This is a genomic window from Massilia sp. IC2-477 (assembly GCF_020707265.1).
GTDB lineage: Bacteria > Pseudomonadota > Gammaproteobacteria > Burkholderiales > Burkholderiaceae_D > Telluria.
The window spans coordinates 1-57671 of the sequence record NZ_JAJFEQ010000015.1 but is presented as its reverse complement, the minus strand read 5'-3'; the positions used below and the strand labels follow the sequence as shown (position 1 = coordinate 57671).

Genomic DNA, 57671 nt, shown 5'->3' with positions numbered 1-57671 from the left:
ACGGACGCCAGCTGGCCGCTGAAGGAAGGCGACATCATCACCCACATCGGCGAATACCCGATCGACAACCAGGGCATGGTCAAGCTGGGCGCGAACCTGCGCGTGCGCTTCCAGTACCGCATCCAGCAGCTGGCGAAGAACGGCAAGGTGCCGATGACGGTCATCCGCGGCGGCAAACCGGTCAAGATCGAGGTGCCGACCAGCGGCCCGCGTCCGCTCCTGATCCCGGACCTGAACGGCGGCTACCCGTCCTACTTCGTGTACGGCCCGGTGGTGTTCACCCGCGCGACCAACGAGTTCCTGTCCTTCCTGGCCTCGAGCGCACCGATGGCCAACGTCTACGCCTTCAACGACAGCCCCCTGATGACGCAGCGCGGCGATTCGCCCGATGCGGCGCGCGAGGAACTGGTGGTGATCAGCGGCCCGTTCTTCCCGCACAAGCTGGTGACCGGCTACAGCAACCGCTTCGGCTCGGTGGTGGAATCGGTGAACGGCACCAGGATCCGCAGCCTGGCCCACCTGGTGACGGTGCTGCGCGACCTGAAGGATGAATTCGTGGTGTTCAAGTTCGACCAGCGCTTCGGCGAGAACCTGATCCTGCCGCGCAAGGCGGCGCTGGATGCGACCGAAGGGATCCTGTCGGATAACGGGATTCGAACGCAGGGGTCGGAGGATATGATGAAGGTGTGGGGCGGGAAGTAAGGCGTTTCGGTGTCTGCGTGGGCGGGAAACCCGCCCACCCTACGTAGGGGTAATCTGGTCCTGTGGACCAGATTACGGTCTCCTGCCCACGCGGGCAACCAGCTTCACATCAGCTCTTCTTCTCTTTCTTCACCGGCACAAACAGCAAATCCTGGAAGTCATAGCTGAAGTCCGTCTCCGTCGACACCGGCTTCATGCGCACCCGTTCGATGCTGCCGTCGTGGTCCAGCGAGAAGGTCACGTAGGCGTCGGCGTTGAAGTTGCGTTCCTTCCAGCGCACGATGAAGGTGTCGTGCTGGAAGTGCTCCATCTCCCCCGTCAGGTCCGGCGTCTTTGCAAACGACAGCACCAGCTTGTTGTTGACGCGCTTGATATTCGCCTTGCCGTACCAGACATCCTCATACTCTCCCTCATACGAGGCCAGCGGCAGCGAGGGCTTCGACGCCGCCGCGCGCGAAGCTGCCTCGCCCTTCACGCGGGCCGCTTCCTTGGCCTGGTTCTCGCGGTCGATGTCGGCGATGCGGCCGATCCAGTCGGTCGGCGCCGCACCCAGGTGCTGGTCCAGCAGACGGTACTGCAGCGCGTTGAGCGACGGGCCGCTTTCGGCGTTGGTGAAGATCGCGATGCCCAGCTTCGCTTCCGGCACCAGCAGCACGCGGGTATAGAAACCCTGTAGCGCGCCGCCGTGCATGGCGACCAGCTTGCCCTGGTAGTCGCGCAGCTGGAAGCCCAGGCCGTAGGCGTAGAAGTTCGGCCTGGTGGCCGCCAGCGGCGGGCGCGGCGTGCTGATGGTCATCGGGGTCTGCGCGGTCCACATCTCGCGCGCCTGCTTGTCCGACCACAGGCGCTTATCCCCGCCGATCTTGCCGTTATCGAGCAGCACCTGCATCCAGCGCGCGATGTCCTCGGCATTGGTGTTGATGCCGACCGCACCGACCGCGTTCGCCACCGGCATCGGTTTCACCGGCACTGCCTTGCCGTTGATCTTGCTGTGCGGCGCCGAGACGTTGGCGAACTGCTTGTTCTCGTCCAGGCTGGTGGTGGTGTTCGCCATGCCGACTGGCTTCAGGATCCACTCATGCATGGTCTCGCCCCAGCTTTTACCGGACTTGGCGGCGATGATCTTGCCGGCGACGATGTACAGCAGGTTGTCGTAGGCGTAAGCACTACGGAAGCTGGTAGCCGGCTTGATGTAGCGGAGGTTGTGGATGATCTCGTCGGTGCTGAAGTTGGTGGTCGGCCACCACATCAGGTCACCCGCGCCCAGTCCCAGGCCGCTACGGTGGACCAGCAGGTCGCGGATGGTCATCTCGGCCGTGACGTAGGCGTCGTACATGCGGAAATCCGGGAGGTGCTTGATCACCGGGTCATCCCAGGCCAGCTTGCCCTGGTCGACCAGCATGGCCAGGGCGGCGGCGGTGAAGGCCTTGGAGTTCGAGGCGATCTCGAAGATGGTCTTGCCGTCGACCGGCGCCGGCTCGCCGCGCTTGCGCACGCCGAAGCCTTCGGCGGCCAGGACCTTGCCGTCCTTGACCACGGCAATGGCGATGCCGGGCACGTCGAATTCTTTCATGACGCGTTCGACATCGGCTTTCAGGTTGTAGGCAGGCGCTTGGATTGCGCTAGCGGGCGCCGCTTCTTGTGCAAACACCGCGCCAGTGGCGGAAAACGCGATCAGGACCGCGGCTGCGATTCGGTTCATTGAAAACACTCTCTTCATCCCCTCGTTATTTGTTCATCTGTTTGTCGACGCTGCCCTGCGTCTCCGGGTGGTAGCGCTCGCGCGCGGCCTTGTAGACGCGCTCGGCCCAGGCGCGGTCCTCGCTATTTGCGCGCAGCGCGCCGTACAGCGGCACCACGAATTTCTGGCGACCCACGCTCATCAGGAAGGCTTCCAGGTTCGGACGGATCGCACGGTAACCGGCATGCACAGCGGCGCGGTAGAAGCGGAAGGCCACTTCATTGTTGCCAGTCTTGGCCAGGCCATAGGCCTTGTCCAGCTCTTCGAGTTTGGCGGCATTCGCCTTGTTGTCGATGTCGTTCAGGAACTTCATCCACTCGGCGGCGTTCCATTGCTTGGCTGGCAGTTGGGCGGTGGTGATCTCGCCCTTGAGCCAGCGTGCGGTGGTGTCGTTCAGCTTTGCCAGGCGGGTCGAGACGGCCTTCTTGGCGCTGGCCGGGATGCCGGGGCCGTACAGCCACTCGTCCAGCTCCGCGTCGCTCATGATCTTCGGATTCTTCGCGAGCAGATTGGTGCGCAGGTATTGCACGAACTGGTCGGTGGTCACGCTCTGGAAGGCGTGCTGGTCGAACCAACCGCGCAGGAAGGGGTCGAAGGCGGCGCGGCCGGCGCGCTGTTCCAGCGTGCGCAGGAACCAGGCGCCCTTCGGATAGGCCAGGCCTTCATCCGTATAGTTGGCGCTCGAGGTGTCCGGGTCGCGCGTCACCAGGGCCTGCTTGGCCTTCGGGATATCCTTGAGCGAATCCAGCGCCTCTTCCTGCTCCAGCTGCAGGTTCATGGTCGCCACTTCCTCGCCGTAGAGCTTCTCCAGGATACGGGTGGTGACGTAGGTGGTGAAGCCTTCGTTGAGCCACCAGTGCTTCCACGAGGCGTTGGTCACCAGGTTGCCCGACCAGCTGTGCGCCAGCTCGTGCGAGACCAGGTCGACCAGGCTGCGGTCGCCCGCGATCATGGTCGGGGTCAGGAAGGTCAGGCGCGGATTCTCCATGCCGCCGATCGGGAAGGACGGCGGCAGCACCAGCATGTCGTAACGTCCCCAGCGATACGGGCCGTACAGCGATTCGGCCGCAGCCACCATTTTCTCGGTATCGGCCAGCTCGTACTCGGCAGCCTTGATGCGCATCGGCTCGGCGTAGACGCCGGTGCGGCCGCCCAGGGTGCGCGCTTCCAATTCTCCGATGCCGATCGCGATCAGGTAGGACGGCACCGGCTGCGGCATGGTGAACTTCCAGCCGCCCTTGCCCGTCGCCTTCGGATCGTTATCGGCGCTCATCACGACGCGCATGCCTTCCGGCGCCTGGATGCGTGCGGTATAGGTGAAGCGCACCGCCGGGGTGTCCTGGACCGGCACGAAGGAGCGCGCGGCGATCGGCTGCGACTGGCTGAACATGAACGGGTACTTGCCCGACATGGTCTGCTTCGGGGTCAGCCACTGCAGCGCCGGCGCGGTCGGCGAAGTCTGGTAGTGGATGCGCACTTTGGCCGGCTGGCCGGGCAGCGCGATGTGCAGGGCCTGGCCTTTCTCGGCATCGAGCTTGTCGAGGGTGTACTTCACAGGAGCCCAGGCGCCTTTCGCATCCTGCGCCTCGATCTTGGAGATGTTCAGTTCGCGGGTGTCCAGGTCGAGCGTGGTCGCCTTCTTGTCGATCCAGTTCAGCGTCAGGTCGGCGTAGCCGGCCAGGGTCTTGCGGCTGAAGTCGGCCTTCAGGTCCAGGTGCAGGGCCGTAGTCTTGACCTGGTCGTACTTGGCGTAGCTGAGGGGATCGAGTGCGAACGCGTAGGCGCTCCACTGGCAGATAAAGGCGCAGGCAGTGGCGCGCAGCAGGGTGCTTGTCTTCATGGTCTCTCGTGGAAGGGTCGGCTGAGGGCGCAGGCAGGATAGCACTTTCAACCGTGCCGGAAAAGCGCAAGCGCCCGCCTGGAGCGCGCTGTAAGGACAGCTGCCTCTGCTATGATCCGGCTTTGCACCAGACGCACCGCCACTGCATGGACGCCTTCCTCGTCTCGACCGGCATCGTGGGACTTGCCGAGATCGGCGACAAGACCCAGCTGCTGGCTTTCCTGCTCGCCGCCCGTTTCCGCCGCCCGCTGCCGATCGTATTCGGTATTTTTGTCGCGACCATCGCCAACCACGCCTTTGCCGCCGCGGTGGGCGCCCTGGTGAGCGAACTATTGGGACCGAACACGATGCGCTGGGTGCTGGGCCTGTCCTTCCTCGGCATGGCTGCCTGGACCATGATCCCCGACGAGATCGACCCGAACGATACCCCGCTGGCGCGCTACGGCGTATTCCTCACCACCCTGCTCGCCTTCTTTGTCGCCGAGATGGGCGACAAGACCCAGGTCGCGACCGTGGCCCTGGCGGCGCGCTACGAATCGATGGCGGCGGTGGTCGCCGGCACCACCTTCGGCATGATGCTGGCGAACGTGCCGGCGGTGATCTTCGGCGAGCGCATCGCCAAGCGCGTGCCGCTGACGCTGGTGCACGGTCTGGCGGCCCTGATCTTCGCGGTGCTGGGTATCGCTACGCTGCTCGGCGCCGGTGAATCACTCGGCTTTTGACCTTGTAGGGTGGGCGGGTCCTCCCGCCCACGCGGCGATAGTTAGCCGCAAGATCATCCAACACGAAAAAGAAGCCGATAACAATCACCGCGTGGGCGGAATCCGCCCACCCTACTCCTGCGTCACCCACACCGGCGCCGACCACAACACGTTGCCGTCTTCCTGCGTCACCTTGGCATAGTAGAAGTGCTTGCCCGGCGCCGGCGTGAAGGTGCTCGTGGCCAGGTTCGAAACCTCCGTCACCGTGCCGTTCCGTCCCGGCACACCCTCCATGATCGACACCGCCGCCACCTTCTTGCCGGTGCTGGACGCGAAGTTCGCCACCAGCTTCAGCGGCCCGCGGTTGGTGAAGCGCTCTCCCATCAGCTTGCCGTTCGCGGTGAGCACCAGCTGCGAGCCCTTGTCCATGGTCGCGAACACGCGCCGCGCCTTGAGCGCCTCGACAAAACTGTCGCGCGTGAGCGCCGTCCCGTTGGGCAGCAGGATGCCGGTGCGGTTGGTATAGGACGCGCCCCAGTTGGCGCAGTGGTTGTCCTGGTTGGTGCTGAAGGCGACGTGGTAGCCCGCTTCCAGCAGGCGGTTGCAGGCCTGCTCGAAGTTACTGCGGCGTTTTTCGGTCTCGCTGTCATTGACGGAGAACGCGGTGCTGTTCATCACCTCGCACAGCGCCATCGCTTCGTCGCCGTCCGGGGTGTACCCGAGCGGCACGCCGTTGACGATGAACTGGCCGCTGTGCGAGGGATGGTTGAACTGCCCGACCCAGCCGCGCTGGCGCATCAGGGAGTACAGCGCGGCGTAGTCGTTGCGCGGGGTGCGCGTATCGGCCATCAGCTCGCCCAGGGCATTGCTTTCCCAGCCCAGCAGCTCGTCGCTGTTGAAGATGTTGATGTGGCCACCGTTGTTGATGACGCCCCACTCCATGCCGTACAGCGCCAGGAAGCCGGGCTTGGTGGCGTTGAAGGCGGCCGCGCTGGCCAGGCCGGCCTTGAACAGGTCCTTGGCCTTGGTCGGGTCGCCCTCCAGGTTGGTGCCGTCCGAGCCGTCATACATGTGGTTGTGTTCCGAAACGGCCAGGATGTCGAGGCCGCGCCCGCGGGCGTAGGCAAAGGCGGCTTCCGGGCCGTACTTTGCCTTGAGCGGGTCCTGCGCGCCCTTGCAGTCGTCGAGGGCGCCGCCGCCGTCGCTGTGGTTGCTCTGGCTGTGCAGGTTGGCGAGATAGACGGTATAGGGAAGCGAGGCGGCGGCCGGCGCCATCGGCACGCCGTCGCGCCGGGCGCGGCCATCGGGCAGCGGCGCGAAGCGCGGCATGCGCGCCGCCGGCTGAGAACCGACCGCGATCTGCCAGTCCTGCTCCACAGCGCCATGCCGGTCGTCGTGGTGGACGCCGCGCAGGATGGCGCGCATGCGTACCGTGTACAGGCCGGCTGGGGCCGGGGCGCCCTTGATGCGGCCGTTCCACACGACCTGTGCCGGGACGTCTTCGCCGGTGAAGGCGCTGCTGCCGCGCCAGACCTGGACAATGCGCTTTTCCGGGTTCAGCAGTTCCAGTTTCCAGTAGACGGTCGCCGGCTGTTCCAGTCCGGGATAGCTGAAGTTCAGGCTGAAGGTTCGGCGCGCGTCCGCCTGCTCGGCCCGGAAGGGCGCGTGCAGGGTGGCTTCGAATTCCTTGTGCTCAGCCGGGGCCGCGAAAGCGCCGCTGCAGCACAGGGCCAGCAGGAGCGCACGGAGGGAGGGGGGCAAGGTGATGGTTTTCATAATGCAATTTTTACAATTGCACCGAACTCCACCTTGCGCCGATTCGTCTCCGATATTGCAAATTTATCTAGAACAGTTGAGCAATTTCAACTGTTCGACAAACCCCTAGAAATGAAAGTCCGCCCGCACCATCGGCGTGCTGGCGCGCTGCCCTGCCCCGCCCGTCGTCCGACGCGAATTGCCGAACTTGTTGTTCCAGAACTGGTAGCCGACCCCGACCCGGATCTTCTTCGGCGCGTAGCCGAAGCGCGGTCCGATGTCGTACATCAGCGCCATGTCGAGGTTGGTCTCGGCGCTGGTCGGGTTGCCGGTTTCGTCCAGCCCCTTCTCGGCGATGAAGTTCAGGAAGCCTTCGAAGGACCAGCGCTCGTTCACCGGGATGCCCCAGCTGGCGCCGAACATCGGGTGGGTGTCGTAGGTGTAGCGCCCGCGCACGTTGGCGATCGGCGGGAAGGGGCCGCTCGGCGCGTTCGATTCACGCAGCCACAGGATGCTGGTGTTCAGGAAGCCCGGCACGTCCCACATCAGGGTCGGTCCCGCGACCAGCATGCGCTTGCGCGAGTTGTAGCCGACGTCGTCCTTGTGGTTGACGTCGAAGCCGAGCGTCAGCCCCACGCCCTTCACCTTGCCGAAGCGGATCTCCTGGCCGCGCAGCGCGCCGATGTCGAGCGTGTGGCGGTACAGCAGGTAGCCCTCGAGTGATCCGCTGTCGCTCCCCAGGTTGCGTGGGTCCGTGCTGTCGGACTTGAGCACGTCCAGGTTCAGGTAATTGCTGCCGTACTTGTAGCCGCTGGCGTGGGTGAAGGCCACGATGTGCTTCTTGATGTGCTCCGGGTTGAAGGGTTCTGCGAAGCGGGTGCCGTAGCGGTAGCTGATGGCATTGTCGCTCCAGTCCACCGCCATGGCCGGGTCAGCGCTGCACAGCAGGGCGGCGCAGGCGGCCGCGGTCAGTTTCTTGCTCATGTCGTTGTTCCTGGCTGATTGTTTCCATGGCCGGCGCGCGCATCGCCCGGCCTGCGTTCCACATACACGTCCACCTTGTGCTCGCGGCCGTCGTCGACCAGCTCGATCGTATTCGACGCCTGTGGCGCGCCGTCCAGCACCAGGGCCTCGCCCACCGTGGCGCGCAGCACCGTCACCTGCCAGTCCGTGCGGCCCATGCGGTAGCGGAAGCGCAGGCTGTCCCAGCCTTCGGGCAGCAGCGGCGCCAGCGCCATGCGGTCGACCGCGCGCTCCAGTCCGAGCAGGGCGTCGCCCAGCAGCACGTGCAGCCACCCGGCCGCCACGCCGTCCATCATGAAGCAAGGTGCGTCGGTACAGCGCACGCGTGCTTCGCCGGGCGCGGCCAGGGTGCGGACGCGTCCCCAGGCCGAGGTACCGGCGCCGTCCCCCGCCAGGGCCAGCGCCGCCCAGGCCGCCGTGCGCGCATCCGGCGGCGCGGCCTTGTCCAGCACATCCAGCGCGGAGGCGACCCGTCCGGACTCGGCGCCGGCGATGGCGGCCCAGGCCTGAGTGGCGGCGTCCGCTCCTTCGCCTTCGAGGGCGTAGGCGGCGCCGTCCCAGCCGTGCTCCTCGGCCTGGGCGCGCAGCGCCAGCGCGGCGCCGCGGCAGGTGGTGGCGAAGCCGAAGTCGGCGCGGCGGTCGGCCACCTCGGCGAAGCGCTGCAGGACGGTGGCCAGCATGAAGGCCAGCTGCAGGCTCTCGGGACGCTCCTCCAGGTCCTGCTCGTCCTCATGCATGCGGGCGCCCAGCAGAGGCAGGCCGCGCGGGCCGAAGCGCAGGCAGCCGCGCAGGCCGTGCACGCAGACCTGGTACAGGTCGTCGCGCGCCAGCCGGGTGCCGCTCGAGGGCTCGCCGCCGGCCGGCTCGCGCAGGATGCCGTAGTCGCCGGTCACGCTCACGTAGCGGTGCAGCGCAAAGGGGAGCCACAGGAAGTCTTCGACAGGGCTGCCTTCGGCGCCGATGTCGTCGCGTGCGGCGCGCAGCAGCGCCGCGCGCAGCGTCTCCGGGTTGCCGTGCACCGTGCCCAGGGCGCCTTGCAGCTGGGCGCCAGGCGCCCCGCCACGCGTGGCGGACAAGGCCGCATAGGGCAGCCAGCCGTTGGCGAACAGGTCGAACGCGGGGTCTGGCGTGGCGACGCGCAGGCTGCCGAGCAGTTCGTCCCAGTAGGCGTGCACCTGGCGCAGGGCCAGCGCCGCCGCCTTGGCGCCGCCGTGCTGCTGCGCCATGCGGCTGGCCGCCAGGCTGTCGGGGCCGGCCGCGCCCAGCAGGAACACGAGTTCGGTGTCGGCGCCCGGCTGCAACTCGACCGTGGTTTGCAAGGCCGCGCAGGGGTCGAGCGCGGCGCCCAGCGTACCGGCCAGTCCCTTGCGTTCCAATGCGGCCGGCCGCGCCGGGCCGCGGTGACGGCCGATGAACTCCTGCCGGTCGGCGGTGTAGGCCCGTTGCGGGGCGTCCAGGTGGAAGAAGCCGAGCGTATCGCCAAAGCCGGTGCCGAAGGCGTTCCGGGCCAATAGCGCGCCGCTGGCGACGTCGATGCCGGTGACGATCTGCAGGCCGGGAGCGGCATGCTGCTCGTCCAGCCACCATTGCACGTAGCCGGTCGCGGACAGGCGGCGCGGCGCGCTCGACAGGTTGCGCAGGCGCAGCACCATGTACTTGAGCGGCGCACCCGGCGCGACGAAGCAGCGCAGTTCCGAGTGGATGCCGTGAGCCTGGTGTTCGAACAGCGTGTAGCCGAAGCCGTGGCGGGTGCGGTAGGGTTCACTGGAAGGCATCGGCCAGGGCGTCGGCGACCAGGCGACGCCGCTGTCCTCGTCGCGCAGGTAGAAGGCTTCGCTCGCCGTCAGGCACCGCGCGCGCCGGCCGTACCAGGTGCTGCCGGTATCGCTTGCCCGCAGCATGGCGCCGAACACGCCGTTTGCGAGCGGATGCTCCCACGGGACGGAGAATGGCTGGTGCACCACGGCTTCGCGGCCGTCCTGCGTAAAGCCGCTCACGCCGTCGTCGTGCAGCAGCGAGGCTGCCGGCGTCAAGGCCGCGTCAAGCGTCCATGGCGCGGCGTCTTCGCGCGGCGTGAATGGCGGCGGCAGGGCCGGCAGCGCCGGCGCCGCGCGGCGCAGCTGCTCGGCCAGGCTGCCGCCCTCCTCTACCAGCAGCACCTGGGCGGCCGCGCGCAGCAGGATGCGGTCTTCCTGCGGAACTTCTTCCAGCAGGTGGACGTGGATGCCGTCCGGCTGTTCCAGCGCCAGCACCTGGCTGCGGATCTCGCGGTTCTCGCACAGCACCAGCACGTCCACGTCCAGGCCGCGCACGCGCCAGTAGACATGGGCCTGCAGGATCTCGGGCAGCAGGCGGCTGTCAAGGCCGGGCTGCAGCACCAGCAACGGACGGCCGGCGTCCACGCCGTACAGGCGCAGGGCGTCGCGGCTGCGCATGTTGCGTTCGATGATGCCGGGGTCGGCGCGCAGGCCGGGCACGGGCGCCAGCAGGCAGGCGGCCAGGCGGTTGTAGCGCTGGGCCTCGGCGTCGCCCAGGCCGGCGGCGCGCAAGGCCGCCTGGCCGTGCGTCCACGCCGCCTCGACCGCTTCGTCAACCGCCTGCGGATCGCCATAGCGCAGCGCCAGTTCGCGTGCGGCAGCCGGCGTGGCGGCAGTGCCCAGCGCCAGGTCGACCGTGATTTCGTGGCCGGGCTGGAGGGTCAGGCTGCGGCGGATCGCCAGCGCCGGTTCGAGCGGCGTTTCGATCAGTTCCGGCAGCGGGCTGGCCGGGTCGGTGCAGGTGCTGCTGAAGACAGGGGCGCCCGCCGCGCCGCGCACCGCCATGCGGCAGAACACGACCGGGGCGCCTGGTCCGGCCAGCGACAGCAGCGCTTGCGACTGCGCGTCGGACCGTACCCGCGCTTCCTGCGCCGGCAAGGCAACATGCGCGGTGACGTCCAGCGTGCGCGGCGCATCGAGGGTATTACGGATGCGGATGCGGCGCAGCTCGACGTCGTCGTCGGGCGCCACCACCACCTCGGTCACGATGATCAAGCCGCGCTCTTCGCGGCGGAAGCTGGCGCGGCCCTCGGCGAAGGCCGCCTCGTAGCGTTCTGGCGCGCCGTGTACCGGCGCCAGCGTCGCCGACCACTGCTCCTTCGATGCCGCGTCGACCAGCACGCAGGCCAGGCCACCCCTGGCGCCAAGCGGATCCGGCTGCCAGCGGGTCAGCACGAAGTCGCGCCACAGGCTGTAGCCGGCGCCGTCGCTGTCCACCATCACGTGGTAGCTGCCGTTCGACAGCAGCTGCAGTTCCGGCGCCCCGGCGGCAGCTCCGGCACGGTCGACCACGCGGCCTGGTGCGGGAACGGCCTGCGGCGCCGCGTCGTCGTAGTGTGAGGGTGTCGATGCGCCGCGGGCCGGCAGCGGCTCCTGCAGCAGGGCCTGGGCTGCGCGCAGCTCGGGATCGCGCTCGAAGCGGCGCTGCATCGGCGCCTCGTGCAGGGTCTGCAGCAGCGCGAGCAGGCTCATTCCCTGGTGGCGGGCGGAGTAGGCGCGCACCACGTGGCGGCGCTCGCCGTGCGGCAGCCGTCCCGGGGTATGGTCGACCGCGTCGTAGAAGCCGTATTCGCCGTTTAATCCTTCCTGGGCCATGCGCTCCAGGTTGGCCAGCGCCGGCGACGGGAGCACCGGCAGCGCCAGCAGCGCCGCATGGGGGGCGGCCACCAGGTCGGCGCCGGCGCTGCGCGCCAGGCCTGCTACCGGAACGCCGAAGCACTCACTTTGGTAGCGCAGCTGGGCATCGACCGCGTTACACAGCGATTCCGAGAATCCCCAGGGCATGGCGTGGCGCGCGCCGTGGACCACCTGCGCACGCACGGCGGCGCGGCCGGCGTGGTCGAGCAGGGTTTCGCGCCAGGACGGCATCAGGAGTTGCGGCGCCAGGTAGTCCGCTAGCCCCCCGCTGCGCGAGAGCAGCAGCTGTTCGGCCCCCAGGACGCGCATGGGGCGGCCCAGCACCCACCAGTGGGTCTGCCCCAGCTGGTCCTGCGCCACCGCCAGGTAGCTGGCCAGGCGCGCCTCCGATGCCAGCAGGTCGCAGCTGTCGCTGTCGAGGCGCTCGTCTCGCACGTTGCAGCCGGCGGCCAGCAGGCCGGTGTCGCGCTCGAGCAGCGCGCGGAAGTCCATGGCGCCATAGCCGCGCGCCTGCTGCGCCAGCCGCGCCGTCTCTTTCAACAGCTTCTGCGCATGCTGGCGGCCCTCGCGCACCAGCCGCGCCAGCTCGTGGTGGGTGCCGGGGGCCGTCTCGAGGGCGGCCAGCTCGCGCAGGCTCGGGATACGCGTGAGGCTGGCGTCGAACACGTATTCCTCGGCGGCGCGCATCCAGGGCGTCAGCGCCAGCAGCTCGTCCTGCAGGCTGTGGCACTGGGCGGCCAGGCAGGCGGCCCAGTCGCGCAGCGCCGGGGCGGCATCGGTGGGGAGGCCGGCCTCCAGCGCATCGGCGGCGGTGGTAACGTGGCGCAGGCATTCGAACAGGCCCGGGAGGGTGTCGGCGGCGCGGCAGCGTTGCGGATCGAGCGCGGCCCAGACGGCCGCCACCTGGGCGCGCACGCCGTGCGGCTGGTGCTGGGCCAGTTCGTCGACGACGTGCAAGGCCGCGCGCAGGCCGTCCAGGTCCTGGGGACCGGCGATCGGGGCGTCGGCCAGTTCGTCCAGGCCGGCGCCCAGCAGGCGCATGGCAAGCGCCATCCAGCCGCTGTCGCGGGTGGCGACATAGGCCGGCTCGATCGGGGCCAGGGTGGCGCTGTCGTAAGCGGCGAGGAAGTGGCCGTTCCAGCGCTCCAGCAGCGCCATCGAGGCCAGCACCGCATCCAGCCGGCGCAGCAGCGCGGCAGGGGGAATGAATCCGAAGTCGCGCGCCGCCAGCGCGGACAACAAATAAAGCGCGATGCCGGACGGCGTGGTGCGCGCGTCCGCCAGCGGGTGCGGATGCTCCTGCACGGTGTCAGGCGGCAGCCAGTTGCCGGCCGGGCCGGCGTGGTTCTCGAAAAAGCGCCAGCTGCGGCGCGCAAGGCGCTGCAGGAATGCCTGGCGCGAGGCCGGCAGGCGCGGCAGGCGCTGGACGCGCAGCGGCAGGCTGGTCCACCAGGACAGCACCGGCGACAGGAACCACACCAGCAGCACCGGCGCCGCCGGGAACAGCGAATACGGGTTGGCAAAGGTCAGCAGCAGCGCGGTGGCCACCGCCAGCACCGGCGCAAACCACATGGTCAGCCAGTTGTTCTCGATGATCCGCGCGGGACGCGCCAGCGCTTTCGGCTTCCACTCGAGCTGGCGCCGGCGCGACACCCGGCTGCGCCAGAGCGCACGCACCAGCGCATCGCCCTGGCACCAGGCGGCGTGCGGCAGGAAGCTGGCGGCCAGCGCCGCGCGCACCAGCGGCACGCGGGCGCCGCGCGCCCAGCTGTCGAGGTGCTGGCGCCAGGGCGCGTCGTGCGGACGGTCGACCAGGGCAATGAGGCTGCCCAGCAGGGCCGGCAGGAAGAACACCGACAGCACCACCCCGGTCCAGAACGCGGGCGCCGTCAATCCCGTCCAGCACAGCACCAGCAGCAGCAGCAATGCCGGCGCTACCAGGCTTTCGCGCAGCGTGTCGAACAACTGCCAGCGTGCTTCGGGCGTCATCGGGTTGACTACGCGGCTGCCGTCGGCCTGCACCACGCGGCCACGCACCCAGCCCGCCACCTGCCAGGCCGCGCGCAGCGCGCGATGGCGCCGCAGCGCGTGCTCGCCATAGCTGGCGGGGATGGCTTCTTCCAGCCGCACTTCGCAGTCGTGGCCGGCGTGCAGGCAACCGTCGTCCACCAGGCCCGGCGCCGGCAGCGCATCGTTTGACAGACGGCCGCGCAGCAGCCGTTCGCAGGCATCGACGTCGTAGATGGCGGCCCAGCCGAACATGCCGTGGTCTTCGCATTCGCGTCCGACCATGCGCGCACCCCAGGTGCCGCGCCCCTCGCTCCACAGGCGCTGGTAGCGGAAAGCCTGCGTACCGGGCAAGGCGCCGCCGACGCTGGGGCGCAGCATGGCGTGTCCTTCCAGCACCCGGCTGTTGCCGGCGTCGAGGGCCGGCTGGTTGAGCGGATGCGCCATGGCGCCCGCCAGCCGGCGCGCGGCGTCGCGCGGCAGGTCGGTGGCGGCGTCCAGGGCGATCACGTAGCGCACTTCCGCCAGCCCGGCACTGCTGCCGGCGGTGGCGGCGAAGCATTCGCGCGCGCCTCCGGCCAGCCAGGCATTCAGGTCGGCCAGCTGGCCGCGGCGCCGGCCGCGCCCGATCCAGGCCTGCTCGCCGCTGTTCCATACACGCGGGCGCTGCAGCATCAGGAAAGGTTCAATGTGGCGCCTCCGGGTGGCTGGCTGGCCGTCCTCGTCGACGATGGCGAAGCTGTGCTCGCGCGCGTAGCGGCGGTTCAGCTCCTCGATGGCGGCCACCGCGTGCGCGATCAGGTCGGCGTCTTCCGGCAGCGTTCCAAGCGGCGCATCGTGCAGGTCCGCCAGCAGGCAAAAGCGCAGGTGCGGATCGCGGTTGGCCAGGTAGCGCACTTCCAGGTCGCGGCACAGGGCGTCGACCTGGGTGCGGTTGCTGAGGCGCGCCGAGACCGCGACCAGGGTCTGGGCCTCGGCCGGGATGCCGTCGGCGAAATCCATGCGCGGTGTACAGGCTTGCGGCGCCAGCCAGGACGTCATCATGTCGGTCAGCGCGCGCGCCAGGCTGCTGCCCCCGAGCAGCGCCAGCAGGCCGATGAAGAACTGCAGCACGATTCCGGCACCCTGCTGTCGGGCGCATAGCACCACGACCGCTGCGAACAGCAGCGTGAGCAGGCTTGTTGCGCCGATCTGCAGCGCCAGCGGGGCGTGGCGCAGGCGTGCGGCCAGGCCGCGTTTCGGCAGCAGGCGCGCTTCCAGCGCAGGCAGGCCCGGTCCGGCGAGGTAGTAGCCGATGTGGCGGCGGCGCGCGTCGAGTCCTCCCTCCCCGGGTGCGCGATGCACCCCAGCCAGCGCCAGCGCTTCCTGGGCGACGTCGGATTCGGAACGCTTGCTGCGCCGCGCCAGGGTTTCGACGGCGAGCCGGTACGTGTCGCGGGTGGCGCCGTCCATGCGCGGATAGCTGCCGTCCGGGTCGGCGCGCAGCAGCGGCTCGATCGTGCTGGCCTCTTCAGCGAGCAGGCGCCAGTCGATCCCGGCGAGTCCCCGCAGGCTGGCCAGGATGTTGGCGACCAGCGTGCCGTCGGCCGCCATGGTGTCGCGTTCGTGCTGCACCTGCTGGCCGATGCTCAGCCCTTCGTCGAGCAGGCGCGCTTCGATCCATTGCAGGGCCTGCGCGACGCCGCCCTGTCCCTGCAGGCGGCGCGCCAGTTCGGCGACGAAGCTGCTGCCCATCGGCTGCACGGCGCGCGCCATGTCAGCCACCAGCAGGACCAGGTCGCCGGAGCGGTGGGCGGCGGTGTCGAGCATCCGCCCGGCCCAGTCGGCGGCCAGGATGCGTTCCTCGCAGGCGCGGGCGCCGCGGTCGGCGATCTGGCGCAGGGCGTCGAGCAAGGCCAGGCGCAGCGCGGCGGGGAACAAGCGCAGTTCCGCCAGCCGCAGGGGCGCGCCCTGCTGGCTGGCGGCGAGAAAGCGTTCTAGGGCGGCGCGGTCGATGCGGCCTTCGTCGTCGGATGCTGCTTTGCGCGCCAGTGCGAGGATGCGGGCGCCGCCTGGCGCCGAGGCCGGGAGGACGCCGCGGTCGTTCAGCAACTGGCCGCGCGCCTGGCGCAGCTGGGCATCGATCAGGGGGCTGTGGTCGAGGATGGCGGCGGCGGCCGGCGGCAGATCGCTGCCGCGGCGGCGTGCGCCGTCCAGCGCATCGCAGGCGGCATCGAGCGCCTCGGCCAGTTCAGCCAGCAGCGCCCGCAGGCCGACGGCGCCGTCGATGGCGGCGGCGCCGGATCCAGCCTTCGGGTTATTCAATTGCTTCAACAGGGACCTCGACACAGAGGCGCGCGCTGTCGACCGCTGGCGCATGAAAGCGCCGGAAGCAGGTCAATGGGAAGGGAAACGCAGGGCGCGCACGGCCACCGCCATGCTAGAAGATGCCGGCGGCAGCCACTGTGCGGTGGCGTACACAGGCGAAAGATACGGGATCAGCTGTAGGGTGGGCGGGTCCCCCGCCCACGCGGTGATCGTTATCGATTGCGCAATCGCGGCGGCAGATCTCGTGTCAGCTGACCGCGTGGGCGGGAAGACCCGCCCACCCTACGGTATGAGAGGTCAGTTTGCCAGCGCCAGCCCGCCCGCGACGTGCCAGGCCTGGGCATGGCCAAGGCGGCGCAGCAGGCGCGCGGCGCGTGCGCTGCGGTTGCCGCTGCGGCAGACGAACACCAGCGGACGCGGTTCGCGCAGCCAGTGGACCGCCTGGCCGGCCAGCTGCGACAGCGGCACATTGTGGGCGCTGCGCCCGCGCAGCTGGGCGGCGGCCGCGGCGTGTTCCGGCAGCTCGCGCACGTCCACCAGCAGCGCGTCCGGGTGGGCGGCCAGGTAGGCGGCGGCGGAGGTCGGATCCAGGTCGATGCCATCCATCGGCAGCGGATCGGCGCCCGGGCGCGACACGGCCGGTTCGCCGACACGGTGGCAGCACAGGGCGGCCTCCAATCCGGCCTCGCCCGGCGCGGCCCCAAACACGAAGCGCACCGCGCCTGGCGCCAGCACGCCGTTCTCCGGGCGGCCCAGCAGATACGCATCGCCATCCTTCGCCAGCACGTCCTCGCCAAACGCGATCGCATCCAGTGTCCGCCCCTGCAATACGACCTGCTGCGCCCCGCCCGGCCAGCCCGGCGTCGCGTCCAGCAGCTCGGCCAGGGCATCGGCGCCGCCGGCGCCATGGCTGGTGTCGAAACAGGCCAGCACGCCACAATCACGCGCGCGCAGGTCGGCGGCGATGCGCGCCGCCTGCGCGGCGGGAGGATCGATGGCGATACAGTGGCGCCCGTCGTCGCCGAACAACAGCCAGCCGCTGGCGCCCTGCGATTCGAGCTGCTGCAGGCGCGCGTCCGGACGCGCGTCGGCCAGCGCGCGGCCGCAGTGCAGGATGCGCGCGCAGGCGGATTCGATGAAGGCGTCGTCCGCCAGCGGGCCGAAGGAGAGGCGCACCGCCGAGGCGCTGCGCTCGAGCGGCACGCCCATCGCATCCAGCACATAGCTCGGCGCCACCTTGGCGGCCGAACACGCGGAACCGGCGCTGACGCGCACGCCGGCGGCGTCGAACAGGTCGAGCAGTTCCTTGCTGCTCATGCCGGGCACCGAGAAATTCAGCGTGGTCGGCAGCGACCCTTCCAGCGGTGCGTTGAACACCAGGGTGGGAAAGGCGTCGCGCAGTGCGGCCACCAGGCGCTCGCGGTAGCCGCGCAGCTGGACGTGGGTGCGGAAGGTATCCCCTGCTTCCAAGGCGGCGAGCACCGCGCCCAGGGCGGCGATGCCGGCCATGTTCTCGGTGCCGGAGCGCTGGCCGGCTTCCTGGCCGCCGCCGCACATCAGGGGCGTGTACGGCGCGCCCTCGCGCACGTACAGCAGGCCGATGCCTTTCGGCGCATACAGCTTGTGGCCCGAGAAGGGTGCGTAGTCGATGCGGGTGGCGTCGAGCTGCAGCGGCAGCTTGCCGAGGGCCTGCACGCAGTCGACCATCCACAGGGCCGGGCTGCCGCTCTCCGCCAGCACGCGCGCGATGCCATCGAGGTCGGACACGACGCCGGTCTCGTTGTTGGCGGCCATGGTGCAGACAAAGGCGGCGCGTGGCGCCAGTTCGCGCAGCAGGTCGAGGCGGTGGCGGCCGTCGGCGTCGACCGGCAGCGCGCGCAGCTCCAGGTCGGTGCCGAGCAGGCGGTTCCAGTGCGCCAGGCTTTCCGGCACGGCCTTGTGCTCGGTGGCGCCATAGAGCAGCAGGTCGCCGCAGGCTTCGCCGCGCTGGCGCCGCTCACGCAGCGCGCACAGCGCCGACAGCACTGCGGTCTGGATGCCTTCGGTGGCGCCGCTGGTGAACATCACCCGGCCGCTGTGCGCTCCCAATACCCGGCGCGCGCTGGCGCGGGTGGCGTCGAGCAGCGCCTTGGCGCGCAGGCCGCAGGCGTGGCTGCTGCTCGGATTGCCGAAGCAGGCGCCCATCGCCGCCAGGGCTGCATCGATGGCGGCCGGCAGGACGGGCGAAGTGGCGTTGGCGTCGAGGTAGAGTTCAGTGCTCATAAAGATAATTACAAAAAAGTAATTAGTTGCTGCGGATCGTGTTATTGTTAGTGAATATGTTACGGAGTCGCGCCGGTAAACATATCCTAATTTCTGCGCTTTATGGCGCTGCATTGGCATATATATTCTCGATATATCGATATCAGGAAAATGAACTCACTCGACAAGTTTGATTGCGCTATCCTTGCCGCATTGCAGGCAGACGCCACCCTCTCCATTTCCGGCCTCAGCGAAAAGGTCGGCCTGTCCAGCACCCCATGCTGGAAGCGCGTCAAGCGCCTGGAGGAAGAGGGCTATATCGAAAGCCGGGTCAGCATCGTCAACCGCGACAAGGTCGGCCTGCCCGTCACCGTCTTCGTCAGCGTGAGCACCAGCGAGCACGACGAAAAATGGCTGGCGCGCTTCGCCGCCGCGGTGCAGGCGCTGCCGGAAGTGCTCGAGTTCCACCGCATGAGCGGCGACGTCGACTACCTGCTGAAGGTGGTCACCACCGACATCGCCGGCTACGACCGCTTCTACAAGAAGCTGATCAAGACCGCGCGCCTGACCGGCGTGTCTTCGGCCTTCTCGATGGAGCAGATCAAGTGCACCACCGCGCTGCCGCTGGAGCTGATTTCGCACGGGCTGCCTGCGTAATCCTGTCGGCACGCGCGGCCGCTTAACCGGCGGCGGCTTTCATGCGATGATGGCGTCCGTTGAACATCACGGAGACTCAGGGAATGCCATCCAAACTGCACATGGCGCCGCTGGCGCTGGCCGCGCTGCTTGCTATCCACGCCAACGCCGCCGAACAAGTCGTCAAGATCGGCGTCAGCGGCCCGCTGTCGGGCGCGAATGCCTTCGCCGGCAAGGACAACGAGAACGGCGTGCGCCTCGCCATCGAAGAACTCAACACCCAGAAGATCCAGGTCGGCGGCAATACCATCCGCTTCGAGCTGCAGTCCGAAGATGACCAGGGCGACCCGAAACAGGGCGTCACCGTGGCGCAGAAGTTCGCCGACGCCAAGGTGAAGTTCGTGCTCGGCCCCTACAACTCGGGCGTGGCGATCCCCGCTTCGCGCGTCTACAACGACAACGGCATCCTGATGTCGACCGTCGGCACCAATCCCAAGATCACCCAGTCCGGCTACCCGACCGTGTTCCGCATTGTCGCCAGCGACACCCAGGTGGGCGGCTCGGTAGCAAGCTACGCGGCCAAGGAACTCAAGGTGAAGAACGTCGGCGTGATCGACGACCGCACCGCCTTCGGCCAGGGCATCGCGATGGAATTCAAGCGCCAGGCCCAGACCAATGGCATGAAGGTCGCCGGCCACGAATACACCACCGACAAGGCGACCGACTTCGCCGCCATCCTCACCGCCCTGAAAGCCAAGCGCGTCGACGCGGTGTTCTTCGGCGGCTATGCGCCGCAAGCGGCGCCGATGGCGCGCCAGATGAAGGCGCTCGGACTGAACGTGCCGCTGCTGGGCGGCGACACCCTGTGCAGCCCGGAGATGGCGAAGCTCGGCGGCAGCGCCGTCGGCGAGAACGTGCGCTGCGCCCAGGCCGGCGCCATCGTCGCCAAGCAGCCGGGCGGCCAGGCCTTCATCAATGCCTACAAGGCGCGCTTCAAGCGCGACCCCGACGTGTATGCCCCGTCCTTCTACGACCAGATTAAATTCATCGCCCAGGCCATGAAGTCGGCCAATTCGGTCGATGCCGCCAAGGTGGGCGCCGCCATGCACGCGATCAGCTACCAGGGCGTGGTCGGCAGCTATGGCTACGACCCGAAGGGCAACCTCAAGAAGACCACGGTCACCGTCTATACCTTCAAGAACGGCGCCTTGACGCCGCTCGCCAGCTATTGATTCACAAGGGAACACGATGAAAGCATGTTTCAAGCTAGCCGCTCTGGCCGCGGCCGCGCTGCTCGCCTGCGGCCCGGCAGTGGCCGCCCAGCCGGACGCGCCCAAGCCCGCTGCCGCGGCAGCCACCCAGGAAAGCCGTGCGCTCAACACCCTGGCCGACGAGTACTACGAATCGCTGGCGCGCTTCGAACCGGTCTGGGCCACCGAGAACGGCGACAACCGCTTCAACGACAAGCTGGGCCTGTCGATCTCGCCCAAGATCCGCCAGCAGCAGTTCGCGCGCTACCGCAGCTTCCTCCAGCGCATATCGAGCATCCCGCGCGATCGCCTGGGCAGCCGCGACCAGACCAGCTACGACATCCTCAAGTTCGAACTGGACAGCGCGCTGCGCCTTGCCGCCTATCCGGAGCACCTGATCCCGATCGACCAGATGGTCAGCATGCCGGTCATCCTGGCGAACTACGCCGGCGGCCAGGGCGCCCAGCCTTTGACCACGGTGCGCGACTACCGCGCCTACCTGAGCCGCCTGGCCCAGCTGGTGCCGCACATCGACCAATCGATCACCAACATGCGCGAAGGCGTCAAGCGCGGCGTGGTGCAGCCGCGCGAGCCGATGCAGTCCGCCCTGCCCCAGTTCAAGCAGCTGGTCGCGAGCAAGACGGAAGACAGCATCTTCTACACGCCGATCAAGAACATGCCGGCCAAGTTCACTGCGAGCGAGAAGCGCAGCCTGCAGCGGGCCTACCGCAAGACCATCGGCAACAAACTGAATCCGGCCCTCAAGCGCCTGGCGACCTACCTGGAGAAGGATTACCTGCCGAAGACGCGCACCAGCGCCGGTTGGAACGCCCTGCCCGGCGGCGCCGCCTGGTACGCGGCGCGCGTGGCGGCCATGACCACCACCGATCTCACGCCCGACCAGATCCACGAGATCGGCCTGAAGGAAGTGTCGCGCATCCAGGGCGAGTACGCCGTTACCGGCCCGAAGATGGGCTATACCGGCCCCGCCGCCGGCCTGCCGCGCTGGGTGTCGGAACAGCCGAAGTACAAGCCGTTTACGTCGGACCAGCAGGTGATCGACGTCTTCCGCGAGCTCGACGCCAAGGTGCGCGACAAGCTGCCGGCCCTGTTCACCTTGCGGCCGAAGGCGCCGCTCGACCTGCGCCTGGAGCCGGAACTGACGCGCGCCTCCGCCTCGGACCACTACACCCCGCCGGCGGCCGACGGCTCGCGCCCGGGCGTGTTCTGGTCGGTGGTGAACGATCCGAAGCTGTACGGCAGCACCGGCATGGTCACGCTCTACCTGCATGAAGGCCAGCCGGGCCACCACTTCCACATCGCACTGGTACAGGAACTGGGCCTGCCGAACTTCCGCAAGTTCGGCGGCAACAACGCCTTCACCGAGGGCTGGGCGCTGTACGCCGAGACCCTGGGCAAGGAGATGGGCCTGTTCGAGAAGCCGGAAGATTATTTCGGCCACCTGAACGACGAGATGCTGCGCGCCGCGCGCCTGGTGGTCGATACCGGCCTGCACGCCAAGGGCTGGAGCCGTAACCAGGCCATTAAGTATTTCCAGGACACGCTGGGCTACTCGGAAGCCGAAGCACGTGCGCAGATCGAGCGCTACATGGTGTGGCCGGGCCAGGCGCTGGGCTACAAGATCGGTTCGCTGAAGATCATCGAACTGCGCAAGCGCGCGGAAGCCGCGCTGGGCGACAAGTTCAGCCTGCCGACCTTCCACGCCATCGTGCTGGGCGAAGGCACGCTGCCGCTGGCGGTGCTGGAGGCGAAGGTGGACAAGTGGATCGCCGAGACCAGGTAAACGCTGCCTGAGCAGACAAGAGACCGGGGCTTGCCCCGGTCTTTTTTATGCGCGCCGGATGTTCATCACCGCCCCGCCGCACGGCATGCACGGCTCGGCGCATTCCGCTGGACCGCTGTCCGGCGCCTATCTAAGGTGAGGGCTTTCCAACCCCGGGAGTCACCATGCGCGTTCTACTTTCCTCCATCCTGCTTCTACTATCCCTGGCCAGCCCGGCCCGTGCCGCCGATCGCGCCGCCGACGTGGCGGCGATCAACGCCGTCGTCGAGCAATTCAAGGCCGCCATCATTGCCCGCGACGGCAAGACCTTGGGGAGCCTGTTCCTGCAGGACCACGACAGCTGGCTGTCGGTGCCTGACGCGGCGGCCTGGGAGAAGGTCAAGGCGCGCAACCCGAAGGCACGCAAGGTGTTCCCCTCGAGCTGGAAGAAGTTCGCCGACTTCATTCAGACCTCGGACCAGCCGGTCGAGGAACGCTTCTACAACGTGCGCATCGACACCAACGGCACCGTGGCTTCAGTGTGGTTCGATTTCGACTTCCTCATCGCCGGCAAAGTGACCAACCGCGGCAGCGAGAGCTGGCAGATGGTGCGCGCGGAAGACGGCTGGAAGATCAGCTCGATGCTGTTCTCGATGGGCGACTGACAAGCTAGAATCTTCATTCCACCATTCCGGAAGCCAGCGTGAAAGTCGAAACGCCCCTGCTCGTCCCCGTACTGGCCGCACTGCCGGTCTGCGCCTGCATGGCCATCCTCGGGCTGCCCGTCTTCCATTACGAAAATGCCGCCGCCTTCCGTACGCTGTACTTCGTCGCCTGCCTGGCGTGGCTGATTCCGCTGACGCTGCTACAGCGGGCGATGTGGCGCCGCGAGTGGCCCTGGCTGCGGATGGCGCTGGTGCTCCTGGCGTCCACCTACGCGATGTCGATCGTGAACGCGGTGTTGGGACAGAGCCTTGCGATCTCGCTCGGGAGGATAACCGCCTACCACTGGAATGAACTCGCCGAGGGACTGGACGGCTGCTGGCTGGCCTTGATCTCGTTCTGTGCAGTGCATGCGGTGGCAGGCTATTACCTGTCGCTGCAACAGGTGCGCCTGCATCTGGCCCAGGCGCAGGCCGCGGCGCGCGACGCCGAACTGCGCGCGCTGCGCCTGCAGGTCAACCCGCACTTCCTGTTCAACTCCCTGAACGCGATCTCGGCGCTGGTGTCAAACCAGTCCAACCGCGAGGCCAATCGCATGCTCGGCTGCGTGTCCGAGTTCCTGCGCGCCACCCTCGCACACGACGGCCGCCACGAGCATTCGCTGGCGGAGGAACTGGCCCTGCTGGATGCCTACCTCGAGATCGAAAAGGCACGCCTTGGCGAGCGCCTGCGCCTGAGCATGAAGGCCGGTCCCGACCTGCTGGACAGCATCGTGCCCTACCTCGTGCTGCAGCCGCTGGTGGAGAACGCGATCCGCCATGGTATCGCACCGCTGGCCGCTCCTGGGCGGCTCGAGATCCGTGTCGAGCGTGTCGGGAAGCAGCTGGTGGTCGAGGTGCAGAACGACGGGCAGCCGGCGACGCAGGCGGGCAGCGGCATCGGCCTGGCCAACGTGCGGGAACGCATGCGCCACCTGTACGGCAACGATCAAAACGTCGACGCCGGATGGGGAGCTGACGGCCGCTTCGGCGTGCGCATCGCCCTGCCGCTGCGCCGCATGGAGGCGGCGGCATGAACATCCGGGTGGTCATCGTCGACGACGAACCGCTGGCCAGGCTGGCGGTCAAGCTCCGGCTGGTGGGGCGTAGCGGCTTCGAGCTGGTGGGGGAATTCGGCGACGGCAACAGCGCCCATGAGGGCATCGCGGCGCTGCGCCCCGACCTGGCCTTCGTCGACGTCGAGATGCCGGGCAAGACCGGGATTGAAGTGCTGTCCGCCCTGCCTCCTGGGCAGCGGCCGATGGCGATCCTCCTGACCGCTTACGACAACTTCGCCCTGCAAGCCTTCGACCTGGCCGCCCTCGATTACCTGCTCAAGCCCGTCGATGACGAACGCCTGGACGAAGCCTTGGACCGCGCTCAACAGGCCTTTCCCTACCGCTGCCAGGGCCGTGCGGCAGCACCGGCCACGTCACCTGTGCGCAGCTTCAGCGTGCGTGTCGGTGCACGCACGGTGCTGGTGCCGGTGGCGGATGTCGAGCGCATCGAGGCCGACGGCGACTACGCCACCTTGCATGCGAACGGCAAGACCTGGCTGGTGCGCGAACGCCTGCACAACCTGGCCATGCAACTCGATCCGCGCCAGTTCCACCGCGTGCACCGCTCGACCATCGTGCGGCTGGACATGATCGCCGAGCTGCGCGCCCTCACCAACCGCGACGCCCTGCTGCGCCTGCGCGACGGCAGCGTGCTGCGCGCCAGCCGCACCTATATGCCCGCCCTGGCGGAAGCACTACACCACCTTAACAAGAAATCCGCATGATGCACTTCGAATCGAAACCCGCCCGGCTCGCCGGGCTGGATACCCTGCGCGCGCTCGCCATCGCGCTGGTGCTGATGTCCCACTACCACGGCTTCGTCAGCCAGGCGCCCACCTTCGGCTTCATCGGCAGCATCGGCTGGGCCGGCGTCGACCTGTTCTTCGTGCTGAGCGGCTACCTGATCGGCAACCAGCTGCTGGCGCCCGCCGCGCGCGGCGAGAGCCTCGACCTGAAAGCCTTCTTCGCAAAGCGCCTGCTGCGCACCTTGCCGAACTACTATGCGGTGCTGGCCGTCTACCTCCTGCTGCCGGACAGCCCGATCGCCGGCAAGGACATGGCGCCGGTCTGGCGCTATCTGACCTTCACCCAGAACTTCGGCCTGAACTACGGCGAAACCTTCACGCATTCGTGGTCGCTGTGCATCGAGGAGCAGTTCTACCTGGTCCTGCCGCTGGCAGTGCTGGCGCTGGTCGGCAGTTCGCGCTCACCGCGGCTGCTCTGGTGCGCCCTGCTTGCCGCGGTTGGCGCCGGCATGATGGCGCGCGGCATGGCCTTCATGGACGGCAAGGACGTGTTCGCGGCGCCGGTGTACTACTCGAGCTTCTGCCGCTTCGACGAACTGCTGCCGGGCGTGGCCATCGCCATGCTGAAGAACTTCCATCCCGCCGCCTTCGCCCGCATCCTGCGCCATGGGAATGCGCTGCTGGCGGCCGGCCTGGCACTGGCGGCGGCGGTCCTGTACGGGGTGATGAACGAGGCGCCGAACGCCTTCATGGCATCGACCTTCGGGTTCTCGCTGGTGGCTGCCAGCTTCGCCCTGCTGACCTGCGCCGCGCTCAGCCCCGGCTCGCTCCTGTACCGCCTGCGCATTCCCGGCGCGGCCAGCCTGGCGCTGTGGTCGTATGCGGTCTACCTGGTGCACAAGCCGGTGTTCATGGCGTTGCGTCCGGAGCTGCTGGAACGTGGCATCGATCCGGGCGCGCCCTTGACCATTGCGGCGGTCATGGGGGCCGGGGTCCTGGGCGGGTGGGTGCTGTATCGGGTGGTGGAGACGCCGTTCATGCGGCTGCGGGAGCGCTGGTATCCGGCGCGGGCAGCAAAAGCGCCTCAAACGGAAACTGCATACGGCGGGGCCGTGTCCAAATATCAGGCCTGAGCCTCGGCTCCTGAACTTGGGCCCCGGCCTTCGCCGGGGCGACGGTCTTGAGGTTCCCGGGCAGAACCTCACCGCCTTCTGTCACACGATCATGAACACCGGATAGCGGCGCCACTCCGGTTCGCGATAGCGCTCGCAATTCGCGAAAATGAAGTCCAGCACCGCCTCCTGATTCGACAGCAGCGCAGGATTGGCCTCCTTCCACGCCTCGAACTTGGCGGCCAGAGCCGGCTCGTCGTTCAGCAGTTCCGCCGCGTGGTCTTCGAACACGTAGTCCGAATACGCTTCCTTCTTCTCCAGCACGCTGTTGAAGAAACCCCAGCGGAAGAAGCTGTCGTGGCCCAGCGGTTCCAGGGTCTCGACCGCGTAGCGCGCATTGTCCTGGTCGAGCGGTACGATGTAGTCGCCCGCGCGCAGGTGGACCTGGCCACGGCGCTTTTCCAGTACCACGTCGTCGTGGAACATGTGGCCCTCGTAGGCGCTCGCACGCGGGGTGACGGAAACGATGTGGTAGTAGTCCACCTCTTCCACGCGATCCACGTCGACCCGCTCCATGCGCACGCCATTCCACTGCAGGCGCTCGATGGCTTCGCGCCACTGCTGCGGCACCACGTAGGCGCGCGGCGCCGGCACGTTCAGGTCGGCCGGGAAGCGGTTGTACCAGGCGATGTCGCGCTCCCACGGGCTGCTGCGGTCGTACCACAGGCGGGTGTAGGCGCCCAGCACGCTCGGCTTGTACTTGGCTTCATAACCCTTGAAACGGAAGCTGTCGGGATTGGCTTCGTCCATGGCCCAGTGGATCGGCCACTCGCGACGCGTGCGGCCAGCCGCCTTGGCGGCCTGGCGCAGCGCCTGGATCTGCTCCGCGTTCTGCACCGTGAACGCGAGCGCGGTCTCGACCAGGGCGCGCATCGAGTCGTAGCGGTCCTTGAAAGGCTTGAGCATGTGGGTCTCGGGCATGAAACCGATCGTGTGGTGCAGGGCCGCGTAGCCGGTCGAGAAGCGCGGGGTCTCGAGGAAGTCGGCGATGCCGTGGTCCGGGCTGTCCTTGACCGGATTCACATAGGGGCAGGTCGGCCAGCCGCGCTGCTCCATGCCGGCGTACATCGCCGGTAGCATGGTCGAACGCAGGAATTCGCCCAGCTCTCCGCCCAGCTTGTCCGGCTGGGTGTGGATCAGCGTCATGGTGTAGCTGTAGTCGGCGCCGTTGGAGGTGTGGGTGTCGACCATCACGTCCGGATCCCAGGCCGTGAACAGCTTGTTGAATACCTGTGCGGTCAGGCTGTCGCACTTGATGAAGTCGCGGTTCAGGTCGAGGTGGCGGCTCATGCCGCGGAAACCGAACTGCTCGGGGCCGTCCTGGTTCACGCGCGAGGTGTCGGCGCGATTCAGGCTGCCGTCCACGTTGTACAGCGGGACGAACAGGAACACGGTCTTACCCAGCGCGGCCAGGCGCTCGGGCTGGGTGCAGAAATCGCGCACCAGGGCCATGCAGCTATCGACACCTTCCGGTTCGCCCGGATGGATGCCGTTGTTGTTGAAGAAGACCGGGCGGCGGGCTGCCTGGATCTGCTCACGGTCGAACATACCGTCGCTGCTCACCACGCCGGCGTGGATCGGCACGCCCGCATCCGAGACGCCCACCTGTTCGAAGCGCAGCACGTTCGGATAGCGGCGCACGAGGTCCTGGTACCAGGCGATGCATTCTGCCAGGGTGGTGGTCTGGTTCTGGTTGCCCTGTTCATAGGGCGTGAGGAGTTGGTCGGCCATGATTGCTTGAATAGTGGGTTGAAGCGAAACGCTTAGGATACCGTAGCCGGCACCTGCAGCGGCAGCGTGATCGCCACCACGGTGCCGCCGCCGACGCTGGAGCGCACGTCCATCACGCCGTGCACGCCGTAGACGCGCTCGCGCATGCCGATGATGCCGATGCCTTCGGAGGCGCTGGCCGGGTCGAAGCCGTTGCCGTCGTCAGCGACCACGATGCGCAGGGTCTGCGCGCCTTCGTCGAGCACCAGGCGTACCTGGGCCGACGTCGCCTGGGCGTGCTTCATGACGTTCGACAGCGCTTCCTGCACGATGCGGTAGGCCGAAATCGCCAGCTCGTTCGACAGGCGCGAGAAGTCGCCTTCGCCATGGAACTCGAAGCTGCAGCCGGCGCTGCCGTCGTAGTGGCGCACCATCTCTTCCACCGCGCCATGCAGGCCCAGCATGTCCAGCACTTCCGGGCGCAGGCGGCGCACCAGGCGGCGGCCGTTGGCGTACAGGTCGAGGGCCAGCTTGGTGATGGCCTGCGACTTGCGGCCGATTTCCTCGACTTCCGTGGACGGCGGCGCCTTGGCGGCCAGCGCGCCGATAGCCTGCGCTTCCAGGCGCGCGGCGATCAGGGACGCGTTCAGTTCGTCGTGGATCTCGACCGCGATGCTCTTGCGCTCGTCCTCGATGATCGAGTTCACCTTCTGGATCAGCTTGCGCTTGTCGGCGTCGGCGCGCAGCGCCTCGTTGCGCGAGGCCAGCAGGTCGCGGGTACGCTCGGCGACCTTGTTTTCCAGGTCGCGCTTGGATTCGTCCAGGGCCAGGGACATCTCGCCGATCGACGACTGCAGCTCGCCCACCTCGCCGCCCGAATTGACCGGCAGCTGCACGCGGTAATCGCCGTTGCGGATGCGGGAGAGCGCACCGATCGCGTCGCGCAGCGGCACCGTGAGCGAGCGCGCCAGCACCCAGGCCAGCACGCCGCTGACGGCCAGCGCCAGCGCCGCCATGCCGAGTTCGAAGCGGAAGCGCCTGGTCTGCTTGGCCATCATGTTCGAGGGCGACATCGTCACCCGCACCCAGCCGACGATCTCGGTGGTGAGCGTGGGCGGACGCAAGTCGCTGGAAGCCGACACGTGCGGCGTACCGTTGTCGGTGAACAGGTTGATCCATACCACCTGCTTCTTGATCGGCGCCTCGTAGTGGTGCGGCTGGGCGTCGATCGCCGATTCGGAATCGACGCGCACCGCCTGGGCGCCGTCCACGCCCACCACCTCGATGCGGTAGATGCTGCTGTCGGACTGCACCAGGCCGTTGATGGTCAGACGGAGGTCGGACAGGTTGCCCGAGATGACGTTGTATTCGCTGGTCTCGGCCAGCGCGCGCGCCAGGATGCGGCCGCGTTCGGCCAGTTCCTCGGCCACCTGGGCGCGGTGCGAATAATACGAGTACCACACGAAGGAGGTGAACAGGAAGGTCACCGGCAGCATCGTGATGAAGGTCATGCGCCGGCCGATGCTCCAGCCGCGCCAGAATCGCAGCTTCATGGCCTGCGCGCTGCCGCGTCGGGAATGGCGGCGGCGCGCGCCGGCAGCCGCGCGAAGCTGCGCGCTTCCTTCGTCACGCGCAGGTCGAGCGAGCGCGCCACGCCTTCGTTGACCACGGTGCGAAAGTAGTGCGGGAACTGCGGCGGCGCCAGCTCGCCGGTGGCCACGTAATGGGCCGCGACCTCGGCCACCTGGGTGTTGATGTCCTCGATTTCGGAATACGTCGTGGCCAGCGCCCCCACCTTCACCATGTCGGCCGAGAAGCCGATCACGCCCTGCTTGCGGCGGTAGGTCGAGAGCAGGATGTTGCGCACGTTTTCCGGGTTGTAGACGTCGCCGTCGGGCAGCGCCAGCAGGGCCTCGGCGCGCGTCATCTGGTTCAGGACGTGGTTGATGTCTTCGCCGGGCGCGAAGGCCTGGACGTCGACGTCCGGCTCCAGCGTCGGACGCAGGAAGGCGGTTTCGCGGCCGAGGATGGCGCCGACGCGCGCCGGGCGCCCGTACAGCAGCGCGGCCAGGCGCAGCTGGTCGGCCGGCGCCGGCTCGGCATACACGGCGCTGAAGCGCGCCGCGCGGCCCGGCGACAGGCTGGAAGTGAGCGAGCGCCACACCTGGCTCGAGGTGAAGGCCGAGATGACCACGCAGTCGCAGCGGCGCGAGATGGCGTCGCGCAGGGCCGTGGGGCCGATCGCGACGTACAGCATGCGGTGGCGCTGGGCCAGCTCGGTGCGAAAGGCGGCGAAGGTCGGCAGCAGGCGCTTGTACAGGTCTTCGGCGATGCGGCGCGTGACTTCGCTGTCGTCGCCGGTGATGATCTGGGAACGGTAGCCCATGATCTCGTCGTCCCTGGGCGACTGCGCGCCAGCCGTGGAGCCGATGCACAGCGCGAGCGCGGCCAGGGCCGCGCGCAGGGTGCGCGAAAAAATCAAGGCTCGATCAGGCCGTGTTTCACGGCCAGCAAGGTGATGTTGGCCTGGCGGTGCACGCCCAGCTTTTCCTTGATCGACTGGCTGACGTTGCTGATGGTCTTGGTCGACAGGTCGAGCTTCTCGGCGATTTCGGCGTTGGTCAGGCCCTCGGCCATCAGCTTGAAGATCTCCAGGCCGCGCTCGTCCAGCTGCGACTGCGGCGTGACGTCGCCGCGCACCGCCATGCTGGCCAGGCGCGAAGCGATCTGCGGCAGGAAGTACAGCTTGCCGTCGTGCGCGTGGCGCACCGCGGTGACCAGGTCGGACGGGTCGCAGTCCTTGGTCACGAAGGCGTGCGCGCCCATGCGGTAGGTTTCCTTGATCAGGCTGTCCTGGTCGAACTGGCTGAGGAAGATGATGCGCGCGCTCGGATCGTCCTTCAGGATGCTCTGGGCGGCATCGAGGCCGGTCAGCTCGGTCCCGAAGCGCATGTCGAGGATCACGACGTCGGGCTGCTGCGACGCATACAGGGCCACCGCTTCGCTCGGGGTCTTGGCCTGTCCCACTACCTGCATGCCGGCCGCCTCCAGCGACATGGCAAACCCGGTCATGACGATCGGATGGTCGTCCGCAAGCATGACGCGGATCGGTTTTTTCTGTTCGGACACCAGTATCACTCCTGTTTTCGGCTGCTGACATAACCCGCTTACATCTGCTTACCAATCCGTGGCAGCTATGTGTGCCAAGCGACGGAAAGCATGCGGGTTGCAAGAGGATTATTTCATACAACGGGGCGCGACGCGAGACCCCATCCAAACTCCCTTCGGGTGCCAGTTCTCTTACAACTGGAAGCAAAACTGCTCAGAAACCGCTTTACACATTGCTAGCACCTAGCATATATTGATTCCATAAGCTGTCAGATGCACATCTTTCCCTAAGCAAAAAGTCCTGCGATGCGCTTGCCGGACGTAACAACAAGGAGGAGATCGCCATGCACTTCACACAACTCAACGATGGGACCGGCGGCAAGGCCGGGAAGTTCGCCCTCGTCGCCGGCCTGCACGCGCTGGTGGCCCTGGGTGTCGTCAACATGATGAACGCCAAGACCTTCACCCTGCCGAAGCTGCTCGACGATGTGACGGTCTGGGTCCAGCCGCAAGTCCCACCTCCACCGCCTGCACAACCGCCGACGCCGCAGACCAAGGCGGTCAAGCCGCCGATCGTGGTGCCGAAGACGGAAGTCGAGGTGCCGCCGCCCCCGGTGGAACAGCAGGTGCAGGCCACTACCGAAGCAGAACCGGTGCCGGAACAGTCGCAACCCTCCAACACCGACGCGCCGCCCGCCGAGCCGGCGACCAGCAACAGCAACCCCGGCCAGATGTTCAGCGCGGTGCTGGCCAATGCAGACGGCTGCGCCAAGCCGGATTACCCGATCAATGCGGCGCGCAACGGCGACACCGGCACCGTGACCCTGGCGCTGCTGGTCGGCACCGATGGCCGCGTGCAGGATGCCAAGGTGCAGAAGTCGAGCGGCCACCGCGAACTGGATCGCGCCGCGCTGAACGCCCTGAGCCTGTGCCAGTTCAAGCCGGCCATGAGCAATGGCGCGGCCCAGGCAGGCTGGGGGCAGATCGCCTACGTCTGGACACTCGAATAAGTCTTTCCCGTCCCTTTTTAGCCCGCACCCATCGCGGGCTTTTTTTCGCCTGTTATTAGGAGAACACCGCCGACCACACCCGCAGCACCGACAACAATACGAACAAGAGGAGAGAGAATGTCTACCGCTGGAGTACCGACGGCGCCGCCGCGCGCCCCCGGCCTGGCCGCGCTGGCGGCCGGCCTGTTTGCCATCGTCGTGCTGGCCCTGCTGGCATGGAGCGCCGTCCGCGGCCCCACGCAGCCGGTCCAGGATGCGCCGCCCCCGCTCGACGGCATGATGCGGCACGTGTCCGAGCTGGCTGCCAGCCCCCGCCCGATCGCCACCAGCATGAACGCCGCCGCGCGCGACTACATCGTCGGGCAGCTGCGTGCCATGGGCCTGGCGCCGATGGTGCAGACCACCACCGTCCAGAAATCCAGCATCCGCTACTGGGGCGGCAACGTCCACATGACGATCGGCCTGGTACACAACATCGTGGTGCGCCTGCCCGGCAGCGCGGCCGACCGCCTGCGCCGTCCGGCGCTGCTGCTGGCCACCCACTACGACAGCGGCAAGAACTCGCTGGGCGCCGCGCGCGGCGCGAGCCAGGTGGCGGCCATGCTGGAGACCGCGCGCGCCCTGAAGAACGGCCCGGCGCATGCGAACGACATCCTGCTGCTGTTCATGGATGGCGAAGACGTCGGCGGGCTGGGCGCCAAGGCCTTCGCCGAACAGCACCCGCTGGCGCGCGAAGTCGGGCTCACGCTCAAGTTCGACGCCGCCGGCAGCGCCGGGCCCTTGACGCTCTACGACGCCGCCGGCGCCGGCAGCAGCGCCCTGCGCGGCCGGGCGCTGGCGCTCGAGGCCGACGGTTCCTCGCTGATGGCGCGCCTGGTCAAGATGCTGCCGGACACGCCGCGCATCGGTCCCCTGGCCGCGATCGATGCCCCAATCCTGCTGTTCGTGAACACCGGCCGGCGCCTCGACGCCGAGGGCACCCTCGACAGCGTGGAGCGCCTGGATCCGGCCATGGTGGCGCGCCTGGGCGAGAACATGCTGCGCCTGGCGCGCCACTACGGCGACGCGACGCTGGCGCGGGGCGGCTCGCAGCCGCACGCCTGGTTCACCCTGCCGCTGGCGGGCGGCGTCCAGCATCCGGCCATCCTGGGCTGGGGCCTGGGCGCGCTGTGCGTGCTGATGCTGGTGCGCGGCTACCGCCGGGCGCTGGTGGACAGCGGCAGCACCGTGGCGCCCGTGTTGCAGGGGATCTTCGGCATCGCCTTGCTGCTGGTGGCGGCGCGCATGCTGCTGTGGGAACGGCACGAAGAACTCAGCGCGCTGACCCGCCTGCAGGACGGCGGGCCGGCGATCGTGTTCCTGGTCGCAGGCAGCGGCCTGTTCATCGGCGCCCTGTACCTGCTGCGCAGGTTCGCCGGCGGCGTTTCCGTGTTCCTGGGAGCGATGGCCTGGCTGAGCGTGGCGCTGCTGCTCATTCTCCTCAAGGCGCCGGACACCGCCTGGCTGCTGGCCTGGCCGCTCACCGCGGCGCTCGCGGCATTCACCGCGCTGCAGGCGCCGCAGGCGCAAGACCGCGCGCTCTTGCGCCTGCTGATCCTGGCCGCCGGCCTGGCTCCGGCGCTGCTGCTCATGCTGCCGGCGCTGCGCGACACCTGGACCGGACTTGCGCCGCAGGGGCTGTACGTGCCGGCGGTGGTGATCGCGATGATGCTGCTGTGCTTCGCCAGCCTGTTCCTGCTGCTGCCGCTCGGACGCGTGGTGATCGGCGCCGTGGTGCTGGCGCTTGCCGCTTGCGTGGCACTGCCGGGCCAAAGCGCCACGCCGCTGCCGCAGGAGCGCCCGAGCATTGCGCCGAACCGCCTGGTGTATTTGAAGGACATGAACAGCTGGCGTTCCTGGTGGCTGCTGCCGCCCGAGCCGCTCGACCCGTGGTCGAAGCAGCTGTTCCCCAACCTGGAGCGGCCGGCAATCAACGTTGACGCATTCGGCTGGCACAGCCCGCGCCAGTGGTATGCGGTGGCGCCGAAGATCGATGACATCGCCTTCCCGGAAGCCTTCCTGCTGCGCAGTCCGCGCCTGGCCAAGCCGAAGCAGGAACCCAAGCTGCGCCAGGTGGAATTCACGCTGCGCTCGAAGAACCGCGCCCCGCACATCGAGATGTGGGCGGCCGGCAGCAAGCCGCACCGCTCCACGCTGAACGGACACGCGCTGACGTCGAAGGAAAGCGCGTGGTCGCTGTCCTTGTATGGCATGGAAGACCAGCTGCTGCGCTTCACGATCGACGTCCCGGACGTCGACGTGCTGGCGGTGATCGTCGAAGAGCGCATGCCCGGCCTGCCGGAGCACCTGCTGCCGCCCGGCGCCCCCAAGCGGATGCCGGGAACGGGCATGACAGTGTCTTCGGATGTGTTGTGGTTTTACTGATGGGTTGGCATACAATGGTCGATGCACACCGTGCACCGACCCATCAACCACGCAGCAGGAAACCATGCACAAGATTGTCTCCTCCGTTGTCCTTACCGCCCTTGCAGGCAGCCTGGCGCTGGCCTACCCGGCCCATGCCGCCTCGCCGAAAGTCCAAGCCGCCACCGTCAAGGAGGCGCCGCTGCGCGCCCACCTCGCCTTCCTGGCCTCGGACGCCGTCGAAGGCCGCGGCACCGGCCAGCGCGGCGGCGAACTGACCGTCACCTACCTCGAAACCCAGGCCGCCGCGATCGGCCTGCAGCCGGCGAACCAGGGCAGTTTCCGCCAGCCGGTCAAGATTGCCGGCGTGCGCGCCCTGCCGCAGAAGAGCAACCTCGGCCTGGTCGCCGGCGGCCAGGCGCTGCCGCTGCAGTTCGGCAGCGACTGGGTCTGGGGTCCGGGTGATGCGAAAGCCGATCACACCCTGGATGCCGAGATGGTCTTCGTCGGTTATGGCATTAGCGCCCCGGAAGAAGGCTGGGACGATTTCAAGGGCCAGGACTTCAAGGGCAAGGTGCTGGTCATGATGGTGAACGATCCGAAGCCGACCACCGCGGAACCGAAGCGCTTCAACGGCGAAGGCCTCACCTACTACGGCCGCTGGACCTATAAACTCGAAGAAGCGGCACGCCAGGGTGCGGCCGGCGTGCTGCTGATCCACACCGATGCCTCGGCCTCCTATGGCTGGAGCGTGGTGCAGAACAGTTGGGCCGCAGCCGAGCGCTTCCAGCTGGCCGAGGGCAAGCTGGGCACCGGCCTGCAGGGCTGGATGACCGACGCCACGGCGCGCAAGCTGTTTGCCGCCGCCGGCCAGGACCTCGACCAGCTGCGCGCTGCCGCCGAAGACAAGAACTTCAAGCCGGTGGTCCTGAACGCCCGCGTAAAAGGTGAGGCGCGCGCCGAGGTGCGCACCCTGAACGAGTTCAACGTGGCCGGCGTGGTGCCGGGCACCGACCCGAAGCTCAAGGACGAGCTGGTGGTGTACAGCGCCCACTGGGACCACATGGGCAAGCAGGGTACCGAGGGTGACACCATCTTCAACGGCGCCGTCGACAATGCCTCCGGCACCGCCGCCCTGCTGGCGATGGCGCAGGAAGCCGTGCGCAACCCGGCCAAGCGCAGCCAGATGTTCCTGTGGGTCGCAGCCGAGGAACAGGGCCTGCTGGGCAGCGCCGCGTATGCCGCCAAGCCGCTGTGGCCACTGGAGAAAACGGTCGCCAACCTGAACCTCGACAGCCTGAATTTCGTCGGACTGGTGAAGGACGTCTCCACCCCGGGCAGCGAGCGCACCGACCTGGGCGCGATGGCGGCCGCCACCGCCAAGAGCATGGGCATGGTGATCGCACCAAGCAAACCGGACCTCGGCGGCGGCTACTTCCGCAGCGACCACTTCAGCTTCGCCAAGGCAGGTGTGCCGGCCTTCTCGGTGGGCCAGGGCCACGACTGGGTGAAGGACGTGGAAGCGAGCAGCGCCAAGCGCAAGGCCTATGGCGCGCGCTACCACCAGGCGAACGATGAATACGATCCGAACTGGGACCTGTCGGGCATGGTGCAGCAGGCGCAGTTCACGCTGAACCTGGGCCGCATGGTGGCGGATGCGCCGAAGGCGCCGGTGTGGAAGGCGGGGGATCCGTTCGGGAAGGCGCGCACCGCGTCGAAGTAATCGCAACATCAAGGCCGGATGGGCGCCGCCCGTCCGGCACAAGGAGCGAGCATGCAGGAAGGGGACCTGGCCCTGGACGACGGGCGCACGCTGCACTTTTATGACCAAGGGCCGCGCACGGGCGCGGAACTGGCTGTGTTCTGGCTGCATGGCACGCCCAACATCGGACCACCGCCGGCGCCGCTTTTCGACGATGCGGCGCGGCTGAGCATCCGTTGGATCGGCTACGACCGGCCCGGCTACGGCGGCTCGAGCGCGCGCCCGGGGCGCGACGTGGCCTCGGCCGCCCACGATGTGGCGCGCATCGCGGACCGGCTCGGAATTGCACGCTTCGCCGTGATGGGACATTCCGGCGGCGGCCCACATGCGCTGGCCTGCGCCGCCCTGCTCCCGGAACGCGTGCTGGCGGCGGTCTGCGTCGCCGGTCTCGCACCCATTGATGCCAATGGCCTTGACTGGTTCGCCGGCATGCGTCCGGCGGCTCAGGATAGCCTGCGCGCCGCCCTCGCCGGCCGCGCAGCCAAGACCGCGTACGAGGCTTCCAACCCCGAATTCGATGCGGCCATGTTCATCGAGGCCGACTGGACCGCCCTGTCCGGTCCCTGGTCCTGGTTCGACAGCGTGGTCGGCCCGGCCACGGCCAAGGGACCTGCGGGGCTGGTCGATGACGATATCGCTTATGTGACGCCCTGGGGCTTCGACTGCGCGCAACTAACGCAGCCGGTGCTCCTGCTGCACGGCGAGCAAGACCGCATCGCGCCAATCGGGCATGCCGAATGGCTGGCCCGGCATTGCTCCTCGGCCGAGCTGTGGCGCCGCGAGGGCGACGGCCATATCTCCGTGCTTGCCGCAGCGCCTCAAGCGCTGGACTGGCTGAGCGCGCGGTCCTAGTTTCTCAGGTCAGGCAGTAATCGACCGGCGCCAGCGGCGGCGGCAGGTCGTCGTCCCCAAGCGCGGCGCGCATCTCGATCTCGATCGCACGGCAGATCGCGTTCAGGGGCAGGTCGTTGTGCTCCAGCCCGAACGGTTCTTCCAGTTCGTCGCCGAGGGCGTCCAGGCCGAAGAAGGTGTAGGCCACGATGGCCACCACGAGCGGCGTCATGAAGCCGATGGTGTCGACCAGGCCGAAGGGCAGCAGGAAGCAGTAGAGGTAGGCCGTGCGGTGCAGCAGCAGCGTGTAGGAGAACGGGATCGGGGTGCTCTTGATGCGTTCGCAGGCGGCGGCGCTGGCCGTCATCGCCGACAGGGTGGTGTCGATGTTCGCGGCCAGGCAGGCCTCGATGCGACCCTCCTTGAGGCCGAGGCGCAGGTCCTGGCCCATGCGCTGCATCAGGTAGTCGGGCTTGTTCGGGGCCCGCTGCATTGCCTCACGCTCCGCCGGGAGCAGGAGCCCGGTCAGTGCGGGGTCAGGCGGCAGGCCGCGCAGCGCATCGCGCAGGGCGTGGCAGAAGGCGCCGGCGCGCAGGACCATCCGTACCCGCAGGTCCTGCATGCCGTTGCGGATGTGGGCGGTATCCGGGCCGTCGATCAGGCTGAGGCACTGGCGCGCCAGGCTGCGGCTGTGCAGCAGCAGCGCGCCCCACAGCTTGCGCCCTTCCCAGAAGCGGTCGTAGGCCGAGTTGTTGCGAAAGCCGAGGAAGATCGCGAGCGGCAGGCCGATCAGGGTGAAGGGAATGGGGGTGAGCGTGATCTTGACGTCGCCCAGGGCGCCATGCAGCCAGGTAACCAGGGTGGCGATCGCGATGTTGACGATCAGCGAAGGCAGGATCCGGGGGAGGATCGAACCGCGCAGCAGCAGGAACAGCTTGAGGCCGGAGGGCCTGTCTCGGATAATCACGATCTTTGCCGCACAATAGAGTCAGCGAACACCGATATTCGCTAATATGTTCGTAAGTTAATCACTAATATGTTAGCCAGTCAAGCTCGCTGGCCCCATGATTGGAGTTCACCTTGGCCCGCCGTATCACCCACCGTAACCTGCCGCAGCAGCTTTTGAAAGCGCGCGACGCGCTGATGTCGCATTTCCGTCCGGTGCTGAACCACTTCGGCGTGACCGAGCAGCAATGGCGTATCCTGCGCGCGCTGGACGAGCACGGCCAGCTCGAGCCGCGCGAGTTGTGCGAGCTGTGCCAGATCCTGAGTCCGAGCATGGCCGGGGTGCTGGCGCGCATGGAAGAGATCAAACTGGTGCGGCGCGAACGGGTGGCGGTCGACGCGCGCCGGGTGATGGTCAGCCTGGCGCCGCGCGGCGACGCGCTGTTCGACGAGATCGCGCCGCTGATCGAGCGCCAGTACCGGCTGATGGAGAAGGCGTGGGGCAAGCGCGTGGTCGACGACCTGACCCACGCGCTGGAGGGATTCATCGCGGCCCAGGCAACGCCAGTGCCGCAGGTGGAGTCGCCCCCTCGCGACGCGTAGGGTGGGCGGATTCCGCCCACGCGGGGATAGGTGGCAACAAGATCATCCGGTACGAAAGCGGAGCAGTTACCGATCACCGCGTGGGCGGAGAACCCGCCCACCCTACCGGATTCAGTCCAACCAGGACAGGCTCGGCCAGGGCCACAGGGCACGTACCGCGCGCTGTCGCCAGGTGCGCGCAGCGGGCTGGCTGCCCAGGCGGCGCGTCCAGCCCAGCAAGGCCAGGCCGGCGCCGAACAGGGTCAGCGACAGCGGCTCGGACAGCGGGGCTGGCTCGAGCGACGCCTCGGTGGACTGCTCCACGCCTTCCTGCGCTGGAATCGCCTCGATCGGCCCGAGCGGGTATTCGTTGGCCGTGGCGATGTGCTCGTCGTGGAAAAAATAATCGAGGCCGGCGCGCAGGATCTCGGCGCCGGCGGCATCCTGGATGTCCAGCACCAGGTCGCCGTTCTGGTAGGTGAAAGCCTGCACCGGTTCGGCGGCCTTGGAAACGGCCGGTTCGGCGACAGCGCTGGAGGCCAGCGCCGCGCCGCTGTGGCATGCGAGAAGCAGTAAGGCTACTGCCATCAGGGAGTGAAATTTCATTTCGTTTTTCGCTTATTCTTGAAATTTTATTTCATCCCTGATCAGCCAGGGATGGCTACTGGATGACGCCGCAGGCGATGCGCCCGCCCCCGCCGCCTAGTGGCGCCGGGTGGTCGGCGTGGTTGTCGCCGCCGGCATGGACCATCAAAGCCTTGCCCTTGACGTCCGCCATTTTCAGGCGTGGCGCCAGCACCGGATTGGTGGCGGCGCCCTTGTCGTCGACCGTCAGCGCCGGCAGGTCGCCGAGGTGGCCCTCGCCCCAGGGCAGACCGTGCTTGCCGGTCTTGGCGGGATCGAGGTGGCCGCCGGCCGCGCCCGCGGGTACCGGCTTGCCGTCCTTCTGGTTCGGGCCGCAGCTGCCGTTTTCATGCACGTGGAAGCCGTGCAGGCCGGGCGGCAGCTTGCTGAGGTCCGGGGTGAACACGAGGCCATGCTTGGTTTCGCTGATGGTCACGGTGCCCACGTCCGTCCCTTCTCCCTTCTCGGTCGCCATCTTCACGGTGACCTTCATGTCGGCAGCACTGGCAGCGGCGCAGCCCAGGCCAAGAACGGCGGCGCACATCCATCGAATGTTCATGACAATCCTCCTTGGGATCCGGTTGAGATGATATGAAGCCCGGCAAGTGTATTCCATCCCCTTGGATGGGGGATGTTCCGGAGAACCGCCGGGTCGATCTCTCTCAGGCGGCGCGGCGGCGGCGCAGGAAGCCCGCCAGCCCCAGACCGAGGCCCATCAGCGCCAGCGAGCCCGGTTCCGGAACCGCCGGCGCAATGGTGTCACCAAGCAGGCGGATCGCATCGATTTCTTCCCAGCTCGCGCTGTGGTTGGTGTTGACGTAGACCTTCAGGCCACTCATCAGGTAGGGGGTGGTCGCCCATGCGACGCTGAAGTCGAAGGGCACGTTCGCAGTGCTGGTATCGACGCCACTCCAGACCTTGTGCAGGTTGCCGAGGGTGTCGATGGCGTCGATCTGGTAGACGAAGCCGTTGTGGTAGGTTTCGCGGATGGTGGCGCCGTTCGCATAGACGGCGGTATCGAAGCCGACCGAAATCCACTCCTGGCCACTGTTCTGGGTGGCAGGCGCCCATGCGGTGCCATGGTCGCCGTACTGGAAGGTGTCCGGGGCGCCGAGCACCTGGATGGCATTCCAGCTCGCGTTATCCGGCACGTATTCGGAACTGAAGCCCTTGAGGGTGCTCGCGTACTGGTGCACCGGGACGGCGCCGGCCGAGGCGGCTGCGGCCAGCAGCACGGCAGCGATCAGGGAATGCAGTTTCATGGCGGTTTCTCTCATGTTTGATCAGGCAAACATGATAAAAATTGAAACACATGCATTCCACCCCCTCCGGTGGGGGAAGCGCTTACATGCGCGAGATGGCCGGACGCAGTATGGCCAGCAGTCCCGCTTCCGAGGTGCAGCCGAACTTCTCGTAGACCGCCTTCACGCAGTCGCGCAGCACGGCGTCGCTGACGTCCATGCGGCTGCGCGCGGCTTCGCGGCCGCCTCCGAGACCCATCCAGAACGCCACCTCCATCTGCTGCGGCGACAGCTCGACGCTGCCCAGCGCGCGCCAGATCCGCAGCGGCATGGGCACCACGAATTTCAGGAAGATGCCGACGGTGCGGCTGTGGATGGCGTCGTAGGAGCCAGCGCTCATCCACTGCGCGCGCGCTTCCAGCACGCCGCCGGCCAGTTCGAGGGTTCCCGCCGGCAGGCGCCAGGGATAGCGCTCGCCGTAGACCACCGATTCCACCAGGCGCAGGCAGAACGGCGGCAGCGTACGGCGGTCGAACACCTGCTGCTCCTGCGAGGCCAGCTGGTCGAGCAGCGCGCCGGCCGAATCGCTCAGGAACAGGATGTCGCCATTGGTGGTGGCCAGCAGCATGGCCTCGTCCTCGATCACGCCGGACAGGCCGATGCCGGCGCCGCCGTTGATACCGACTGCGTTGCGCAGCGCGTGGTCGAAATAATTGGCGACGCGGCCCAGGTCTTCCTCGTCGTCCGTGTCGAAGGCCGGACCGCTGTCGCGCAGCAGCGTCAGGGTGCCGAGCGGGTTCGATACGGGCCCCAGGCGCGCCTCCAGCACGTGGGCCGCGCGCGCCCGCGCCTCGGCGGGCAGGACGCCGAAGTCCACCGAGTCGCCATAGAAGTAGCCGTTCGGCGGCGGCAGCACGCCGAGCACATTCGCCTCCTGCACGTCTTCGGGCGACTGCTGCGCAAGCAGGTACAGCTGGGACGCGCTGTTCGGAATCAGCTCGCGCACCAGCTCCAGCGCATCGGGAATGAGGGTCATCAGGTGCAGGCCGCCGGAACACAGGATGCGCAGGCGGGCCCACTGGCGACTGTTCTTTTTACGGGACACAGCAGAATACAGATGTCAGGGATTTAACAATAGTGCTGAGTTCCAGCAACAAAGTCAACCTGGAATCAACTTACGCCTGCAATATCTGGTTCCTGTGCGGTGGGCGTTGAACTCGGATGACACTGCGGCAGCTGGGCCAGGATGTCGACCAGCGCCCGGAATTCCACCGGCTTGACCAGGTGGTGATCGAAGCCCGCCTGCTTCGACAAATCGCGGTCGCGCGCCTGGCCGTAGCCGGTGAGCGCGATGAAGCTGGCCGTCGGATGCTCGCGCCGGAGGCGCCGCGCCAGCTCGTAGCCGGTCATGTCGGGCAGGCCGATGTCGAGGATGAAGGCATGGGTGCCCGCGATCTCGGTGGACGCCAGGGTGCGCATGGCGCCGTCGAACACGTGGACGGTGTGGCCCTGCTCGCGCAGCAGCACCGCCAGCGACTGGGCCGCATCGACGTTGTCGTCGACGATGGTGATGGTGCACGCCGCCACCGGCCGGGCCGGCGATTTGCGGCGCAGCGGAGACGGCGCCACCGCGCCGTCGGCCTCGGTGGCCAGCGGCAGCAGCACGGAGACCGAGGCGCCCAGGTTGGGACCGTCGCTGTGCGCTTCCACCTGGCCGCCATGCATCTGGACGATGGTCTTCACCAGCGCCAGGCCAATCCCGAGGCCGCCCTGCGAGCGGTCCGGAGTCCGTTCAGCCTGGGTGAACAGGTCGAACACGTGCGGCAGCAGCTTGGCGTCCATGCCGGCGCCGTTGTCGATCACGGTCATGCGCGCCTGCTCAGGACCTGCCTCCAGGCGCAGGATGATCTTGCCGCCGGCCGGCGTGTACTTGGCGGCGTTGTTCAGCAGGTTGACCAGCACCTGCACCAGGCGCGTGCGGTCGCCCACTACCGCCACCTGACGCGTGGGCATCTCCACGCTCAAAGCGTGGTTCTTGGCCTCGATGTGCGGGCGCGCCTGCTCGACGGCCGAGCGCAGCACAGAGGTGAGTTCCAGGGTTTCGGTTTCCAGCTTAACCAGGCCGCGGGTGACGCGCGAGACGTCCAGCAGGTCGTCCACCAGTTCCGTCATGTGGCGCACCTGGCGCGAGATGATGTTGCCGGCCTTGAGGCGCAGGTTCTCGTCCACGGTCGGCATCTTGAGCAGCTGGGCCGCATTGGTGATCGGCGCCAGCGGGTTGCGCAGTTCGTGCGCGAGCATGGCGAGGAACTCGTCCTTCATCTTGCTGTGGCGCTCGGCCTCGGCGCGCGCGGCGCGTTCGCTGGCCAGGATGCCTTCGCGTTCCTTGGCGGCGCGCTGCGCCAGCTCGTACAGGCGCGCGTTGTCGATCGCGACCGCGGCCTGCGACACGAAGCCGGAGATCAGCCCCTCGGTGCGCTCGTCGAACATCTTCGGCTGCGAGTGGCCGAAGAACAGCCCACCCAGCACTTCGCCCGAGCGCGACGAGACCGACGCCGCCAGGTAGCTGCGCACCGGCAGATGCCCTTTCGGCATGCCATGGTGCGGGCCCATGCGGCCGTAGCGCGGGTCCTTGGTGATGTCGTCGCTGCGGACCGGCGGCCCGCCTTCGAAGGTAGGTGCGAAGACGGCCGTGGGGCGCGGGTGGCCCAGCTTTTCGAAGGCTTCGCGCGGGGCGCCACTCAAGGTGTAGAGCAGGTAGGCGTCGCCATTCGCGTCCTTGCCGTTGTAGAAGAAGGAGCCGAATTCGGCGCCGGTCAGTTCGGTGGCGGCGTCGGTCACGGCCTGCAGCAGGGTGTCGATGTCGAGCGTGGAGGCGAGCACGCTGCCGGCGCGGTTCATCAGCTCGAGCATGCGCGTCTCTTCGCGCAGCGCCTCCTCGGCGCGGATGCGACGCAGCGCTTCCCAGGTGCGGCGCGCCAGGTCTTCGGCCAGGGTGCGTTCGTCGTCGGTCCAGCGGTACGGATGATCCTTGTACAGGAAGCCGGCGCCGTGCAGGCGGTCGCCGTCCTTCAGCGGAATCACCACCACCGAATGGATGCCGAGCATGATGCAGGGCTTGGCCACGGCCGCGCATTCGGGATCGGTCGAGACGTCGTCGATGCAGATCGTGGTGCCGGCGCGCAGTGCGTCGAGCTGGCTTGGCGAGAGCATGTCGACCGGCAGCGTGCCCTGGGCGCCGCCGGTTTCGACGCCGTCCTTCCACTCTTCCTTGACGGTGAAGGTGCGCTTGTCCTCGTCGAGTTCGACGTAGGCGACGTTCGAGTTGGCGAAGTATTCGCTGGTGAGGCGAATGGTGGCCTTCAGCATCGGGCCGAATTCGGTTTCGCGGCGCAGGGTATCGGCCAGTTTGATCTGGTAAGCGCGACGGCGCTCGCCCAGCACGGCCTTGGTGATGTCGGCAAAGGTGACCAGCACGCCCTCGACCTTGCCGGTGTCGCCGTAGATCGGGCTGTACGAATAGCTGAAGTAGCAGGTCTCGTAGTAGCCGTAGCGGTTGATCGTCAGCGGCAGCCCTTCCGAGCCGAGCGCCTCGCCCTGGCGCACCTGTTGCCACATGGGGCCGATGGTGGGCCAGATCTCGGACCATGTGACGCGCGAATCGTTACCGAGGGCGTTGTCCTTCTTGTCGCCGAGGATGGGGATGTAGGCGTCGTTGAAGAACTGGACGTAGGCGTCGCCCCAGGCGAGATAGGCCGGCAGGCGCAGGTCGAGCACGGTGCGCACGGCGCTTTTCAGGCTTTGCGGCCAAGTTGCCACCGGACCGACGGCCGTGGTCTCCCAAGGGAAGGCGCGCATCTGGCGCTCCATTTCCGACATGGTAGTGGATGCGCTGGCGGCGTCCGGCGTCGTGTCAAAGGGCCAAGGCATAGTGCTCGGTGGGCAAGAAATGTGGATAGATCGCTAACTCAGCAGCGCATCATAGCAGTCATTACCACGGATGGGCGTACGGATGAGTTAAGTATGCAACATTTGGATGGGAAAGTGTGACATTACCCATGATGGATAAATTGCGGCTGGGCGCGACGGAATGTCCGTGAATGTCGGGGAGTCGCTCTAGAATGGATTCGTGAGCTGCACGTATTTTCTGCGGCATGTTGCCAGCAAAGGAGTCGTCGTGAACCGTTCTGCCCTCTTCCTCGTCCTCTTCGGCCTGATGGCGACGCCTCTGGCGCATGCCGACGAGCCGTCCGTCTGCAAATCGGTGTGCACCTCAGAAAAGGAGCAGTGCACGGTGCGGGCGCGCAAGCTCACCGAACTCGACAAGTTGCCGACGCCGGAAGAAAAGAATCCGTTTGCGCAGACCGCGGAGCGTGCAGGACAGCTTCCGTCGGAGTCTGGGCGTGCGACAGAGCGTCTTGCGGCGCAGCGGCGCAACCGTGAGCGGACAGATGCCTGCGATGCCACTTACATGCGCTGTACCAGGGCCTGCGCTCCGGTAGTCGCCCCTGCTGCCGAGCAGGCGACGTCGGCAAAGCAGTCTGGGTAACCGGCGCCACCGCCGTGTCAGGCGGCGTGTTGCCAGGATATCCCGTACGGCAGTTCAGGCGGGCCGAATACAAAATGCAGGATGCGGCGCCGGCTGCTTCCCTGCGCTTTGGGTGACGCATGCAGCACCAGGGGGCGCATCGCGAGGACGTCTCCCTGCCCCATCTCACAGCTGACAAGCGGCCCTGCCTGACGACGGGTCACCGCCTCCTCCGCCGATAGTCGACCATGTCGATGGGAACCCGGTATGAACTGAAGTGGGCCGTCATCGTTCGAACACGGGTCGAGGTGAACGCGCAGGGCAACCAGCTGCTCCAACAACGTGGCCGGCGGCTGGACGAATATGCCGCCCTCCTTTTCCGACCAGCCGCGCAGGGCCGGATGCTCGACGCGGGCGGCGACCGGAATGCTCAGATCCTGGTGGATGGGTACCAGCCAGTTACGCTCGATAGACTTCTCGAAATACGTGCATTGGACGGCGACAAAGTTACCCGGGACGACGTCTGCAAGGCCGGGATGCCGGCGCAGACGCCCGGCTAGCGTACGGCACCATTCCTCGGCCAGCAGGCAGCGGGTGCCGGCGGCATCGGGGTCGAGTGTGCCGGTCAAGGCCTCAATGTCGTTGCATTCGTCCGTGGATAGGACGCATGGAACGCTGGCGAATCCGTCGGCATCGAACTGTTCTCTCACCATGGCATGACTGTGGTTGGCGGTGATGCCAATGGTACGCGATCGCTCGATGATTGCGAGGCAAAAAAAACGGCACCCCTCAGGGTGCCGTCTTCAATTCAGCTTACTAGCTCAGACGATCACTCGCCATCACCATGATGCTGCTCGACCGAAGCCGCAGCCTGCTGCTGGTCTTCCATCGCCTGCAGCTCGGCGGCCATGTTGGCCTTCTCCTGCTGCAGCAGTGCCTGGCGCTCTTCCGCCTCCCACACTTCCTTTTCCTTGCGGGCGCGGTGGAATGCCAGGCCGGTACCGCCAGGGATCAGGCGGCCGACGATGACGTTTTCCTTCAGGCCGCGCAGACCGTCGCGCTTGCCCATGATCGCCGCTTCGGTGAGGACGCGGGTGGTTTCCTGGAACGATGCGGCCGAGATGAACGAGTCGGTCGACAGCGATGCCTTGGTAATACCAAGCAGCACGTTTTCGTACTGCGCCGGCAGCTTGCCGACGGCGTTGACCTTGTCGTTCTCTTCCAGCAGCTCCGAACGCTCCACCTGCTCGCCGACGATGTAGTCGGTGTCGCCGGCATCGGTGATCTGCACACGACGCAGCATCTGGCGAACGATCACCTCGATGTGCTTGTCGTTGATCTTCACACCCTGCAGACGGTACACGTCCTGCACTTCGTCCACGATGTAGCGGGCCAGCGCTTCGATACCCAGCAGGCGCAGGATATCCTGCGGATCGGCCGGACCGTCGACGATCATCTCGCCCTTGTTCACCACCTGGCCGTCGTGCACCAGCACTTGCTTGTCCTTGGTGATCAGGAACTCGTGCTTGTTGCCGTCCATGTCGGTAATTTCCAGACGCTGCTTACCCTTGGTCTCCTTACCGAATGCCACGGTACCGGTGACTTCCGCCAGCATGCCCGCGTCTTTCGGCGAACGTGCTTCGAACAGTTCGGCAACGCGCGGCAGACCACCGGTAATGTCACGGGTCTTCTGCGATTCGGTCGGGATACGTGCCAGCACTTCACCCACCGAGACTTGCTGACCGTCCTTCACCATGATCAGCGCGCCGACCTGGAAGCCGATCGTCACGGCGTGTTCGGTGCCGGCGATCTTCACTTCCTGGCCTTCTTCGTTCAGCAGCTTGACCTGCGGACGCAGGACCTTGCCCGAACCGCGGCGCTTCGGATCGATCGCGACCAGGGTCGACAGGCCAGTCACTTCGTCCACCTGGCGAGCGACGGTGACGCCCTCTTCCACGTTTTCGAACTTGATGGTACCTGCGTACTCGGTAATGATCGGACGGGTCAGCGGATCCCAAGTCGCCAGGGCGGTACCGGCCTTCACAGCCATGCCATCCTTGACGATCAGGGTCGCGCCGTACGGCACCTTGTGGCGCTCGCGCTCACGGCCGTGGTCGTCGGTGATCAGGACTTCGCCCGAACGCGAGATGACGATCTGCGCGCCCTTGCCGTTGGTGACGTAACGCATCGTGGCGGTGAAGCGCACGGTGCCGTTCGACTTGGCTTCGACCGACGATGCCACTGCTGCACGCGATGCCGCACCACCGATGTGGAAGGTACGCATGGTCAGCTGGGTACCCGGCTCACCGATCGACTGTGCTGCCACGACACCGACTGCTTCGCCGGCGTTGACCAGCATGCCGCGGCCGAGGTCGCGGCCGTAGCACTTGGCGCACAGGCCGAAGCGGGTGTCGCAGTTCAGCGGGGTGCGGACCTTCACTTCGTCGATGCCGACGCGTTCGATCTCTTCCACCATGTCTTCGTCCAGCAGCGTGCCGGCTTCGAACAGGGTTTCCTGGGTTTCCGGATTCACGACGTCGGTACCGGTCACGCGGCCGAGGATACGGTCGCGCAGCGGCTCGATGACTTCACCGCCTTCGACCATCGCCTTCATGTGCGTGCCGTTGGTGGTGCCGCAATCGTCCTCGATGACCACCAGATCCTGGGTCACGTCGACCAGGCGGCGGGTCAGGTAACCCGAGTTCGCGGTCTTCAGTGCCGTATCCGCCAGACCTTTACGAGCGCCGTGGGTCGAGATGAAGTACTGCAGAACGTTCAGGCCTTCGCGGAAGTTCGCGGTAATCGGCGTTTCGATAATCGAACCGTCCGGCTTGGCCATCAGGCCTCGCATACCAGCCAGCTGGCGGATCTGCGCTGCCGAACCACGGGCGCCCGAGTCGGCCATCATGTAAATCGCGTTGAACGATTCCTGGGTGCCTTCGGTGCCGTCACGCTTGGTGACCGGTTCCACTTTCAGCTGGTCCATCATCGCCTTGCCGACTTCGTCCGAGGTCTTGCCCCAGATGTCGACGACCTTGTTGTAACGCTCGCCGGCGGTGACCAGACCCGAAGCGTACTGCTGCTCGATCTGCTTCACTTCCGCTTCGGCGGTTGCGATCATGCCCTTCTTGACGTCCGGGATCAGCATGTCGTCGACGGCGATCGAGATGCCGGCGCGGGTCGCCAGGCGGAAGCCCGACTGCATCAGCTTGTCCGCGAAGACGACGGTCGCACGCAGGCCGCACTTGCGGAACGACGTGTTGATCAGCTTCGAGATTTCCTTCTTCTTCAGGGCGCGGTTCAGCACCGAGAACGGCAGGCCTTTCGGCAGGATCTCGGACAGGATCGCACGGCCGACGGTGGTCTCGTAGCGGGTCAGGGTCTGCACGAATTCGCCGGTAGCCGGATCCTTCGGGTTCTCGACGATACGCACGGTGATGCGGGTCGCCAGTTCGACTTCCTTGTTGTCGTACGCGCGGATGACTTCCGACACGTCCGGGAACAGCATGCCCTCGCCCTTGGCGTTGATCGCTTCGCGGGTCGCGTAGTACAGACCCAGCACGATATCCTGCGACGGGACGATCGACGGCTCGCCGTTCGACGGGAACAGGATGTTGTTCGACGCCAGCATCAGGGTGCGCGCTTCCATCTGCGCTTCGATCGACAGCGGCACGTGGACTGCCATCTGGTCACCGTCGAAGTCGGCGTTGAACGCCGCGCAGACCAGCGGGTGCAGCTGGATCGCTTTACCTTCGATCAGGACCGGCTCGAACGCCTGGATACCGAGACGGTGCAGGGTTGGTGCACGGTTCAGCATGACCGGGTGTTCTTTGATGACTTCTTCCAGGATGTCCCAGACCACCGGTTCCTGGATTTCGACCAGCTTCTTGGCAGCCTTGATGGTGGTCGCGAGACCCATCAGTTCCAGCTTGTTGAAGATGAAGGGCTTGAACAGTTCCAGGGCCATCAGCTTCGGCAGGCCGCACTGGTGCAGTTTCAGCTGCGGACCGACCACGATGACCGAACGGCCCGAGTAGTCGACGCGTTTACCCAGCAGGTTCTGACGGAAACGGCCGCCCTTACCCTTGATCATTTCAGCCAGCGACTTCAGCGGACGCTTGTTGGCGCCGGTCATCGCTTTGCCGCGACGGCCGTTGTCCAGCAGCGAGTCCACTGCTTCCTGCAGCATGCGCTTTTCGTTACGCGTAATGATTTCCGGAGCGCGCAGTTCCATCAGGCGCTTCAGACGGTTGTTACGGTTGATGACGCGGCGATACAGGTCGTTCAGGTCGGAGGTAGCGAAACGGCCACCATCCAGCGGGACGAGCGGACGCAGCTCCGGCGGCAGGACCGGGAGCACTTCCATGATCATCCACTCAGGCTTGATGCCCGAGCGCTGGAACGCCTCGAGCACCTTCAGGCGCTTGGCGTATTTCTTGATCTTGGCTTCGGATTTCGACTCTTTCAGCTCGACGCGCAGGGCTTCGGCATCGCGGTGGATGTCGATCGAGCGCAGCAGTTCACGGATGCCTTCGGCGCCCATGAATGCGGTGAAGTCGTCGCCGTACTCTTCGTACTTGGCGGCGTAGTCGTCTTCCGACATGATCTGGCACTTCTTCAGCGGGGTCATGCCCGGATCGGTCACGACGTATGCTTCGAAGTACAGCACGCGTTCGATATCGCGCAGGGTCATGTCCAGGACCATGCCCAGACGCGACGGCAGCGATTTCAGGAACCAGATGTGGGCGGTCGGCGAGGCCAGCTCGATGTGGCCCATGCGCTCACGGCGCACTTTAGCGAGCGTGACTTCGACGCCGCACTTTTCGCAGATGACGCCGCGGTGCTTCAGGCGCTTGTACTTGCCGCACAGGCATTCGTAGTCCTTGATCGGGCCAAAGATCTTGGCGCAGAACAGGCCGTCGCGCTCAGGCTTGAAGGTGCGGTAGTTGATGGTTTCCGGCTTCTTGACTTCGCCGTAGGACCACGAACGGATTTTCTCGGGCGACGCCAGGCCAATCTTGATGGCGTCGAAGCTTTCGTTCGTTTGAACTTGCTTGAATAGATCGAGCAGTGCTTTCATGTATCACTCCAGGTGATTGAATTCTTTACTGAGTACTACTACCGCCAGTTCTCACCGATTTTCGCCGGTGCTTGCTGAACCCACTTACCCTTGAAAGCGTCATCCCGGCGCAGGCCGGGATCCAAGTTTGCCGGTCAACTCACCGGGCTTAGGCCCCAGCCTGCGCCGGGGCGACGATTCAAGGGCAGCAGGCCGAGCCCGAAGGCTGGCGGCCATGCCGGCCCTGCTTAGCTGCGCTCGAGATCGATATCGATACCCAGCGAGCGGATTTCCTTCACCAGCACGTTGAACGATTCCGGCATGCCGGCGTCGATCACGTGGTCGCCCTTGACCAGGTTCTCGTACACCTTGGTACGGCCATTCACGTCGTCCGACTTGACGGTCAGCATTTCCTGCAGCACGTAGGACGCGCCGTAGGCTTCCAGTGCCCACACTTCCATCTCACCGAAGCGCTGGCCACCGAACTGGGCTTTACCACCCAGCGGCTGCTGGGTCACCAGCGAGTACGGGCCGGTCGAACGGGCGTGCATCTTGTCGTCGACCAGGTGGTGCAGCTTCAGCATGTGCATGAAGCCGACGGTGACCTTGCGCTCGAATGCTTCGCCGGTACGGCCATCGAACATCGTGACCTGGTTCTTCGACGGGGTCATGCCCAGGTTGGCAGCGATGTCGTCCGGGAAGGCCAGGTCGAGCATGCGGCGGATATCCTGTTCGTGGGCGCCATCGAACACCGGGGTCGCGAACGGCACGCCGCTCTTGAGGTTGTGCGCCAGGCTCAGGATTTCTTCATCGCTGAAGCTGTCCAGGTCTTCCTTGCGGCCGGTTTCGTTGTAGATCTTTTCCAGGAAGATACGCAGCTCTGCCGCCTTTGCCTGCGCCGCCAGCATTTCGCCGATGCGCCAGCCGAGGCCCTTGGCAGCCCAACCGAGGTGGGTTTCCAGGATCTGACCGACGTTCATACGCGACGGAACGCCCAGCGGATTCAGCACGACGTCGGCCGGACGGCCGTCCGCCATGAACGGCATGTCTTCCACCGGCACGATACGCGAGACCACACCCTTGTTACCGTGGCGGCCTGCCATCTTGTCGCCCGACTGCAGGCGGCGCTTGACGGCCAGGTAGACCTTGACCATCTTCTGCACGCCAGGCTGCAGCTCGTCGCCCTGCGTCAGCTTCTTGCGCTTCTCTTCGAAGGCCAGGTCGAACTGGTGGCGCTTCTCGTTGATCGATTCCTTGATCGCTTCCAGCGCGTTCGCAGTGTCGTCGTCGGCCGGACGGATGTCGAACCAGTGGAACTTGTCCAGGTCCGCCAGGTAGTCGGCAGTGATCGCAGCACCCTTCGCCAGCTTCTTCGGACCGCCGTTGACCACTTTACCGATCAGCATGCGCTCCAGACGCTGGAAGGCGTCGCCTTCCACGATACGCATCTGGTCGTTCAGGTCCAGGCGGTAGCGCTTCAGCTCGTCGTCGATGATCTGCTGGGCGCGCTTGTCGCGCTGGATGCCTTCGCGGGTGAACACTTGCACGTCGATGACGGTGCCGACCATGCCCGACGGCACGCGCAGCGAGGTGTCCTTCACGTCCGAGGCTTTTTCGCCGAAGATCGCGCGCAGCAGCTTCTCTTCCGGGGTCAGCTGGGTCTCGCCCTTCGGGGTGACCTTACCGACCAGCACGTCGCCGGCTTGCACTTCGGCGCCGATGTACACGATGCCCGATTCGTCCAGGCGCGCCAGCTGGTTCTCGGCCAGGTTCGAGATGTCGCGGGTGATTTCTTCCGCACCCAGCTTGGTGTCGCGGGCGACCACGCTCAGTTCCTCGATGTGGATCGAGGTGTAGCGGTCGTCCTTGACCACGTTTTCCGAGATCAGGATCGAGTCTTCGAAGTTCAGGCCGTTCCACGGCATGAACGCCACCAGCATGTTCTGGCCGAGTGCCAGTTCGCCCAGGTCGGTCGATGCGCCGTCGGCGATCACGTCGCCGCGGACCACGCGATCGCCCACTTGCACGATCGGACGCTGGTTGATGTTGGTGTTCTGGTTCGAACGGGTGTACTTGATCAGGTTGTAGATGTCCACGCCGACTTCGCCGGCTTGCGCCTCGTCGTCGTTCACGCGGATCACCACGCGGCCCGCATCGATGTAGTCGACCACACCGCCACGCAGTGCCTGCACGGTGGTGCCCGAGTCGACCGCCACGGTGCGCTCGATGCCGGTACCGACGACGGCTTTTTCCGGACGCAGGCAAGGCACGGCCTGGCGCTGCATGTTGGCGCCCATCAGTGCACGGTTCGCGTCATCGTGCTCGAGGAACGGAATCAGCGACGCTGCAACCGACACGATCTGGCCCGGGGCCACGTCCATATACTGGATGCGTTCCGGCGAGACCAGGATGGTTTCGCCTGCTTCACGCGCCGACACCAGTTCGTCGACCAGCTGGCCTTCTTCATTGATCGCGGCGTTTGCCTGCGCAATGATGTAGCGGCCTTCTTCGATCGCCGACAGGTATTCGATCTTGTCGGTCACCTTCGAACCGTCGACCTTGCGGTACGGGGTTTCCAGGAAGCCGTATTCGTTCAGGCGGGCATACAGTGCCAGCGAGTTGATCAGGCCGATGTTCGGGCCTTCAGGCGTTTCGATCGGGCACACGCGGCCGTAGTGGGTCGGGTGCACGTCGCGCACCTCGAAGCCTGCGCGTTCGCGGGTCAGACCGCCCGGGCCAAGAGCCGAGACGCGGCGCTTGTGGGTGACTTCCGACAGCGGGTTGGTCTGGTCCATGAACTGCGACAGCTGCGACGAACCGAAGAATTCGCGGATCGCGGCCGAGATCGGCTTGCTGTTGATCAGGTCGTGCGGCATCAGGTTGTCCGCTTCGGCCTGGCCGAGGCGTTCCTTGACGGCGCGTTCCACGCGCACCAGGCCGGCACGGAACTGGTTCTCAGCCAGTTCGCCGACGCAACGCACGCGGCGGTTGCCCAGGTGGTCGATGTCGTCGACTTCGCCGCGGCCATTGCGCAGCTCGACCAGGATCTTGATCACGGCCAGGATGTCGTCGTTCGACAGGGTCATGTCGCCCACGAGTTCGTCACGGCCGATACGGCGGTTGAACTTCATGCGGCCGACAGCCGACAGGTCGTAGCGTTCCGGGCTGTAGAACAGGCCGTTGAACAGCGCTTCGACCGATTCTTCGGTCGGCGGTTCGCCAGGACGCATCATGCGATAGATCGCCACGCGAGCGGCGGTCTGGTCGGCGGTGTCGTCGGTGCGCAGGGTCTGGGAGATGTAGCCGCCCTGGTCCAGGTCGTTGGTGTACAGGGTCTGGATCGCCGAGACGTTGGCGTCGCGCAGCTTGCCCAGCAGCTCTTCGGTCAGCTCGTCGTTGGCCACGGCGATGACTTCGCCGGTATCCTGGTCGACGATGTTCTTGGCCAGCACGCGGCCCAGCAGGTAGTCTTCCGGCACGGAGATCGACTTGATGCCGGCGGCTTCGATGTCGCGCACGTGCTTGGCGTTGATGCGCTTGTCCTTGGTGACAATGGTCTTGCCCGACTTCGGATCGACGATGTCGAAGCGCGCGACTTCGCCGCGCAGGCGTTCGGACACGAACTCCAGCTCGCCGCCTTCATCGCGGAGATTGAAATTGTCGAAGACGAAGAAGTTCGCCAGGATCTGTTCCGGCGTCATGCCGATGGCCTTCAGCAGGATCGTCACCGGCATCTTGCGGCGGCGGTCGACGCGGAAGAACAGGATGTCCTTCGGGTCGAACTCGAAGTCCAGCCACGAGCCGCGGTAAGGAATGATACGTGCCGAGAACAGCAGCTTGCCCGACGAGTGGGTCTTGCCGCGGTCGTGTTCGAAGAACACGCCCGGCGAGCGGTGCAGCTGGGAGACGATGACGCGCTCGGTACCGTTGATGACGAACGAACCGTTCGTGGTCATCAGCGGCAGTTCGCCCATGTACACTTCCTGCTCTTTCATTTCCTTCACGACCGGCTTGGTCGGCGATTCCTTGTCCAGGATCACCAGACGCACCTTGGCGCGCAGCGGCGACGCGAAGGTAAGGCCACGCTGCTGGCACTCTTTCACGTCAAACGCAGGGTCGCCCAGCACATAGGACAGGAATTCGAGGCGCGCAAAACCATTGTGCGACACGATCGGGAAGATGGAGGTGAAGGCGGACTGCAGGCCTTCATTCTTGCGCACGGAGGGAACGGCGTCCGCTTGCAGGAAATTCTCGTAGGATTCGAGCTGGGTAGCCAGAAGATAGGGAACGTTGTGAACGTTGGCGCGCTTCGCGAACGACTTGCGAATGCGCTTCTTCTCAGTAAATGAGTAGTGCATGGACACTCCGTGAGTGACAGAAAGGATGAGAATTCAGGAATTGCCAGTGGTGGTCGCACCACACGCAAGGCCTGAAGCCTCTGCTTTCCCGTCAGGTGATTAAGACAGCCGTACTGCTGTGTTACGATATTTCCGACTTCTGCTGCTGAGACTACTTTTGTTGCTTATCGGCACCTGACGCAAACGTTTGTTTCAGGGACGACAAAAGAGCCAAAGCCGCATCCCCTCCCTTTCGGCAGGTTTGCAAGCTTTGACTCCCGCGCTGGGCACCCTGGAGTGCCCATTGCAAATGCATTACTTCAGATCGGCCTTGGCGCCAGCTTCTTCCAGCTTCTTCTTAGCGGCTTCAGCTTCAGCTTTCGGCAGAGCTTCTTTCACGGTCTTCGGTGCGCCGTCGACGACGTCTTTGGCTTCCTTCAGACCCAGGCCGGTGATTTCACGGACGGCCTTGATGACGCCGACCTTGTTCGCGCCGACTTCGGTCAGCACGACGTTGAACTCGGTCTGCTCTTCAGCAGCAGCTGCGCCGCCAGCGGCGCCGCCAGCTGCCGGTGCTGCCATTGCAGCTGCCGACACGCCGAACTTCTCTTCGAATGCCTTCACCAGGTCGTTCAGGTCCATGACGGACATTTCGCTCACTGCGTTCAGGATATCGTCTTTGCTAATTGCCATTTGAAACTCCAAATATGTTGTGTGTGTAGTTCAGGTTGGTACTTGAGAAAAAAGGCGCGGCTATTAAGCTGCGGCGGTTTCTTCGGCTGCTGGAGCAGCTGCGGAACCTTCGCCTTTTTTCGCTGCCAGGGCAGCCAGACCACGTGCAAAGCCCGAAACCGGTGCCAGCATGACGCCCAACAGCTGCGAGATGAGGACTTCACGGGACGGGATGCTTGCCAACGCGGTAACGCCAGCTACATCGAGCTGCTTACCTGCGTAGTTACCGGCTTTCACGACCAGCTTGTCGTTGGTTTTGGCGAAGTCATTGATGACTTTCGCTGCTGCAACGGCGTCGTCCGAGATCGAATAGATCAGCGGACCGGTCATGGAATCAGCCAGCGGGGCAAACTGCGTGCCTTCGACAGAGCGACGAGCCAGCGTGTTCTTCAGAACACGCAGGTACACGCCCTGGGCACGTGCGGATGCACGGAGCTTGGTCAAGTGAGCAACCTGGATGCCACGGTACTCAGCCACGACGATGGTTTGCGCGGTTGCTACTTTCGCGCTCACTTCTTCGACGACGACCTTTTTGTCATTCAGATTAAGACCCACGGTCAATCTCCTTAAATGATGCAAGCAACAGCGCCTGCATCGGTTCGAACACGGCGTCCGAAGTTAAGAAGCCAATCTGACGCGGATACATTCACGCAGCGTGGACTACAAAACTTGTTCGGGTACACCATCTGCGTTGGGTGGTCTATTAACCTCCGGCTCAACCTCTGCCATCGGCCCAACGGTCTTTGACTGCCTGCCGGAGCGGTGAATTGCCCCGACAGCCCAAAGATGCGCCCTGCGTTGAAGCTGCAGGGACTTAATACGAGAAACTTGGTTCCCGGCCTTCGCCGGGACGACGACCGCGCTTTCGCGCAGTCATCGATTAAGCAGCAGCGATCGAAGCGTGGTCGACGCGGACGCCGGCGCCCATGGTCGACGACAGGGCGACCTTGCGCAGGTACACGCCCTTCGAGGTTGCCGGCTTGGCCTTGTTCAGGGCGTCCAGCAGTGCTGCCAGGTTGGTCTTCAGCTGGTCGTCCGAGAACGACTTGCGGCCGATGGTGGCGTGGATGATACCTGCCTTGTCGGTACGGTACTGGACCTGACCAGCCTTGGCGTTCTTGACGGCGCCAGCCACGTCCGGGGTCACGGTGCCGACCTTCGGGTTCGGCATCAGGCCGCGCGGGCCCAGGATCTGACCCAGGGTACCAACGATACGCATGGTGTCCGGCGAAGCGATCACGATGTCGAACGGCATGTCGCCGGCCTTGACGCGCTCTGCCAGGTCTTCCATACCGACGATGTCGGCGCCGGCTGCTTTGGCAGCTTCAGCCTTGTCGCCCGAAGCGAAGACAGCGACGCGCACGGTCTTGCCGGTGCCTGCTGGCAGGACGACCGAACCGCGGACGACCTGGTCCGACTTCTTCGGATCCACGCCGAGCTGGATCGACACGTCGATCGACTCGTTGAACTTGGCGGTGGCGAATTCCTTGACGATCGACACAGCGTTGTCGAACGCGTAGACCTTGTTGCGGTCCACTTTATCTTTCATTGCTTTAACGCGCTTGGACAGCTTAGCCATTACACACCCTCCACCGTGATGCCCATCGAACGTGCCGAGCCAGCGATGATACGCACTGCGGCGTCCATGTCGGCGGCGGTCAGGTCCGGCTGCTTGGTTTTTGCGATTTCTTCAGCCTGTGCACGGGTCAGCGTGCCAACCTTGTCGGTATGTGGCTTCGGCGAACCCTTGGCGATGCCAGCGGCTTTCTTGATCAGGTAGGTTGCCGGCGGGGTCTTCATCACGAAGGTGAAGGACTTGTCCGCGAAGGCGGTGATCACGACCGGAATCGGCATGCCCGGCTCGAAGCCTTGGGTCTGGGCGTTGAACGCCTTGCAGAATTCCATGATGTTCAGACCGCGCTGGCCCAGTGCCGGGCCGATCGGTGGGGAGGGGTTTGCCTTACCGGCTGCGACTTGCAGCTTGATAAAGCCAATAATCTTCTTTGCCATGTCTGGCTCCTAAGTTGGCATTGAGTAGTAGCGCCCCACCGCTACTACTCTTCGGCGGGGCTCCTCTTACCGGATTCCGCCTTGCTGCTGCGACGCTCCGATTCGGCGTTTTAGACTTTCTCTACCTGCCCGAACTCCAGTTCCACCGGAGTTGCGCGGCCGAAGATGGTGACAGAGACACGCACCTTCGATTTTTCGTAGTTGACTTCTTCGACATTGCCGTTGAAGTCGGTGAACGGGCCTTCCTTGATGCGGACCTGCTCGCCCACTTCGTACAGGACTTTCGGACGCGGCTTTTCGACGCCTTCCTGGACCTGCTGCATGATCTTGTCGATCTCGCGCGCCGGGATTGGCGTCGGCTTGTTCGACTTGCCACCGATGAAACCGGTGACCTTGCTGGTGTTCTTGACCAGGTGCCAGGTCTCGTCCGTCATTTCCATCTCAACCAGGACATAGCCCGGGAAGAAACGACGCTCGGAGACGGCCTTGGTGCCGTTGCGCATTTCGACGACTTCCTCGGTCGGAACCAGGATCTGGCCGAACTGCTGCTGCATGCCGGCGCGCTCGATGCGCTCGGTCAGGGCGCGCATGACGCTCTTTTCCATGCCGGAGTAGACGTGGACGACGTACCAGCGCTTGTTGTTGACCGGGACACTCACGGGAGCCGCACCAGCGTCTTGCGCCGGGTCTTGGCCCGGCGCATTGTCTTGCACGTTTTCGCTCATCAGTTTTTCCATCCCAGGACCAGGTCGTACAATACGAACTCCAACACCTTATCCGTGCCCCACAGGAAAATCGCCGTCACGACCACGAAGGCAAACACGATGCCGGTGATCTGGGTGGCTTCGCGGCGGGTAGGCCACACAACTTTCTTGGTCTCGCGCACCGACTCCTTGGCGAAGTTCAGGAAATCACGACCAGTGGTGGAAGTCCACAAAAGCAGGACAGCAAAAACTAAACCAGCCACGAGGGCGCCGGCGGCGACCAAGGCTGGTTTGTTCTGGCCTTTCAGGTAAAAGAACCCGACAACGCCTGCAATCGTGGCAACTACCGCCAGGGCGACCTTGAACTTGTCATTCGAGGTGCTGACAGTTTGCACGGATTGATTGGACATCTTCTTTTCTTTCGATGCTTGCGCACCAGAATTCGGTGGCAGGGGCGGAGGGAATCGAACCCGCGACCTTCGGTTTTGGAGACCGACGCTCTGCCAATTGAGCTACACCCCTACGAAAACTTCTCGCTGAATCCAGCATTATACATGGCACGCGCGTGCCAGGCAATGCTGTTGGAGGGAAGCGTTGTGACGCTTCCCTCGCGCATCACCTATTAGGCGATGATCTTGGCAACCACGCCGGCGCCGACGGTACGGCCGCCTTCGCGGATTGCGAAGCGCAGACCTTCTTCCATCGCGATCGGAGCGATCAGCTTGACGGTGATCGACACGTTGTCGCC

At 66.1% G+C, this 57671-nt stretch carries 40 protein-coding genes, 1 tRNA gene and 1 pseudogene (1 of these 42 running past the window's edge); 15 read left to right on the top strand and 27 right to left on the bottom strand.

Features of this window, described 5'->3' with window-relative positions; translation table 11 throughout:
* Positions 1 to 702, top strand: partial view of a S1C family serine protease gene (locus tag LK542_RS22830; RefSeq protein WP_227803347.1) — the end only. 870 nt of this gene lie to the left of the window's left edge; 702 of the gene's 1572 nt are visible here — the last part of the coding sequence; its start codon lies beyond the left edge, outside the window; the stop codon is at positions 700 to 702.
* A gap of 109 nt (positions 703 to 811) precedes the next feature.
* On the opposite strand, the gene LK542_RS22825 is transcribed toward LK542_RS22830, so the two are convergent.
* Positions 812 to 2404 carry a serine hydrolase gene (locus tag LK542_RS22825; protein ID WP_227813712.1) on the bottom strand — a complete coding sequence of 531 codons (1593 nt, stop codon included), beginning with the start codon at positions 2402 to 2404 and terminating at the stop codon, positions 812 to 814.
* Between the two features lie 25 nt (positions 2405 to 2429).
* On the bottom strand, positions 2430 to 4283 hold the full coding sequence (locus tag LK542_RS22820; RefSeq protein ID WP_227813711.1) for a M1 family metallopeptidase: 1854 nt from the start codon (positions 4281 to 4283) through the stop codon (positions 2430 to 2432).
* A gap of 146 nt (positions 4284 to 4429) precedes the next feature.
* Between LK542_RS22820 and LK542_RS22815 the strand changes: the two genes are divergently transcribed.
* Positions 4430 to 5005 (top strand): TMEM165/GDT1 family protein, encoded by a 576-nt coding sequence (locus tag LK542_RS22815; RefSeq protein ID WP_227813735.1) that lies wholly within the window; start codon positions 4430 to 4432, stop codon positions 5003 to 5005.
* Between the two features lie 111 nt (positions 5006 to 5116).
* Here the strand turns inward: LK542_RS22815 and LK542_RS22810 are convergent, their stop codons facing one another.
* The 4 genes from LK542_RS22810 to LK542_RS22795 form a co-directional block, all read right to left on the bottom strand.
* Entirely contained in the window at positions 5117 to 6745 is a 1629-nt protein-coding gene (locus LK542_RS22810) for a CehA/McbA family metallohydrolase (protein ID WP_307728992.1), read from the bottom strand.
* A gap of 120 nt (positions 6746 to 6865) precedes the next feature.
* Positions 6866 to 7723 carry a porin family protein gene (locus LK542_RS22805; RefSeq protein WP_227813709.1) on the bottom strand — a complete coding sequence of 286 codons (858 nt, stop codon included), beginning with the start codon at positions 7721 to 7723 and terminating at the stop codon, positions 6866 to 6868.
* The gene (locus LK542_RS22800; protein WP_227813708.1) at positions 7720 to 15756 is read right to left on the bottom strand and encodes a GH36-type glycosyl hydrolase domain-containing protein; all 8037 of its coding nucleotides are present in this window, start codon (positions 15754 to 15756) and stop codon (positions 7720 to 7722) included. Before LK542_RS22800 ends, LK542_RS22805 begins: the two co-directional genes overlap by 4 nt.
* A gap of 291 nt (positions 15757 to 16047) precedes the next feature.
* Positions 16048 to 18012 carry an aminotransferase class V-fold PLP-dependent enzyme gene (locus tag LK542_RS22795; protein ID WP_227813707.1) on the bottom strand — a complete coding sequence of 655 codons (1965 nt, stop codon included), beginning with the start codon at positions 18010 to 18012 and terminating at the stop codon, positions 16048 to 16050.
* Between the two features lie 150 nt (positions 18013 to 18162).
* Here LK542_RS22795 and LK542_RS22790 point away from each other — a divergent pair, with 150 nt between their 5' ends.
* The 7 genes from LK542_RS22790 (at position 18163) to LK542_RS22760 (ending at position 25298) form a co-directional block, all read left to right on the top strand.
* Positions 18163 to 18648: an Lrp/AsnC family transcriptional regulator gene (locus LK542_RS22790; RefSeq protein ID WP_227803341.1), complete on the top strand. Its 486-nt coding sequence runs from the start codon at positions 18163 to 18165 to the stop codon at positions 18646 to 18648.
* Between the two features lie 83 nt (positions 18649 to 18731).
* Positions 18732 to 19859 (top strand): branched-chain amino acid ABC transporter substrate-binding protein, encoded by a 1128-nt coding sequence (locus LK542_RS22785; protein ID WP_227813706.1) that lies wholly within the window; start codon positions 18732 to 18734, stop codon positions 19857 to 19859.
* 16 nt (positions 19860 to 19875) lie between these two features.
* Positions 19876 to 21681, top strand: a complete 1806-nt coding sequence (locus LK542_RS22780) for a DUF885 family protein (RefSeq protein ID WP_227813705.1) — start codon at positions 19876 to 19878, stop codon at positions 21679 to 21681.
* A gap of 164 nt (positions 21682 to 21845) precedes the next feature.
* Positions 21846 to 22325, top strand: coding sequence for a nuclear transport factor 2 family protein (locus LK542_RS22775; RefSeq protein WP_227803338.1), 480 nt, complete (start codon positions 21846 to 21848; stop codon positions 22323 to 22325).
* Positions 22326 to 22363: 38 nt separating this feature from the next.
* The gene (locus tag LK542_RS22770; protein ID WP_227813704.1) at positions 22364 to 23398 is read left to right on the top strand and encodes a histidine kinase; all 1035 of its coding nucleotides are present in this window, start codon (positions 22364 to 22366) and stop codon (positions 23396 to 23398) included.
* Positions 23395 to 24144 (top strand): LytTR family DNA-binding domain-containing protein, encoded by a 750-nt coding sequence (locus LK542_RS22765; protein WP_227813703.1) that lies wholly within the window; start codon positions 23395 to 23397, stop codon positions 24142 to 24144. The genes LK542_RS22770 and LK542_RS22765 overlap by 4 nt, the downstream gene beginning before the upstream one ends.
* A complete protein-coding gene (locus LK542_RS22760) occupies positions 24141 to 25298 on the top strand; it encodes an acyltransferase (RefSeq protein WP_227813702.1) in 1158 nt (385 codons plus the stop codon). The genes LK542_RS22765 and LK542_RS22760 overlap by 4 nt, the downstream gene beginning before the upstream one ends.
* 81 nt (positions 25299 to 25379) lie before the next feature.
* Here the strand turns inward: LK542_RS22760 and LK542_RS22755 are convergent, their stop codons facing one another.
* Genes LK542_RS22755 through LK542_RS22740 form a run of 4 tightly spaced genes read right to left on the bottom strand, consistent with a single transcriptional unit; the run spans position 25380 to position 30176 of the window.
* A complete protein-coding gene (locus LK542_RS22755; RefSeq protein ID WP_227813701.1) occupies positions 25380 to 27068 on the bottom strand; it encodes a M14 family zinc carboxypeptidase in 1689 nt (562 codons plus the stop codon).
* A 32-nt stretch (positions 27069 to 27100) separates the two neighbouring features.
* Positions 27101 to 28600, bottom strand: a complete 1500-nt coding sequence (locus LK542_RS22750) for a sensor histidine kinase (protein ID WP_227813700.1) — start codon at positions 28598 to 28600, stop codon at positions 27101 to 27103.
* Entirely contained in the window at positions 28597 to 29529 is a 933-nt protein-coding gene (locus LK542_RS22745) for a hypothetical protein (RefSeq protein ID WP_227813699.1), read from the bottom strand. Before LK542_RS22745 ends, LK542_RS22750 begins: the two co-directional genes overlap by 4 nt.
* The gene (locus tag LK542_RS22740) at positions 29526 to 30176 is read right to left on the bottom strand and encodes a response regulator (RefSeq protein ID WP_227803331.1); all 651 of its coding nucleotides are present in this window, start codon (positions 30174 to 30176) and stop codon (positions 29526 to 29528) included. The genes LK542_RS22745 and LK542_RS22740 overlap by 4 nt, the downstream gene beginning before the upstream one ends.
* Positions 30177 to 30499: 323 nt before the next feature.
* Here LK542_RS22740 and LK542_RS22735 point away from each other — a divergent pair, with 323 nt between their 5' ends.
* From LK542_RS22735 to LK542_RS22720, 4 genes are all read left to right on the top strand, one after another.
* Positions 30500 to 31165: an energy transducer TonB gene (locus LK542_RS22735; RefSeq protein ID WP_227803330.1), complete on the top strand. Its 666-nt coding sequence runs from the start codon at positions 30500 to 30502 to the stop codon at positions 31163 to 31165.
* A gap of 117 nt (positions 31166 to 31282) precedes the next feature.
* Entirely contained in the window at positions 31283 to 33589 is a 2307-nt protein-coding gene (locus tag LK542_RS22730; protein ID WP_227813698.1) for a M28 family peptidase, read from the top strand.
* 64 nt (positions 33590 to 33653) lie between these two features.
* On the top strand, positions 33654 to 35291 hold the full coding sequence (locus tag LK542_RS22725) for a M28 family peptidase (RefSeq protein ID WP_227813697.1): 1638 nt from the start codon (positions 33654 to 33656) through the stop codon (positions 35289 to 35291).
* Positions 35292 to 35342: 51 nt separating this feature from the next.
* The gene (locus LK542_RS22720; RefSeq protein ID WP_227813696.1) at positions 35343 to 36182 is read left to right on the top strand and encodes an alpha/beta fold hydrolase; all 840 of its coding nucleotides are present in this window, start codon (positions 35343 to 35345) and stop codon (positions 36180 to 36182) included.
* Positions 36183 to 36186: 4 nt separating this feature from the next.
* On the opposite strand, the gene LK542_RS22715 is transcribed toward LK542_RS22720, so the two are convergent.
* Positions 36187 to 37128 carry a bestrophin family protein gene (locus LK542_RS22715; RefSeq protein WP_227813695.1) on the bottom strand — a complete coding sequence of 314 codons (942 nt, stop codon included), beginning with the start codon at positions 37126 to 37128 and terminating at the stop codon, positions 36187 to 36189.
* Positions 37129 to 37241: 113 nt separating this feature from the next.
* Here LK542_RS22715 and hpaR point away from each other — a divergent pair, with 113 nt between their 5' ends.
* The gene (gene hpaR, locus LK542_RS22710) at positions 37242 to 37709 is read left to right on the top strand and encodes a homoprotocatechuate degradation operon regulator HpaR (protein ID WP_227813694.1); all 468 of its coding nucleotides are present in this window, start codon (positions 37242 to 37244) and stop codon (positions 37707 to 37709) included.
* A 111-nt stretch (positions 37710 to 37820) separates the two neighbouring features.
* On the opposite strand, the gene LK542_RS22705 is transcribed toward hpaR, so the two are convergent.
* The 5 genes from LK542_RS22705 to LK542_RS22685 form a co-directional block, all read right to left on the bottom strand.
* Positions 37821 to 38294 (bottom strand): hypothetical protein, encoded by a 474-nt coding sequence (locus tag LK542_RS22705; RefSeq protein ID WP_227813693.1) that lies wholly within the window; start codon positions 38292 to 38294, stop codon positions 37821 to 37823.
* A gap of 55 nt (positions 38295 to 38349) precedes the next feature.
* Positions 38350 to 38871 (bottom strand): superoxide dismutase family protein, encoded by a 522-nt coding sequence (gene sodC / locus LK542_RS22700; RefSeq protein WP_227813692.1) that lies wholly within the window; start codon positions 38869 to 38871, stop codon positions 38350 to 38352.
* Between the two features lie 103 nt (positions 38872 to 38974).
* A complete protein-coding gene (locus tag LK542_RS22695; RefSeq protein ID WP_227813691.1) occupies positions 38975 to 39574 on the bottom strand; it encodes a PEP-CTERM sorting domain-containing protein in 600 nt (199 codons plus the stop codon).
* Between the two features lie 82 nt (positions 39575 to 39656).
* Positions 39657 to 40658 (bottom strand): hypothetical protein, encoded by a 1002-nt coding sequence (locus LK542_RS22690; RefSeq protein WP_227813690.1) that lies wholly within the window; start codon positions 40656 to 40658, stop codon positions 39657 to 39659.
* Positions 40659 to 40723: 65 nt separating this feature from the next.
* Entirely contained in the window at positions 40724 to 43483 is a 2760-nt protein-coding gene (locus tag LK542_RS22685) for a GAF domain-containing protein (RefSeq protein ID WP_227813689.1), read from the bottom strand.
* Between the two features lie 247 nt (positions 43484 to 43730).
* Here LK542_RS22685 and LK542_RS22680 point away from each other — a divergent pair, with 247 nt between their 5' ends.
* Positions 43731 to 44102 carry a hypothetical protein gene (locus LK542_RS22680; protein ID WP_227813688.1) on the top strand — a complete coding sequence of 124 codons (372 nt, stop codon included), beginning with the start codon at positions 43731 to 43733 and terminating at the stop codon, positions 44100 to 44102.
* 17 nt (positions 44103 to 44119) lie between these two features.
* Here the strand turns inward: LK542_RS22680 and LK542_RS22675 are convergent, their stop codons facing one another.
* The 11 genes and pseudogenes from LK542_RS22675 to LK542_RS22625 form a co-directional block, all read right to left on the bottom strand.
* A complete protein-coding gene (locus LK542_RS22675) occupies positions 44120 to 44794 on the bottom strand; it encodes a phytanoyl-CoA dioxygenase family protein (protein ID WP_227813687.1) in 675 nt (224 codons plus the stop codon).
* Between the two features lie 116 nt (positions 44795 to 44910).
* Positions 44911 to 49161: a DNA-directed RNA polymerase subunit beta' gene (gene rpoC, locus LK542_RS22670; RefSeq protein ID WP_227813686.1), complete on the bottom strand. Its 4251-nt coding sequence runs from the start codon at positions 49159 to 49161 to the stop codon at positions 44911 to 44913.
* 227 nt (positions 49162 to 49388) lie between these two features.
* A complete protein-coding gene (gene rpoB, locus LK542_RS22665) occupies positions 49389 to 53498 on the bottom strand; it encodes a DNA-directed RNA polymerase subunit beta (protein ID WP_227813685.1) in 4110 nt (1369 codons plus the stop codon).
* 294 nt (positions 53499 to 53792) lie between these two features.
* Positions 53793 to 54170: a 50S ribosomal protein L7/L12 gene (gene rplL, locus LK542_RS22660; RefSeq protein ID WP_227813684.1), complete on the bottom strand. Its 378-nt coding sequence runs from the start codon at positions 54168 to 54170 to the stop codon at positions 53793 to 53795.
* 63 nt (positions 54171 to 54233) lie between these two features.
* The gene (gene rplJ / locus LK542_RS22655; RefSeq protein WP_227813683.1) at positions 54234 to 54764 is read right to left on the bottom strand and encodes a 50S ribosomal protein L10; all 531 of its coding nucleotides are present in this window, start codon (positions 54762 to 54764) and stop codon (positions 54234 to 54236) included.
* 325 nt (positions 54765 to 55089) lie between these two features.
* Positions 55090 to 55788, bottom strand: coding sequence for a 50S ribosomal protein L1 (gene rplA, locus LK542_RS22650; protein WP_227813682.1), 699 nt, complete (start codon positions 55786 to 55788; stop codon positions 55090 to 55092).
* A complete protein-coding gene (gene rplK, locus LK542_RS22645) occupies positions 55788 to 56219 on the bottom strand; it encodes a 50S ribosomal protein L11 (protein ID WP_227813681.1) in 432 nt (143 codons plus the stop codon). Before rplK ends, rplA begins: the two co-directional genes overlap by 1 nt.
* A 110-nt stretch (positions 56220 to 56329) precedes the next feature.
* Positions 56330 to 56944, bottom strand: coding sequence for a transcription termination/antitermination protein NusG (nusG, locus tag LK542_RS22640; protein ID WP_227803310.1), 615 nt, complete (start codon positions 56942 to 56944; stop codon positions 56330 to 56332).
* A complete protein-coding gene (gene secE / locus LK542_RS22635; RefSeq protein WP_227803309.1) occupies positions 56944 to 57333 on the bottom strand; it encodes a preprotein translocase subunit SecE in 390 nt (129 codons plus the stop codon). The genes nusG and secE overlap by 1 nt, the downstream gene beginning before the upstream one ends.
* 36 nt (positions 57334 to 57369) lie before the next feature.
* Positions 57370 to 57445 (bottom strand) — tRNA-Trp (locus tag LK542_RS22630).
* 100 nt (positions 57446 to 57545) lie between these two features.
* Positions 57546 to 57671, bottom strand: a pseudogene (locus tag LK542_RS22625) (elongation factor Tu); the annotation flags it as partial.

Bases quoted from the DNA above. Each gene is read 5' to 3' on its own strand.
- LK542_RS22825 (WP_227813712.1), bottom strand. From the start codon at position 2,404: ATGAACCGAATCGCAGCCGCGGTCCTGATCGCGTTTTCCGCCACTGGC.
- LK542_RS22765 (WP_227813703.1), top strand. From the start codon at position 23,395: ATGAACATCCGGGTGGTCATCGTCGACGACGAACCGCTGGCCAGGCTG.
- LK542_RS22775 (WP_227803338.1), top strand. From the start codon at position 21,846: ATGCGCGTTCTACTTTCCTCCATCCTGCTTCTACTATCCCTGGCCAGC.
- rpoC (WP_227813686.1), bottom strand. From the start codon at position 49,161: ATGAAAGCACTGCTCGATCTATTCAAGCAAGTTCAAACGAACGAAAGC.
- nusG (WP_227803310.1), bottom strand. From the start codon at position 56,944: ATGAGCGAAAACGTGCAAGACAATGCGCCGGGCCAAGACCCGGCGCAA.
- rplA (WP_227813682.1), bottom strand. From the start codon at position 55,788: ATGGCTAAGCTGTCCAAGCGCGTTAAAGCAATGAAAGATAAAGTGGAC.
- LK542_RS22695 (WP_227813691.1), bottom strand. From the start codon at position 39,574: ATGAAACTGCATTCCCTGATCGCTGCCGTGCTGCTGGCCGCAGCCGCC.
- LK542_RS22750 (WP_227813700.1), bottom strand. From the start codon at position 28,600: ATGAAGCTGCGATTCTGGCGCGGCTGGAGCATCGGCCGGCGCATGACC.
- rplL (WP_227813684.1), bottom strand. From the start codon at position 54,170: ATGGCAATTAGCAAAGACGATATCCTGAACGCAGTGAGCGAAATGTCC.
- LK542_RS22705 (WP_227813693.1), bottom strand. From the start codon at position 38,294: ATGAAATTTCACTCCCTGATGGCAGTAGCCTTACTGCTTCTCGCATGC.
- LK542_RS22720 (WP_227813696.1), top strand. From the start codon at position 35,343: ATGCAGGAAGGGGACCTGGCCCTGGACGACGGGCGCACGCTGCACTTT.
- sodC (WP_227813692.1), bottom strand. From the start codon at position 38,871: ATGAACATTCGATGGATGTGCGCCGCCGTTCTTGGCCTGGGCTGCGCC.
- LK542_RS22790 (WP_227803341.1), top strand. From the start codon at position 18,163: ATGAACTCACTCGACAAGTTTGATTGCGCTATCCTTGCCGCATTGCAG.
- LK542_RS22805 (WP_227813709.1), bottom strand. From the start codon at position 7,723: ATGAGCAAGAAACTGACCGCGGCCGCCTGCGCCGCCCTGCTGTGCAGC.
- LK542_RS22795 (WP_227813707.1), bottom strand. From the start codon at position 18,012: ATGAGCACTGAACTCTACCTCGACGCCAACGCCACTTCGCCCGTCCTG.
- LK542_RS22675 (WP_227813687.1), bottom strand. From the start codon at position 44,794: ATGGTGAGAGAACAGTTCGATGCCGACGGATTCGCCAGCGTTCCATGC.
- LK542_RS22685 (WP_227813689.1), bottom strand. From the start codon at position 43,483: ATGCCTTGGCCCTTTGACACGACGCCGGACGCCGCCAGCGCATCCACT.
- LK542_RS22815 (WP_227813735.1), top strand. From the start codon at position 4,430: ATGGACGCCTTCCTCGTCTCGACCGGCATCGTGGGACTTGCCGAGATC.
- LK542_RS22725 (WP_227813697.1), top strand. From the start codon at position 33,654: ATGCACAAGATTGTCTCCTCCGTTGTCCTTACCGCCCTTGCAGGCAGC.
- LK542_RS22760 (WP_227813702.1), top strand. From the start codon at position 24,141: ATGATGCACTTCGAATCGAAACCCGCCCGGCTCGCCGGGCTGGATACC.
- secE (WP_227803309.1), bottom strand. From the start codon at position 57,333: ATGTCCAATCAATCCGTGCAAACTGTCAGCACCTCGAATGACAAGTTC.
- rplK (WP_227813681.1), bottom strand. From the start codon at position 56,219: ATGGCAAAGAAGATTATTGGCTTTATCAAGCTGCAAGTCGCAGCCGGT.
- LK542_RS22785 (WP_227813706.1), top strand. From the start codon at position 18,732: ATGCCATCCAAACTGCACATGGCGCCGCTGGCGCTGGCCGCGCTGCTT.
- rpoB (WP_227813685.1), bottom strand. From the start codon at position 53,498: ATGCACTACTCATTTACTGAGAAGAAGCGCATTCGCAAGTCGTTCGCG.
- LK542_RS22780 (WP_227813705.1), top strand. From the start codon at position 19,876: ATGAAAGCATGTTTCAAGCTAGCCGCTCTGGCCGCGGCCGCGCTGCTC.
- LK542_RS22820 (WP_227813711.1), bottom strand. From the start codon at position 4,283: ATGAAGACAAGCACCCTGCTGCGCGCCACTGCCTGCGCCTTTATCTGC.
- LK542_RS22730 (WP_227813698.1), top strand. From the start codon at position 31,283: ATGTCTACCGCTGGAGTACCGACGGCGCCGCCGCGCGCCCCCGGCCTG.
- LK542_RS22755 (WP_227813701.1), bottom strand. From the start codon at position 27,068: ATGGCCGACCAACTCCTCACGCCCTATGAACAGGGCAACCAGAACCAG.
- LK542_RS22735 (WP_227803330.1), top strand. From the start codon at position 30,500: ATGCACTTCACACAACTCAACGATGGGACCGGCGGCAAGGCCGGGAAG.